Here is a 55778-nt window from a genome sequence, read left to right as displayed (position 1 = left end):
TGCGGGCCGAGCGCGGCCAGCGCGGGGAACACCGCCCGCACCTCGGGGTCCAGCGCCCGCCAGGACGGCAGCAGCGAGGAGTGCACGTCCAGGTCGCCCGAGTGCAGCTCGCGCAGCCGGGTGAGGGGATCGGCCAGCCTGCGGGCGAGCCGGTCCGGGGTGGAGTGCGGCCGGGCGGCGATCCGCGTCCCGACGATCCGCAGGGCCAGGGGCAGGCCGGCGCAGTGCTCCACGATCGCGGACGCCGCCCCGGGCGCCGCGGCCACCCGGGCGGGACCGGCCGCGGCCGAGAGCAGCTCCAGCGAGTCCCGGGGCTCCAGGGGTGCGAGGGCCACGGTGTGCGCCCCGGCCACGGTGGGCAGGGCCGTCCGCCCGGTGACCAGGACCGCGGGCTCCGGGGTGTTGGGCAGCAGCGGGCCCAGCTGGGCGGCCCCGGAGGCGTTGTCCAGCACGATCAGCAGCTGCCTGCCCCGGGTCCGCTCCCGGTAGAGCCGGACCAGCTGGTCCTGGTCCTCGGTGACCGGTACCTCGTCCGCCGGGCCCAGCGCGCGCAGCAGCCGGCGCAGCACCCGGGTGGGGTGCCGGGGCGTGCCGTCGGGGGCGCGCAGGTCGGCGTACAACTGCCCGTCGGGGAAGTGCCGCTGGCTGCGGTGGGCCGCGTGCACGGCGAGGGCGGTCTTGCCGAGCCCGGCCATCCCCGTGACCAGGACCCGCCGGGGCCGCCCGGCGCCCTGTCCGTCGGGGGCCAGCGCACGGCACAGCAGCTCCAGTTCGGGCTCCCGGCCGGTGAAGTCGACGGTGTCCGGGGGCAGCATGGCCGGGGCGCCGGCGGGGCGGCCGGTGGCGTCCCGCGGGGGGCCGGTCAGCACGGCGGGGGCGGAGCGCGGCTGGCGGTCGAGCGTGCCCTCCAGCAGCGCCCGGTAGGTGGCCCGGAGTTCCTCGCCGGGGTTCACGCCCAGCTCGTCGGCGAGCACCGCCCGGCCGTGGTGGTAGAGGTGGATGGCGTCCGCCTGCCGGCCGGACCGGCACAGGGCGGTCATCAGCTGGCACCGGATGCGCTCGCGCAGCGGGAACTCGGCGACGAGGCCGGTGAGTTCACCGGTGATCTGCTCGTGCCGGCCGAGGGCGAGGTCCGCGGCGATGCGGTGCTCCAGCGTGACCGCCCGGGCCTCGTTCAGCCGCGGGGCCTCGGCGTCGGCGAGGTATTCCGTGGCGTTGGCGAAGGGCTGCCCGTTCCACCGGGCCAGGGCACCGCGCAGCAGCTCACCGGCCTTTTCGAAGTCCTCGGCGATCAATGCCTCGCGGCCGCCGAGTGCCAGCTTCTCGAATTCCGTCAGGTCAAGGGTCGCATTACCGATGCTCATGGCATATCCAGGCGGCCGGCGATCGATCAGAACATCGTCGCCGAGAATCTTGCGCAAGCGGGAAACGTAGGTGTAGAGCTGTGCGCTGACGGTGGCCGGCGGGGCCCAGCCCCACAGCAGCCGGCACAGCCGTTCGTCGGAGATCACCTCTTCACGGGCCACGAGGAGCGCCGCGAGCACGGTGTGCAGCTTCGCCCCGGAGAACGGGACCCGGCGGCCGTCCCGCCGTACCTCGACTGGCCCGAGCACTCGGAATTCCATGTACCGCCCCATCCGTGATTCATGGAGAAGAATCTCTGGACGAAGCTAGAGGAGTGCGTTGTTCCCTCGATATCGTGGCGATTTCGAGGGCGGCCGGGGCCACGAAATCGATGGAACACGGAAGAAAAAGGAGGCGTCCCTACTGTTCCATTCGTGCCGCAGCGAGCGGCAGTGATGCTCCACCGAGAGGGGATTCCCAGATGCGCAGCACGCGGACGGCGAAGACGGCGAACACGACGGCGGCGGCCTGCCTGGTCGTTCTTGCGGGGATGTTCGTGGGTACGGGGGGAGCGGCGGCCGTCCTGACGGACACGAGGACCACCACGCAGGCCGACGGAGACATGCCCTGGGGCATCGTCAAGCCGCTGGACCCCCCGCGCGACGGCTCCGACGGCAAGCACGGCGACATGCCCTGGGGCTGACCCGCCCCGGAACCTGCCCCGACCCGCCCCGACCCGCCCGCGCTCCGCGTTCCGCTCCGCGTTCCGCTCCGCGTTCCGCTCCGCGTTCCGCTAGTCCTCCGGGTGCGTCAGCAGCGAGGTCAGCTCCGCCGCCGTGAAGGAACGATGCGGCAGCTCCCCGGAGCCCCCACCGCCCCTGCCCGGCCGGCCCGCACCGCCCGGCCCGCCCCCACCGCCTGGCCCCGGCTCGGCCGCCGCGCCCTGAACCGCCGCGAGCAGTCGGGCCGCCTGCGCCCGCCAGGGCTGCGCGCCGACCTCCCCGAAGGCGGCCCGCGCCCGCCGGAACCTCTGCGCCGCCTCCGTCAGGCGGCCGCCGATCGCCTCCACACACCCCAGATCGGTCTCCACCCGGGCACACAGGAAACGATCCGCCAGTTCGTCCGTGATCTCCAGGGCCTGCTGCAGCGTCCCTCCCGCCGCCGACAGCAGGCCCTGGCTCCACTGTGTCTGCCCCAGCCCCCGCAGCGCGTGCGCCTCCCCGACCCGGTCGCCCTCGCCCCGGGTCAGCCGCAGCACCGCGCCGAACGCCTCCGCGGCCTCGCCCAGGTTCCCCGCCCGCAGCCGCACCTCGGCCAGCCGGTACACGCTCTGCGCCTCCGCCCGCACCGATCCGGTGCGCCGGCTCAGCGCCACCGCCTCCTCCGCCAGCGGCAGCGCGCCCCCCACGTTGCCCCGGTCCAGCTCGATCTGCGCCTGGAAACCCAGCAGATGGGCCTCGTTCCCGATGTCTCCGGACGTGTGGAAACCGTTGAGGGCCGCCTCGCAGAATTCCAGCGCCCGCTCCCAGTCCCCCTGGAACCGCGCGCACATGGCGAGGTTGCGCTGGGCGAGCGCCGCCCCGCCCACGTCACCGGCGTTGCGCAGCAGCCGCAGCGCGGCCATGTTCCAGCCCTCGGCCTGCTCGTACCGCCGCTGGTAGATCGCCAGTGACCCCAGCAGCCGCAGCATCGTCGCCTCGCCCGGCTGGTCCCCGCCGCGCCGGGCCGCGGCCAGCGCCAGCTCGGCGCAGCGCTGCCAGTCCTCCAGGTAGTTCTTCGTCTCGAAGTGCGGTACCGCGCTCTCGGTCAGCGTCCACGCGTACCGGGACCGGCCCGTCTCCGCCGCGTGCGCCACCAGGTCCGCCACCGCCGTGCGCTCCGACTCGAACCAGTCCATCGGCGCGGCCAGCAGCTCGTCGGCCAGCTCCGTCAGGAACCGGGGGGCGGCTTCGGCCGGCCGGCCCACCGGGAACTCCCGCCCGTCGATCCGCCGGTGCGCCTCCTCGGCCAGCCAGAGCCAGGCCGCGAAGGCCCGCTCGAGCGCGGAGTGGGTCTCCCCCTCCGGCTCGTCCGACTCCGCCCGCTCCCGGGCGAACAGCCGCAGCAGGTCCTGGAACCGGTAGCGGGCGGCCCGACCCGGCTCGGCGTCGGCGACCTCCAGCAGCTGCGCGTCGACCAGGTGGTCGATCAGCTCCTCCGCGTGCCACACGTCCGTGTCCAGTACGGCCGCTCCCGCCCACGCGGCGAAGTCCGCTGTGCGAAGCAGCCCGAGCCTGCGGTACATCCGGGCCGCCTCCGGCGGCAGGTCCCGGTAGGTGAGCCGGAACCCGGCGCGCACCCCGCCCTCGCCCGGGCTCAGTACGTCGAGCCGGCACCGCTGGTCGCGCAGCCGTGCCACCAGGCTCCGTACGCTCAGACCGGGTTTGGCCGCCAGCCGCGCTCCCGCGATCCGCAGCGCGAGCGGAAGGCAGTCGCACAGCGCGCCGAGCTGTTCCACCGCCACCGGGTCGCTGCCGAAGCGCTCGGCCCCGGCGAGCTTGATCAGAAGGGCCGTCGCCTCGGTCGGCTCCAGCATCCGCAGCCGGATGGTCAGGGCCGTGTAGTCCCCGGTCAGATCGCCCAGGCTCTCGCGGCTGGTGGCGAGCACCACGCTGCGTCCGCCGCCGGGGAGCAGCGGTCTGAGCTGGTGGAAGGACCGTACGTTGTCCAGCACGATCAGTGTCTTGCGGGTGCTGAGCAGGCTCCGGAAGAGCGAGGCCCGCTCGTCGGGATCCGCCGGTATCTGGGGCGCGCCGATCCCGAGGGCGCGCAGGAACCGGTCGAGCACGGCCGCGGGGGACACCGGCGCGTGCTCCTCGTCGTACCCGCGCAGATCGGCGAAGAGCTGGCCGTCCGGGAACTGGTCGGCGACCTGGCTCGCCCAGTGCACGGCCAGTGCGGTCTTGCCGACCCCGCCCACGCCGACGATCGTCGCCAGCGCCGGGGTGTGCGGGTTGTACGGCTCCTTCAGGAGCCGGTCCAGGGAGGTCATCTCCCGCTGCCGGCCGGTGAACGCCATGACGTCGGCGGGCAGTTGGGCCGGGATGGTGCTGAGGGCCGCCGGGGCGGGCGCCACCGCGGCCGGGGGCCGGGTCAGTTCGGGGGAGTCGCGCAGGATCAGGTCGTGCAGCTGCCGCAGCCCGGGACCCGGTTCGATCCCCAGCTGCTCGGTGAGTAACCGGCGGCCGTCCAGGAACACCTCAAGGGCCTCGGCCCGCCGCCCCGACCGGTACAGGGCCAGCATGAGGTGTTCGCGGCACTGCTCGCGCAGCGGGTGCCGGGCCACCAGATCGGTGAGTTCACCGGTGAGCGTGCGGTGCCGGCCCAGCTGGAGCATCAGCCCGGCACGCTCCTCCAGCAGCGCGAGCCGCATCTGCTCCAGCCTGGTGGTCTCCGCCTCCAGCCGGGAACCGGAGGGTTCGTCCAGCGCGGAGCCCCGCCAGATGCTCAGCGCCTCCTCGAACTGCGTGCACGCCTCCTCGGCCCGTCCGTGCCGGGCGGCGTCCCGCCCCTGGTCGGCCCGCTCCAGGAACTCCTGGACGTCGATCCGGTGCTCCCCCTTGGCCAGCAGGTAGCCCGGGGGAGAGGTGATCAGCAGATCGGTCACCCCGGCCTGCTTGAAGGTCTTGCGCAGGGTGGCGACACAGATGGCGATCTGGTTGCGGGCGGTCGCCGGGGGAGATTCCGGCCAGACGGCGTCCACCAGGGTGTCCACCGACACGATCCGGTCGGCGTAGAGCACCAGCATCGCGAGGACCGTGGCCTGGCGGCGGCCGTTGATGCGCAGCGGACCGTCATCGGTCTGGACGACCAGCGGCCCCAGCACTCTGAAGACAAACCGATTCAAAAGGTCCCCCGGCCTTGAAACCCCGCGTCAGGCGCGAACGGTACCGCAAAGAGGATTCCTCGGTGCAGTCAACTCTTGGGAAAAACACGGGCAGTTTCAGGCCAGCTTGTCCGTATAGCGGTGGACACGTGGGCATGCTTCACGGAGCGTCGTCGGATCCGGTCGACGACAATGCGCCGGACAGGCCCCGCAGCAGCTCGGCCGTGCGCCGCACCTCGCCCTCGCCGCCGAGGCCCTCGCACAACTGGCGGGCCAGCTCGGCGAGACAGGAGTCGATCTCGCGTTTCGCGGCCACGCCCTGCTCGGTGGCGGTGAGCAGCTTCGCCCGCCGGTGCGCCGGATTGTCCAGGTAGATCGCCAGACCCTGGCGCACGAGCAGGTCCGCTATGCGCTGGACGCTCTGCCGGGTGGTCCCCACGCGCCGGGCCACGGCGGACACGGAAAGTGACTCACCCGTCACGGTGCTGAGTATCTGCCAGCGCGCGGCGCTGAGCCCCGAAGCGAGGGTGAGGCGGTCGAGTGCCGCGGTGAACCGTCCGTTCAGCCGGAAGACCGCCACCGCGGCCCGGCTGAACGCCTCGGCCTCCCCGGACTCCCCCGTGCGCGTCAACGTCGGTCCCCTTCCGTACGTCCCGCGGGTCGCGACACGATAACAGCGCGTGGTCACGTCGACGAGGGCCGCCGGAGGACGGTCGCCGGGCTGGTCCGTTGGCTGTCCCATGGCCGACAAAATCACGTAGGGGCTGTACCAATGGCCCAGTGCAGCGGGGCCCGGTTGAGCCAGTGGGCCTCCAGGTGGTTATCTGTGGCGTATCCATGTACTTACGGCGCCGCGCAGCGCCGGACGGCAACGAGGCCGGTTCCGGAGCGCGGCGCCTTCGCCGTGCCCGTCCACCGCCCACCACCCCGGGCGGCGCCGGCCCGGCGCGCAGCACCTGCAAGGGGGGCGGCACACCGCCGTGAAGAGGATGTTCGTTGCTCCGGATCCGGGGCGCACGAGACTCAGGAACTCGGCCCGCGCGGTCATCGGCGTCGCCGCCGCCGTCGCGCTCGCCGAAGCCTGCGGTCTCTCCCTGACCGCCTCCATCACCGGGGGACTGGCGGCCCTGCTCGCCCTCTTCACCGTCCTCGACGGAGACGTCCGGGCCCAGCGCGTCACCACCGCCCTGCTGCCCGTCGCCGGATTCCCCGTCCTGGCCCTCGCCACCACCCTGCACGGGGTCCCGCTCGCCCGCGACGCCGCATTCCTCGCCGTCGTGTTCGCCGGGGTCTACGCCCGCCGCTTCGGTCCTCGCGGACATGCCCTCGGGATCTTCGGCTTCATGATGTTCTTCGTCACCCAGTTCCTGCACGCCGTCCCCGGCCAGCTGCCCGAGCTGTACGCCGCGGTCGGGCTGGCGCTCGTCGCCTCCGGCGCCGTGCGCTTCCTGCTGTGGCCCATCGAGCGGCGCACCCCGCCCCCCGCTGCCCCGCCCGGCCTGCCCGGGACCGGGCTCGCGCGGCCCACCACCCGGCAGGCCTTCCAGGCCACCGCCGCCTGCGCCTTCGCGCTCGGCATCGGCCAGGCGCTCTCCGACGACCGCTGGTACTGGGCCGTCGGCACCTCCTGGTGGATCTTCGTGAACACCGCCTCCCGGGGCGAGACCCTCGTCCGGGGCTTCCGCCGCGTCCTCGGCACCGTCGCCGGCATCGCAGCCGGGCTGCTGATCGCCGTACCGCTGCACGGAGCGCCGGTGCCGACCGCCGTACTGGTCGCCGTATGCGTCTTCGGGATCTTCTACACGGCCGCGCCCTCGTACTCCTGGATGATGTTCTTCGTCACCGTGATGGCCGGGTTGCTCTACGGCCTCCTCGGCGTCCTGCACCCGGGACTGCTGCTCCTGCGCTTCCAGGAGACCGCGATCGGCGCGCTCGGCGCCGCCCTCGCCGTCGTGATCATCCTCCCCGTCACCACCCACGCCGCCAACGACGCCTGGATCCAGCGCGCCCTGCAGTGCGTGCGCGCCTCCACCGCGGCCGCCCTGGAACGCCTCGCGGGCGACCCGGACGCCGACCCCGCCCCGCACGCCGCCGAACTGGAGCTGCTGCTGGGCCGGGTACGGATGGCCCTCGCGCCGCTCGTCCACCCGCTGAGTCCGCTGCGCGCCCGCAAGGCCCGGGCCCGGCAGGTGCTCGCCCTGCTCGACGACTGCGCCCGGGACGTGCGCGGGCTCGTCGCGGTCGCCGCCGACCCGCAGGCCTCGCACGATGCCCGGCTGGCCGCCGCCGTCTGGCGCGTGGAGGCGGCGGTGGAGGCGCTCACCGCCCCGGTGGGCACTCCCGGGCTCACCGCGGCGCCGCACCCCCGGCCCGCCACCGCCGAACCGGCGGCGCCGCACCCCCGGCCCGCCACCGCCGAACCGGCGGCGCCGCACCCCCGGCCCGCCACCGCCGAACCGGCCCTCGCCCACCTCCACGGCCTGGAACACACCCTGGTGGCCCTCGCCACCCCGCTGCGCACCGACCCCAGGGCGCCCCTCGTCATCAGCGCCTGACCAGCCCGCCCCCGGGTTCCTCCGCCAGCCCCGCCGGCAGCCGGCCGGCGGTGTGGACCACCCCGAGGGCCTGCGTCGCCCGGGTCAGCGCCACGTACAGGTCGCTCGGCCGCAGCTCGGCCGGCTCCACCACGATCACCGTGTCGAACTCCAGCCCCTTGGCCTGGCGCGGGTCCAGCAGGACCACCTCCCGCGTCAGGTCCGGCTCCGCACCCTCCCGTACCCCCGGCAGTACGGCGGCCAGCGCCGCGTGCCGCGCCCGTGGCGCGATCACCGCGAGCCGCCCCTCGGCCGGCAGCTCCCGCTCCACGGCCTCCCGGGTCGCCGCCGCCAGGTCCTCGCGCGCGAGCGCCCACGGCCGCACCCCGGTGCTCCGTACCGAACGCGGCGGTTCGAAGCCGGGATCGCGCATCCGCAGGACGGCCGCCGCCACCTCCATGATCTCGGCCGGTGTGCGGTAGTTGACCCCCAGCCGGACCAGCTCCCAGCGCCCGCCCACGTACGGCGACAGGATCCGCTCCCACGAGCCGCAGCCCGCCTCGTCGGCCGTCTGCGCGGGATCGCCGACCAGCGTCATCGACCGGGTCGGGCAGCGCCGCATCAGCAGCCGCCACGCCATCGCGGACAGCTCCTGCGCCTCGTCCACGATCACGTGCCCGAAGGCCCAGGTACGGTCGGCCGCGGCCCGTTCGGCCGTGCTGCGGTGGTCGGCCTCCTCGTGGCGCTCGGCCATCCGCTCCGCGTCGATGATGTCGTGGGCCGCGAGGAACTCGTTCTCCTCGTCCTCGAACTCGTACGACTGCGAGCCCTCGGACAGGTCCAGCACCCCCTGCGCGTAGGCGATGCGCCGCTGCCGGTCCCGCTCCTCGGCGGCGCGCCGGGCGCTGTCGTCCTCGCCGAGCAGTTCGGCGGCCTCGTCCAGGAGCGGCACGTCGGCCGGGGTCCAGTCCGGCCGGGCCGAGGGCGCGCGACGGATCAGGCCCACCTCGTGCGCGGGCAGGTGCGTCGGCTCCGCCAGGAAGTCGGTGACCAGCTGCTCCGGGGTGAGGGAGGGCCACAGCGAGTCGATCGCCGCGTGCACGGCCGCGCTCGTCGCGATCTCCTTGCCGAGCTGGGCGATGTCGTCCGGGCCGAGCAGGTTCGGCCCGCCGTACGGATCGGCGCCCAGCCGGTCCGCGAGCTGCGCGGTGAGCGCGTCGATGACCGGGAAGGCGAAGGAGGGCCGCGCCTGGTTGTGCGGCAGGCCGGTGGCCCGGGCCCGGTCCCGCGCCTCGTAGGCCATGGTGCGGTCGAGCAGCAGGGTCCCGTACTCCTCGTGGTCGATCTCCAGCGCCGGCTCGGGCACCGTGTCGTACTCCTCGCCGGTGTCCGCCGGGACGGTCTCCGGCAGGCGCTGCCGGTCGGCCACCACCCGGGCGAGGACCTGGGCCATCGCGGCCCGGCCCTTCACCCCGGCGGCTCCGGGGCGGTCGGTGCCGGTGGCGTGCACGCCGGGGAAGAGCTCCCCCGGGGTGGCCAGCAGCACGCCCGTCTCGCCGAGCGCCGGGAGCACCCCGCCGATGTAGCCGAGGAAGGCGGGGCCCGGTCCGACGATCAGCACCCCGCGCTTGGCGAGCAGCTCCCGGTGGGCGTACAGCAGGTAGGCGGCGCGGTGCAGCGCGACGGCGGTCTTGCCGGTGCCGGGACCGCCCTCGACGACCAGCACCCCGCGGTGCGTGGAACGGATGATCCGGTCCTGCTCGGCCTGGATGGTGCGCACGATGTCGTGCATCCGCCCGGTCCGGGCCGCGTCGAGCGCGGCGAGCAGCACGGCGTCCGCGTCGGCACCCTCGTGGCCGGTCCGCTCGGCGTCGCTCAGGTCGAGGATCTCGTCGTGCAGGGCGGTGACGACCCGTCCCCTGCTGCTGATGTGCCGGCGGCGGCGCAACCCCATGGGGGTGTGGCCGGTGGCGAGGTAGAAGGGGCGGGCCACCTCCGCACGCCAGTCCAGGACCAGCGGAGTGCGTTCGGCGTCGTCGGCCCGGATTCCGAGCCGGCCGATGTGGTGGTCCCGGCCGTCGGAGAACTCCAGACGGCCGAAACAGAGGCCGTTCTCGCCCGCATTCAGAGCGGAAAGCAGACCGGACTGCTCGGCGACCAGGACATCCCGCTCCAGCCGGGCCTGAAACCCCGTCCCGACATCGCGCAGCGCCCCTTCGACCGCATGTTCGGCCTGGTCACGCAGGCCGTCGAGGCGCAGATAGAGGTCGGTGACGAATTGCTGCTCTTTCCGGAATTCCTCGGTTGACAATTGCACTCCTGCCGCGATACAGTGTCCTCGTAAGCTTCTTCACGTCTTCGTTTTCGGCGAAGCCGCGAATCATTGAATATACGCTCTCTCCTCCCTCGGCAGCCAATTCGGTCGGGGGATTTTTTGCGTACGGTGGATCTCATGACCACCGCACACGGCTCGGCCGACGCCGACGGAATCGTCTACCGCCTCGCCCGCCCCGAGGACGCGGGTGCCATCGAGGCCCTGGACAGTTCCTTCACCACCGCCACGGTCTTCGAGGTGAGCGACCCCGGCCCGCACGCCGGCTCCGGTCTCGGCTTCCTGCTGCGCGAGGTCCCCGTGGACCCGCCCGTGCACAAGGTGTTCCCGCCGGAGGAGCATGACGAGCAGGGTTCCGGCGGCGGGAAGGACTCGGACGCGGACGCCCGGACCTTCGTGGCCCTCGACGGCGACCGGCTGTGCGGATTCGCCGCCGCCGGGTACACCGCGTGGAACCGGCGGCTGACGATCGAGGACATCGAGGTCTCGCCCGGTCACCGGGGCCGCGGCATCGGCCGCGGGCTCATGGAGTGCGCGGCGGAGTTCGCCCGCGAACGCGGCGCGGAGCACCTGTGGTTGGAGGTCAGCTCGGTCAACGCCCCGGCTGTGCACGCCTATCGGCGCATGGGATTCACCTTCTGCGGGCTCGACACCGCCCTGTACGGCGGCACGCCCGCCGCGGGCGAGCTGGCGCTCTACATGAGCCGTCCCTGCCGATGACCGCGCGCACGGTCAACTCCCGGAATGCGCCGGATCATACGCCCCCGTGCGCCCTGCCGCAGCCCGTTCCCTGAGAGATCACCCGGAGGAGTGCTCCCTCGCCGCCAATCCCCCTGCGCTGACCTGCGACATGTACAACGGGTAATTGTTTCATGCACATTCATTCGGCATGTACAGGGTGGATCTGCTCGGACAGGGGGTAACGGCCCGGAATGGAAATTCTTCAACAGCGCTCCACCACCGCTCAGGTGTGGGAAGCGGCCGAGGAGTTCATCCGACTCTTCCACAGGGAGAACGCGGACGCCGGTGATCCGCGCGCCCGGCTCGCCGAAGTGAGAGCCGAGCTCGCCGGGACCGGCAGTTATGTGCACACCCCCGCGGAACTGGTCCACGGGGCCCGGGTGGCCTGGCGCAACAGTAACCGCTGCATAGGCCGGCTCTACTGGAACTCGCTGCGGGTCCGCGACCGCCGCGGGCTCACCGACGCCGACGACATCGCCGCCGAGTGCTTCGACCACCTGCGCGAGGCGACGAACGGCGGCCGGGTCAGACCCACGATCACCGTCTTCGCCCCGGACACCCCCGACCGCCCCGGACCGCTGATCTGGAGCGAGCAGCTGATCAGGTACGCAGGCTACGGCGACCACCCCTCGATAACCGTCGGTGACGCCCGCAACGCCCCGCTCACCGAGGCGCTGCTCCAGCTCGGCTGGTCCGGCGGCGCCGGTACCCCCTTCGACCTCCTGCCGCTGGTGGTCCAGGGCGTCGACGACAAACCCCGCTGGTTCGACACCCCCGCCGACGCCGTCCTGGAGGTGCCGATCGACCATCCCGACGGCGACGGCTGGGCGGACTGGGGGCTGCGCTGGCACGCCGTTCCCGCCATCTCCAACATGTGCCTGGAGATCGGCGGCATCCACTACCCGGCCGCCCCGTTCAACGGCTGGTACATGGGCACCGAGATCGGCGCGCGCAACCTCGCCGACACCGACCGGTACAACCTCCTGCCCGCCGTCGCCCGCCGCCTCGGTCTGGACACCTCCAGCGACCGCTCCCTCTGGAAGGACCGCGCGCTCGTCGAACTGAACCGGGCGGTCCTGCACTCCTTCGACCTCGCGGGGGTCACCATCGCCGACCACCACACCGAGTCCCGGCGCTTCCTGTCCCACATGGAACGGGAGGAGCACAAGGGGCGCCAGGTGGGCGCCGACTGGTCCTGGATCGTGCCGCCGATCTCCGGCTCCGCGACCCCGGTCTTCCACCGCACCTACGAGGACCACAGCAGCAGCACCGCCTACGTCCACCACCCCGGCGCGCAGGAGCGGGCCCAGGGACGGGATTTGGTCTAGACCTTCTGTTACCGTCGGCTCCGGACGGATGCGACGGCGGTGAGAGGGGCTTCCAGTGGGCGGCGCGGACAGCAGGGACCGGAGCGGCGAACACCGGGCCGAACACCGCGCCTACATCGGCTCCTTCACCTCTTCGGGAGGCCGTGGTGTCACCACCGCGGCCGTGGATCCGAAGACCGGAGCGCTGACCGCGCTCTCGGTCACCGCCGCCGAGGACCCCTCGTACCTCGCCTTCGCCCGGTCCACCGGAGTGCTCTACGCGGTGAAGGAGACCGGGCGGGGCGCGGTCGCCGCCTTCCGGCCCACCGCGCAGGGCCTCGCCCCCCTCGGCGCGGCCGTCCGCGTCGGCGGCTCCGGGCCCACCCACCTCAGTGTCGCCGGGCGCAGGCTGCTCACCGCCAACTACACCTCCGGCAGCGTGAGCAGCCTCCCGCTCGCCGCCGACGGCGCCCCGGGCGGGCCCTCACGCGTCCTGTCGCACCAGGGCTCCGGCCCCGATGCCGACCGGCAGGAGGGCCCGCACGCCCATCAGGTGCTGCCCGACCCGACCGGCCGCTGGGTGCTCAGCGTGGACCTCGGCACCGACTCGGTACGGGTCTGCGCGCCCGACCCGGCCACCGGGGCACTGCGGGTGCACGCCGAGACCGTGCTGCGCGCCGGGACCGGTCCCCGCCACCTCGCCTTCCATCCGGAGGGCGACGTGGTCTACGTACTGCACGAGCTGGAGCCGCAGCTGACCGTCTGCCGGTGGAACGGGGCGTCCGGGCGGCTGGAACCGGTCGGCGAGGTTCCGGTGTCGTCTGCGGGCGCCTCAGGGGCCGCCCGGGCCTATCCCTCGGCGATCGTCGCCTCGCCCGACGGGCGGTTCGTCTGGGCGGCCGTCCGCGGGGCCGACTCCGTGGTCACCTTCTCTCTCGCCGACAGGCCCGGGAAGCCGCGGCTCACCGGCACCGTGGACTGCGGCGGCCACTGGCCGCGCGACCTTGCCGTCGACCCCTCGGGGGGCAGGCTGTACGCGGCCAACGAACGCTCGGGGGACGTCACCTGGTTCGAAGTGGACCCGCTGACCGGCCAGCCGCACCGGGCCGGCTCGCTGGCCGTGCCCGCGGCCACCTGCGTGGTCTTCGGCTGACGCGGGCGGGGGCCCGGGGCCACGCGAAGGGCCCCGGCCGGCCACGGGAGACCGTGGCGGGCGGGGGCCCCTCGCGTCGTACGGGCGGATCAGTGTGCGGCGGCGTCCTGGGGGATCCCGAGGGCCGCGGCGTACTGCGCGACGGCCAGCTTGCCGAGCGCCCCGTAGGAGCCGAGCGGCTCGGCCGCGGCGCAATCGGCCTCCTTGCGGGCGCTCTCGAGCAGCCCGTCGGCCGCCTCCGGGCCGATCAGGTACGGGGCGAGCGCGAGCAGCGTGGAGCCCTCGCGGCGCAGCTGGTCGGCGACCGCGGCCACCGAGCCCTCCTGGTCGAGGGCGGCGGCCTTGACGGGAACGGCGAGCCGGGCGGCGAGCAGCATGCCCGTGATCCCGGCGGCCTGGACGGCCTCCTCGCCACCGGTGGTCGCCAGGACGATGCCGTCGGCGGCGGTGGTCACGGTGAAGAGCCGGGCGCGGTCGGCGCGGGCCAGGCCCGCCTCGGACAGTCGCACGTGCAGGCCCTCGGCGAGCAGCGGGTGCGGGCCGAGCACGTCGGCCAGCTCGGCGGCGGCCGAGGAGTCCATCAGTGCCTGGCGGATCCGGCGCAGCAGATCGCCGTCGGGGCCGGCCAGCAGCGGGACGACCACGGCGTCGGGGCCGGTCGGCGCGGGCACCTCGTGGCCGGCGGCGCGGGCGAACTCCGCGCGCGCGACGCGCTCGGCCGCGACGGCGGTCAGCACACCGGACAGGGACGGGAACTCGGAGGCGTCGTCACCCTCGAGGAAGCCGATCCGGGCGTCGAGGCCCGGCAGCTCGGAGCGGCCGATGCTGATGATCTCTTCCGCCAGCCCTCGCGAGGCGGCCGAGGGGGCACCGGGCACGGCGAGCACCAGCGCGGGCGCGCCCTCGGGCGCCACCGCGGGCTCGGGCCGGCGGTGCCGTCCGGTCTGGCGGGGTCGCGGCATTCGTACGGGCAGGCCATTTGCGGGCCCAGTGGGGGAGCTCATGGCGCCGCATGCTACTGGCTTATCGGAACAAGGTGTTCGGGCAGGGCCTTCTCGCGAGGCATCTGTCCGTATTTATCCGATGAATATCAGATACGTTCAACTGACGGACGGCAAGCGCCAGTCCACAGCCTGTGAACCCTGGCCCACCAGGAGTTCGTTCGTCCGGCTGAACGGCCTGGAGCCGAAGAACCCGTAGTCGGCGGACTTGGGGGAGGGGTGCGAGGACTCCACCACGGGCAGTTCGCCGAGCAGCGGACGCAGGTTGCGGGCCGCCCGTCCCCAGAGGATGGAGACCAGCGGCTTGCCGCGCGCGGCCAGGGCCCGGATGGCCTGGTCGGTGACGGCCTCCCAGCCCTTGCCCTGGTGTGCGTTGGAGCGCCGGGGCGCGGTCGTGAGTGACCTGTTGAGCAGCAGGACGCCCTGCCGGGTCCACGGGGTGAGGTCGCCGTTCGCCGGGCGGCCGGTGCCGATGTCCCGGTGCATCTCCAGGAAGATGTTGTCGAGGCTCGGCGGTACAGGCCGTACGTCGGGGGCTACCGAGAAGGACAGGCCCACCGCGTGTCCCGGGGTGGGATAGGGGTCCTGCCCGACGATCAGCACCTTGACCTCGTCGAAGGGCTGTTGGAAGGCGCGCAGCACATTGGCCCCGGCCGGTACGTACGTCCTCCCGGCCGCGATCTCGGCGCGCAGGAAGTCGCCCATGGCGGCGATCTGCCCCGCCACCGGCTCCAGAGCGCGGGCCCAGCCCGGCTCGACGATCTCGTTCAACGGTCGTGCTGCCACGGTGGATCACTCTACTGGCCGAACGTGGCCGCCCGCACGCACAGGACGTCCGGCAGGTGCTCGGCGAGCAGTTGCCAGTTCTCGCCGTCGTCGTGGCTCGCGTACAGCTCGCCGTTGCGGTTGCCGAAGTAGATGCCCGCCGGGTCCGCGTCGTCCGTGCACAGCGCGTCCCGCAGCACCGTGCCGTAGTGGTCCCCGGCCGGGAGTCCGCGCGCCAGCGGTTCCCAGGTGGCGCCCGCGTCCCGGGTGCGGAAGACCCGGCACCGGTGCTCGGCCGGGACCCGGTCGGAGTCGGCGTTGAGCGGGAAGACGTAGGCGGTGTCCGGCCGGTGCGGGTGGGCCGCCACCGCGAAGCCGAAGTCCGAGGGCAGTCCGCCGCCGATGTCGGTCCACCGGCCGCCCGCGTCGTCGCTGCGGTAGACGCCCCAGTGGTTCTGCAGGTACAGCCGGTCCGTGTCCCCGGCATCCTGGGCGATCTTGTGCACGCACTGGCCGAACTCGGGGTGCGGGTCCGGCAGGAACACCGCCGAGACCCCCTCGTTGGACGGTGCCCAGCTGTCCCCGCCGTCCGTGGTCCGGAACACCCCGGCGGTGGAGACGGCCACGGTCACCGCGTCCGCGTCGCGGGGGTCGGTGATCACCGTGTGCAGCCCCTCACCGCCACCGCCCGGCACCCACTTGCCGCGGCTCGGGTGCTCCCACAGCGGGCGGACCAGTTCGAAGGACTCGCCCCGGTCGGTGGAGCGGAACAGCGCTGCCGGTTCCGTCCCCGCGTACACCACGCCGGGCGCCTCGGGGCCGGCCGGATGCAGCTGCCAGACCCGCTCCAGGGAGGCCCCGGTGTCCTTCGGGAACTTCACGGCGGGCGAGGCCGGCTCCCGCCAGGTCGCCCCGAGATCGTCGGAGCTGAAGACGGACGGTCCCCAGTGCGAGCTGTCCCCGCCCACCAGCAGCCGGGGCACCGGCCCCCGGCGGTCGACGGCGACCGCGTAGACGGCCTGGGCGTTGAAATGGGGTCCGTCGAACTCCCACGGACCGTCGCTGCGGCGACGGCCGATGAAGAGTCCTTTGCGGGTTCCCACGAGCAGTACTGCGTCGGCCATGGCCGGCACCTCCGGACCTCGTCGTCCTCGGCAAACGTTCCTTGCGGAGCTTCTGTGCGGCCAGTCTGCACCCGCCCGCTGACAGTGGCCCGGCGGGCGGGGCGGGGGCTTTGCCTACCAGATCAATACCGATCATTTACCGGGCGGAAATGATTGCTACTTGCATGTAGGTGCTCGGAATGGATTGACTTCAGGCCACTGCCACCGCACGCGAGAGGACCTATGTGGTCACCGAGCACCTGTCCCCGCTCGACCTCGCCTTCTGGCGGATCGAATCCGCCGACCACCCCATGCACCTGGGTGCCCTCGCCGTCTTCCGTGCCGCCGCTCCCGGCGCCGCCGAGCGGGCCGCCGGTCTGCTCACCGCGCGCTGCGCCGCCGTGCCGCGCCTGCGCCGCCGGATCCACGACGTACTGCTGCCCGTCGGCGCGGCCGCCTGGTCGCCGGACCCGGGCTTCGATCCGGCGCGGCACGTGTTCCTCGTCCGGACCGGCGAGGCCGTGCCACACGCCGCCGCCGGAGCGCTGATGGCCCGGCCGCTGGACCGGGCGCTGCCCCCGTGGGAGGCGCACGTACTGGCCGGGCCCGACCCGGACTCCTTCGCGGTGCTCTTCAAGTTCCACCACGCCCTCGCCGACGGCCTGGGCGCCCTCGCCCTCGCGGCCACCCTGTTCGACGAGGGGACGGCCCCGCGGCCGCCCGCGCGCCCGGTCCCCGAGCCGCGGGCCGGTTCCGTCCTGCGCCGGCTCCCCGGCGTCCTCGCGGCCCGGGTCCAGGACGTGGGCCAGGCCCTGGAGATCGGCGCCGCCGTGGCCCGCGCCGGGCTGCCGCTGGGCGTACCGGCGGCGCTCACCGCGGACTCCGCGGGCGCCGGCACCCGTGAGGTCGCCGGCCTCGCGCTCGACCTGGACGAGGTCAACCTGGTCCGCAAGGGCGCCGGCGGCACCGTCAACGACGTGCTGATCGCCCTGGTCGCGGGCGGCCTGCGGCGCTGGCTGGCGGAGCGGGGCGACCCCGAACCCTGGGGCGCCGGTCCGCGCGCCCTGATCCCCGTCTCCCGCCGCCGCGGGCCCGGAGGTTCCGGGGGCGCCGGAAACCGGCTCTCCGGCTATCTGCTGCGGCTGCCGCTCGCCGAGTCCGACCCGCTGCGCCGCCTGGGCCTGGTGCGCGCCGCCATGGACCGCAACAAGGACGCCGGGCCCGCCCGCGGCGCCGGGGCCGTCGCCCTGCTCGCCGACCACGTCCACCCGCTCGGGCACCGGCTCGGCGGTCCGCTCGTGGCCCAGGCGGCCCGGCTGCTCTTCGACATCCTGGTCACCAGCGTCCCGCTGCCGGGCTTCACCTTCACCCTCGGGGGCAGTCCGGTCCACGAGGTCTATCCGCTCGCGCCGCTGGCCCGCGGCCAGTCGCTGGCCGTCGCGGTCTCCACGTACAAGGGGACGGTCCACTACGGACTGGTCGCCGACGCGGCGGCCGTGCCGGATCTGGCGGCCCTGGCCGGGGCCCTGCGTGCGGAACTGGACGCGCTTGTACGAGAAGTCTCGTAGTACGAGGAGATTCGTAGTACGGTGTCTCTCGTACTTGGTCGGTCCCCGGCCTGCCCCGGTCGTCCCTGGAGAGCCTGATGAGTGCTGCACCCGCCGCCTTCGCCGCCCTGTTCGCGCCCTACGCGCTCCGCTCCGTCACCATCCCCAACCGGGTGTGGATGGCCCCGATGTGCCAGTACAGCGCCGAGGCGTTCGGGCCGAACGCGGGCGTGGCCCACGACTGGCACTTCGCGCACTACGCCGCACGCGCCACCGGCGGCACCGGCCTGATCATCCAGGAGGCCACCGCCGTCTCCCCGGAAGGCCGGATCTCCCCCTACGACCTCGGCATCTGGAACGACACCCAGGTCGAGGCCCTGCGCCGGATCACCTCCTTCCTCAAGGCCCGGGGCACCGTCCCCGGCATCCAGATCGCGCACGCCGGCCGCAAGGCCTCCACCGACCGCACCTGGAAGGGCGGCCGCCCGGTCGGGCCCGAGGCACACGGCTGGCAGCCCGTCGCCCCGAGCCCCCTGCCGTTCGCCGAGGGTCACCCGGTACCGCACGAGCTGACGGCCGACGAGATCCGGGAGATCATCGGCCAGTTCGCGGCCGCCGCCGAGCGCTCACTGGCCGCGGGCTACGAGGTCGTCGAGATCCACGGCGCCCACGGCTACCTCATCGGCGAGTTCCTCTCCCCGTACGGCAACAAGCGCACCGACGAGTACGGCGGCTCCTTCGAGAACCGCACCCGCTTCGCCCTCGAAGTCGTGGACGCCGTACGGGCGGTGTGGCCCGAAGAGCTCCCGCTGTTCTTCCGGATCTCCGCCACCGACTGGCTGGAGGAGCAGGGCTGGACCGCCGACGAGACGGTCCGGCTGGCCGCGCTGCTCCAGGAACACGGGGTGGACCTCCTCGACGTCTCCACCGGCGGGCTCGCCCCCAGGGTGACGATCCCGGTCGGTCCCGGCTACCAGGTCCCCTTCGCGGCCCGGGTCAAGGCCGAGACCGCCCTCCCCGTGGCCGCCGTCGGCCTGATCACCGAACCGGAGCAGGCCGAGAAGATCCTGGCCAACGGGGAGGCCGACGCCGTCCTGCTGGGCCGGGAACTGCTGCGCGACCCGTACTGGGCCCGCCGCGCGGCCGCCGAGCTGGGCGCGGAGATCCGTACGCCCGAGCCGTACCACCGGTCCTGGTGACGCGGTGCGGGCTCCGGCGCCCCAGCGGGTGCCGCCGGAGCCCGTACCACCGGTTTCCGCCGATTTCCGCGGGGCGGCCGCCTTCTTCGACGGCTCTCGTACGATGAGGACCCGCGGCAGCCGGAACACGAGAAACCCAGTGAGTGGAGCAGGGACATGACGGAACGGGACACCTCCCGCACCCTCGCCCACCCCGAGGCGGGCGAGATCCGCCTCGAAGGCGTGCTGCACGCGCTCTCCGACCCGGTCCGGCTGTCCATCGTCCTGGACCTGGCCGCCTCGGCCGAGGACTTGGCCTGCTCGTACTTCGACCTGCCGGTCACCAAGTCCACGACCACCCACCACTTCCGCGTCCTGCGCGAGAGCGGTGTCGTACGCCAGGCCTACCGCGGCACCACCAAGCTCAACGCCCTGCGCCGGGAGGAACTGGAGGCGCTCTTCCCCGGCCTCCTCGACAGCGTCCTCACCGCCGCCGCAGCGGAGGAAGCGCGACTGGCCTCCTGAGCGCGGCCCTCAGAGCGGCCCGGCCGCACCCAACAGACCCTGCCAGTCGGGGATCTTCACCGAACGGCGGCCCAGGGAGCGCCCCAGATCGGCCTCGGCCGCCTCGATGGCCAGCCAGCCCGGCCACCGGACCGGATGCAGACCCGCCGCCCGCAGGGCGTCCAGCGGGTCCCCGGAGAGGTCGCGCCGGGCCAGTGCCCCCGCGTCCTGCAGCAGGGACGACACGGTCTCCTTGGCGCAGGGCCGGTTGGTGCCGATCACCCCGGTCGGACCGCGCTTGATCCAGCCCGCCACGTACTCGCCGACGGAGGCCCGGCCCGCGCGCAGCACCCGGCCCGCCGCGTGCGGGACCGTGCCCTTCGCGGGGTCGAAGGGCAGCCCGCCCAGGGGAACGCCCTTGTACCCCACCGAGCGCAGCACCAACTGCGCCTCGATGTCCTCGTGGACCCCCGTCCCGGTCACCCCGCCGAGGCCGTCCGGGGCCGTGCGCTCGAAGCGCATCCCGGTGACCCGGCCGTCGGGCCCGCCCAGGATCTCCACCGGGCGCAGGTAGAACCGCAGGGCGATCCGGCGCGGCCCCTCGCCCGGGCCGGCCGCCGCCCAGCCGCGCAGCACCTCCAGGTTCCGCCGCGCCACCGCCGGCAGGGCGGCCGCCGCCACCGGGTCGGCGTACATCGGGTCGAGGGCCAGCTCGGCCGGGTCGGCCCGGGTGTCCACGCCCGGGAGCGTGCCCAGTTCCCGCAGCTCCTTGGTGGTGAACCTGCCCTGCGAGGGCCCGCGCCGGGCCACCATCGCCACCTGGCGCACCCCGCTCTCCGCGAGCGCGCCGAGCGCCGGCTGCGGCATGTCCGTCGGCGTCAGCTCCGCCGTGCCCCGGGCCAGGATCCGCGTCACGTCCACCGCGACGTTCCCGGCCCCGACGACCACCGCCGCATCGACCCCGGGCAGGTCGAAGGCCTCGGCGGCGGCGTCGGGGTGCCCGCTGTACCAGGACACGAAGGCCGTGGCGGAGTGCACCCCGGTCAGTTCCTCGCCGGGGATCCCCAGCATCCGGTCCCGGGCCGCGCCCACGCAGTACACCACCGCGTGGTACAGCTCGAGCAGCCGGTCCGTGGGCAGGGCGTCCCCGCCGACCTCGACGTTCCCGAGGAAGCGGATCCGCTCGTCCTCCAGCACGGTGCGCAGGCTGCCCTGGAGCGACTTGATCTTCTCGTGGTCAGGGGCGACCCCGTACCGGACGAGCCCGTACGGGGCGGGGAGCCGGTCCAGCACGTCGACCCGCACCCCGGGCACCTCGCGCTGCTGCACCAGCGTCTGGGCCGCGTAGACCCCGCTGGGGCCCGATCCGACGACGGCGATACGAAGCACGGCGGAGCTCCTCCCGCAGGTGGTCCCAGCATGACACCGGCCTCCTCGGCCGTCAGCCCATCGCGCGCATCCGGTGGATCTCGGCGCTCTGGGTGGCCACCACCTCGGTGGCCATCTCCTCCACCGCCACGTTGTTCCCGCCGGCCAGCGCCTCGCCGGCCATCTTCACGGCGCCCTCGTGGTGGGCGGTCATCAGCGTGAGGAAGAGCCGGTCGAAGTCGGCCCCCTCTGCCGCGGTCAGTTCCCTCAGCTGCTGCTCCGTGGCCATGCCCGGCATCGCGCCGTGATCGTGGCCCTGACCGTGCCCGCCGGAGCCCGCGGCCGGGGCCGGATGGCGGGCCAACCACTTCTCCATCGCGCCGATTTCGGGCTTCTGGGCCGCCGTGATCCGCTCCGCCAGCCGCTTGACCCCGTCCGCCGCCGCCCGGTCCGGGGCCAGTGCGCTCATCGTGAGCGCCTGGCGGTGGTGTTCGATCATGCGCGAGACGTAGGTGTGGTCGGCGGCGTTCGGGCTGTCGTCGGGTTTCGCCTTCGCGGCCTCTTCGGGGGTGAGGTTCCGGGCCTTCTCGCCGGGTTTGCCCGGGGCGACGATCGTGGCCCGTCCGTCGCCGGCCCGGTCCGATCCGTCGTCCTGACAGGCGGAGAGCGTCAGCAGGAGGCCGGCGGTCGCCAGCAGCGCCCCTAATCGGCCGAGCCGCGCTTCCAAGACGGTCCGGACCCTGAGGTCTTTTGCCATGTCCATGGAAGGAAGATACTGCCGGGGTCCTGGTTCCGTTCCCCCCGTGGGCGGAACCGATCGGGCTCCCCATGGGAGGGCACAGTGACCTCGCTACACACCAGTCGGGTGCGGAACAGGAGGGTGGGGGTGGCCGTCGCCGCGGCCGGGCTGCTCACCACGCTCCTGGCAGCCGGACCGGCCGTCGCCACCCCCGACCCGGGTGACTTAGCACCCGGCAGCGGAAACCAGCAGAGCGCGGGCCTCGCCGAGGGCAGGGAGCTCGCCCCGGGCGACATCCCCGGCCAGGACGAGATCGTGCACAGTGCCAACATCAAGCCCTTGGCCAACATCCCCGGCAGCGACCCCACGGTGATCAACTCCGACCTGGCCTTCCAGGGCAGGTACGCCTACGCGGGCAACTACAACGGCTTCACGATCTACGACATCGCCAACCCCAAGGCTCCCAAGACCGTCACCCAGGTGCTCTGCCCCGGCGGCCAGAACGACATCTCCGTCCACGGCGACCTGCTCTTCCTCTCCACCGACTCCTCGCGCAGCGACGACTCCTGCAACAGCGTCTCGCAGCCCGCCACGGAGAAGTCCTCGTGGGAGGGCATCAAGATCTTCGACATCAAGGACAAGAAGAACCCCAAGTACATCAAGTCCGTCGAGACCGCCTGCGGTTCGCACACCCACACCCTGGTACCGGGCGACCGGGACGTCTATCTCTACGTCGCCTCGTACTCCCCGAACGAGGCCTTCCCCGACTGCAAGCCGCCGCACGACGGCATCTCGGTCGTGAAGGTGCCGAAGAAGGCGCCGACGAAGGCCGCGGTCGTCGCCTTCCCGATCCTCTTCCCCGACGGCGGCAACCCGGGCGGGCCCGACAACCCCGGCGTCTCCAAGACCACCGGCTGCCACGACATCACCGTGCTGCCCTCGAAGAACCTGGCCGCCGGCGCCTGCATGGGTGACGGCATCCTCTTCGACATCAGCAAACCCGAGCAGCCGCGGGTCATCGACCGGGTCCAGGACAACGTGAACTTCGCGTTCTGGCACTCGGCCACCTTCAACGAGCGGGCGAACAAAGTGGTGTTCACCGACGAACTCGGCGGCGGTGGCGGCGCCACCTGCAACGAGGCCACCGGCCCCAACCGGGGCGCCGACGGCATCTACGAGATCACCGGCCGCGGGGACCAGCGCAAGCTCGTCTTCCGCAGCTACTTCAAGATCCCGCGGCACCAGGCCGACACCGAGAACTGCGTGGCCCACAACGGCTCGCTGATCCCGGTCGGCGGCGGCCGCGACATCATGGTGCAGGCCTGGTACCAGGGCGGCGTCTCGGTGTGGGAGTTCACCGACTCCGCCCGGCCCAGGGAGATCGCGTACTTCGAGCGCGGACCGCTGACGACGGACCAGCTCGGACTCGGCGGGTCCTGGTCGGCGTACTACTACAACGGGCACATCTACTCGAACGACATCACCAAGGGCCTCGACGTGCTGAGGCTCGACGACTGGCGCACCGAGAGCGCCAAGTGGGTGTGGATGGACCGGCTCAACGTGCAGAGCCAGCCCGAGTACCGCTGACGTCAGGGGTGCGAGGGCTCTGAGGGAAACGTTCCGCCGGGCGGCCCGCCGTCCGGCGGAACGCCGAGCTCCCAGTCCAGCCCGTAGCGCTGGAACAGCTCGGCCCGCAGCCGGCCGGCCGGCATCGGGGCGCCCGGCAGCAGGATCGCCACGACCGCGCCCATCAGCAGGGCCCGCAGCAGCGGATAGTCCGTGTCCGGGTCCGCCGAGCCGTACCGGACGACGGTGTCCCGCAGCAGTTCCGCCAGCCGCTGCTGCTCGGGGCACTTCACGAAGCCCTCGGCCGTCAGGATGCCCGCCATGTGCGTGCGCATCAGCAGCGGTTCGTCCCGGGCGAGCCCCAGGACCGCGTCGACGGCACGTGCGAGCCGCTCGCGCCCGCACTCGCTGCGGGGCTCGCGCTCCAGCGCCGCGTACAGGGTGAGGTGCATCAGCCGGTGCACCGCGGACTGCAGCAACTGCCGTTTGCCCGGGAAGTAGTACGAGACCAGGCCGCGTGCCGCGCCCGCCCGGTCGGCGATGTCGCCGAGCGTCGTGGCCTCGTAGCCGTGCTCGGCCACGAGTTCGACCGTGGACTGCAGCAGCCGCTCCCGGGAACGTCTGCGCAATTCTTCATTGACCGATGCGCTGCGCGGGGACATGCTTACTCCTGCGTTGACTGGCTCCGAGCCAATATACTCAGCGCACGGGGTCGCCTGCTCTGGGTGACACGGGGGATCATCCAGGGCAGGCGCGCCGTACCCTCACCGCTCCGCCGGGTCGCAGCCGCGTCTGCGGACGGGCACGGATGTCGCGAGCGCCACCAGGGCCACCCCCAGGAGCCAGCCCGCCATCACGTCCGACAGCCAGTGCACCCCGAGGTACACGCGGGTGAAGCCGACCCCGAGCACCGAGACCACCGCCATCGCCCAGGCGGCCGCCGCCCACGGCGGGGCCGGGCGGGGGAGCAGCCACAGGAGCAGTCCGCACACCACCGTCGCCGTCATGGCATGGCCCGACGGGTAGGCCGCGTAATGCGCCGAGTCCACCGGATCCGACCACACCGGACGCTCCCGCCCCACCAGCGCCTTCAGCCCCTGCTGCACCGCCGCGGCCGCCAGCGTCACCAGAGCCACCCGCAGGGCCCGCCCCCGGTCGCCCCGCCACCACAACAGGACACAGGCGACAGCCGCCAGAGCCCGCATGGTCCAGGGGTCCCACACCCAGTCGCTGAGCACCCGCATGAACTGCGTGAGCGCGGGACGGGCCACGGCGTGGGCGTGCAGGTCCCGCGCGACCCGATCGTCGAACGCGAGCAGCGGCGGCCACCCCGCCACCACCAGCGCCGTCAGGACCGCCGCCAGCAGCGCACAGCCGATGCCCGTCCATCGCAACTGATCGTTCCGCATGGTGAAATCCTCGCACCGCCGCCCGTCGAGGGGCGGCGGGCAGCGCCGTGGCTCACTGCGCGAGAGCGCTCAGCCCCGGTACGAAGGCCACCACCAGCGGGACCGCCGGCACCAGCGTGGCCAGCGCCGTGAGGCGCAGCCGGCGGCCGGGGGACAGCCGGGGCGCCGCCGACAGCAGCCTGCGCACCCGCTGCGGAACGTGCGCGTGCTCGGTCGATGAGGTGCCGAACACCCCCCGGTCCTCGTTGAGTCCGACCAGCGCCAGCGCGATCGTCAGCCGCCCGAACCGCCGGGAGGCCACGTCGTCGGCGGCCATCTCCACCAGCCGGTGCATCTCCGCCTCGAAGGCCGCGAAGACCGGCACCTGCGGGAAGCCCCGGGACAGCGCCCGCGAACAGTGCAGCAGCCAGTCGTGCCGGGCCGCCGCGTGCCCCTGCTCGTGCGCCAGCACGGCGTCGAGCTGGCTGCCCTTCAGCCGGCCCAGTGCCGCCGTCGTGACCACCAGCTGCGGGGCCGCTCCCGGCAGCCACCAGGCGTCCGGACGCGGACCCTCCAGTACGACGAGCCGTGCGCCCGCCGGGTCCTCCCCGGGCAGCAGCGGGGCCCGTACCAGCAGTTCGCTGCCCTGCGCACGCCGCCGGGCCCGCGCCCGCAACACCTCACCCGTCAGCATCGCCCCGGTCCACAGCCCCCCGCCCGCCAGCACGAGCGCGGTGACGGCGGCCCACGGCCCGCCGGACGCGCCCAGGGCGTAGGCGTCGACCACCCCGCGCGGCGCGGCGGCGAAGAGCCGGCCCCGGACCGCCTGCCAGGCGGCCGCCGCGCTCAGCAGCATCGACAGCCCGAAGCACAGGAGCACCGCGCCGACCACGCACTGCCACACCCACAGGGCCACGACCGGCTCGCGCTCGGGCCAGCGGGCCCGGGCCAGCAGACGGGGAGCGAGCACCGCGGTCAGGGCGCCGAGCAACAGGAGTGCGGCGGGGACCATCATGGTCGCCAGCCTATGAGCGCCGGACTACCTGCGGGTACGCCCTCGCGCCATTGGTGACGCAGGACACGTCCGGCGGCCCCGTCACATCATGAGCAGCATCGCCAACATCCCCATTCCCATGGCGAGTCGGCAGGCGCGGATGAGCTCGGTGGGTCCGCCCGCGGTGATCAGCCTGGTTCCGCCGAGCATCACGTACCCGGCGTAGTAGAGGAGCAGCGCCCCGGTCAGCAGCGGCAGCCCGGCCCCCTGCGCGTGTCCCCGGCCGTGCCCGGCGCCCGATCCCGGGCCCGTCATCAGCATCATGTAGACCATCGTCAGCGAGCCCACCAGATGGTGCGCGTGGTGCGCCCCGCTCCGCAGCAGCCACAGGGCGTGCAGGGCCGCTCCGCAGAACACCACACCCAGCAGGGGAACCCGCCACCCGTCGGCGCTCCCGAAGGGCACGGCCATCAGGGCCATCCCGAAACCCATCACCGCCTCCCCGGCGGCCCCGCCCGAACCACGCACCCGCCGCAGGCAGTACGCACCGCTCACCGCGCACAGCAGCACCAGCAGCCAGGCGGAGACGGAGGTGGCGAGGGACGTGGCGGAACCGTGCACGGCGGAACCTCCCGGTTCGTCGGCGTCACGGGGAGAGATGCCCTCCTCACAGCACCCTCACGCGGCCCCGGGATACGCTCTCCCTGCCTTCCCGGCATGTCATATGCCGCCGCACTGAACGGAGCGCCCGATGTCGACCGCCCAGCATGCCGCCCTGAGTTTCCGCAGCGCCGTGGAGTCGGACGTACCGGAACTGGTGGTACTCGTCGAGTCCGCGTACCGCGGGGACGCGAGCCGGGCCGGCTGGACCACCGAGGCCGACTACCTGGACGGCCAGCGCACCGACCCGGACGGGGTCCGCGCCGTCATCGCGAGCCCGGACGGGGTCCTGCTCGTCGTCGAGCGCGCGGGCGAGCTCATCGCCTGCTGCCAGCTCGAACACCGGGGCGACTACGTCTACTTCGGCATGTTCGCCGTCCGCCCCGGACTCCAGGGCGCGGGCCTCGGCAAGGAGATCCTGGCCGAGGCCGAGCGCCGCGCCCGCGAGACGTGGGGCGCCAAGGAGATGCGGATGACGGTGGTGAACGTACGGGAGGAGCTCATCGCCTACTACGTGCGCCGCGGCTACGTGCGCACCGGCGAGCTGAGCCCCTTCCCCTACGGTGACGAGCGCTTCGGCGTCCCGCTCCGCGACGACCTCGCCTTCGAGCTGCTGGTCAAGTCGCTCTGAGCCGGGAGCCGGCCGCCGTCAGGCGGTGAAGCGGCCGGTGCTGCGGATCTCCGGGAAGTCCGTGGCCGCGCCGTCCAGTCCGAGCGCCCGCGCGAGCCGCAGCCGGTCCAGGGAGTCGACCGCCCGGCCCGTCACGCGCAGGCCCGCCGCGTGCGCCGACTCGACCGTCTCCAGGCTGAGCCGAGGGATGTCCACGGCGATCGTCGCGGCCCCCACCGCCAGCGCCCGGTCCACGACGGGACCGGCGTCGCCCTCGGGGGAGGCCGCGTACAGGGTGGTCCGTACGCCCGGCACCAGCCGGGCCGTCTCGGCGAGCACCGCCTCGTCGACGGAGGCGACCTCCACCCGGGAGGTCAGGTCGCGGCGCAGGATCAGCTCCGCGAGCACCGCGGCGGTGGCCAGGTCGCCCACGGCGGCCTGGAGGGGCACCCGGACCGCGTCCAGGACTTCCTCCAGGACCGGCACGCGCTCGCCCTGCCCGGCGTCCAGCTCGCGCAGCTCGGCCAGGGTCAGATCGGCGACGGCCCCCGAGCCGTCGGTGGTGCGGTCCACCTCGGGGTCGTGCACGGCGACGAGGGCTCCGTCCTTGCTCAGGCGCAGATCCAGAGCGATGACGTCCATGCCGCAACGTTCCGCTCGGAGGTACGACCGCAGGGTGTTCTCCGGCTCTACACCCATGACCCCGCGGTGACCGATGGTGAGGAAAGTCAAGGTTCTCTCGCTTCCGTCGACGGCGGCTCCGCGCGCGGCTGCGGTGTCCCGACCGCCCGCGCGTGATGAGGTCGCATGCTAATGCGCCGCGGGTGCGAAGGGACCGGGCGTGCACGGCCCCGGAGGAGCGCCCCCGCCGCTTCCCGCCAGGGTTGTGCGCCCCTCCGGGGCCGGTGCCGCGGCCGGCGCGTCACCCGGGCGTGGGCGCGTCCCCGCCGGCTTGACGGCCTTGGTCCTCGGGAGCCTGCCCGAGCCCGTCCAGGTCGGTGAGCAGGGCGTTCGCGAGCTCCAGTTCGGCCAGGTGCTGGCGCTCGCTCCAGCGCAGCGCAAGGGCCGGGAAGGTCCATTCCGGAACGCCGCTCGCGTGCTCCATGGCCTCCCGTACGGCGGACAGCTCGCCCCGGGTGCGCTCCAGGTGCTCGCCGACCATCGCGCGCAGCCGCTCCGGCTCGGCCAGATGGCCCAGCCAGATCCGCAGCAGCAGCCCGTGCTTGAGCACGGGGGGACCGGCCTCGGTGGTGTCGGCGGCCCAGCCGGCCAGCGCGCCCCGCCCCGCGTCGGTGATGGCGTAGCGCCGCTTGGCCCGCGCCTCCTCGGGTCCCGAGCGCGCGGAGGCCGCGTAGCCGAGCTCCTCCAGACGGCGCAGCTCCGCGTAGATCTGGCTGATGGCCGGTGACCAGTAGAAGAAGCGCAGGGAGGAGTCCGCCCACTTCTTCAGCTCGTAGCCGGTCCGCTCGCCGGGGAAGGAGAGCAGGCCCAGGACGGCCCACGCGGTCGGCGGTAGCTCTTGCTTCTTCGACTCCTGACTACTAGTCATATTTCGAATTGAAGTGAGACCGGGTACGCGACGCAACCCTGGAGGCACAGTGGAATTCTCCGTGATCTTCGAAGCTCAGCTTGCCGACCCGACGGTGGAACGGGAGCACCAGGTCATCCGCGACTGCGTCGAGCAGGCCGTACTGGCCGAACGCATGGGATTCGACCGGATCTGGGCGGTCGAACACCACTCCCTGAAGTGGTACGCCCACATGAGTGCCCCCGAGATCTTCCTGACCTGGGTCGCGGCCAGGACGAACACCATACGCATCGGCCACGGCGTCGTGTGCATGCCCTTCAACTTCAACCACCCGGTGCGGGTCGCCGAGCGGGCCGCCATGCTCGACCTGCTGTCGGGAGGGCGCCTGGACCTGGGGGCCGGGCGCGGCGGCACCGAGCAGGAGACCTCGCTGTGCGGGGTGGACCGGGACCGCACCACGGCCGAGGTCGAGGAGGCCCTGCGGATCATCGGCAGGGCCTGGCAGGAGGAGGAGCTGGAGTACCACGGCGAGCTGATCGACATAGATCCGCACCCGATCCTGCCGCGGCCGCGGCAGACCCCGCATCCGCCGCTGTTCCTGGCGTGCAGCCGGGGCGAGACCCTGGTCCGGGCGGCCGAGCTGGGGATCGGGGCGCTGGTGATGGGGTTCGCCGGCCCCGATTCCATCGCGCAGATGCGCTCCGTCTACGACGCCGCGATCGCCGGGCGGGACGGGAGCCGCTTCGTGTCCTGCGTGCTCAACGACCACTTCTCCGTGCTGTGCCCGACCATCGTGCTCGACGACCGGCGGGAGGCGCGGCGGATCGGCACCCGCGGGCAGCGGTTCTTCGCCCAGTCCATCGGCCACTGGTACGGCGGGGCGGGCATCCCGGACGAGGCCGTGGTCGCGGGGGCCGACGAGGCCGCGGAGATGCGCCGGGCCGCCGAGCAGGTGGTGGCCCGGCTGCACGAGCTGGACATCCCGGTCCGGCCGGCCTCGACGGCCACCTTCAACGCCGACCACGCCTACGGGACCGCCGACGACGCCATCGCGTACGTGGAACGGCTGAGGGAGGCGGGGGCCGACGAGGTCATGTGCCTGATCCAGATGGGCACCGTGGAGCAGGAGGCCTGCCTGGAAACCCTGCGGCAATGGGGCGAAAAGGTCATTCCACACTTCCGGGGCGTGTGATGTGCGCCTCTGCCGCCCTCGGGGCCCCGTCCGCCCCCACGGGGCCGGAGGGTGGCCGACCGGCCGGGGAGGCCTTGGCGCAATTGGGCGGAGTGGTCGGTTCCGCACCGACGAACGGGAAGACTTTCGGTGAAGGAGGGGGTGACGCAGGATAATTTCCCGAGTTCCCTCTTGAGGGGAAGAGCGTCGCGCGCATACGCTGCCCGTACGTGAGGTTCTCCTGTGGAGGAAGTGACATGACGGAAACTCTTGTGCCCGGTACCGGCGGCGCCGTGATAACCGCCGGAGCGCGGGTGGTCGACCACCCCGCGTGGCCCGAGCTCAAGGCCGCCGTGGAGGAGATCCGGCCCTGGCAGGCCAAGGACGGCTCCATCGACTTCGAGGTCGAGGGCGCGCACGGCCGCGCCACCGTCCTCGCCGCGGTGGAACGCGTGATCGAGGCCGTCGAGACGCTGTCGCCGCTGCTCCCGCACGGGGCCGCGTACCACCGCGCGCTCGTCGCCGACCTGCGCAAGTGGGCCGCGGACGACTTCAAGGTGCCGGACTTCCTCGACTCCCTGCTGGCCTTCCACCCGGCCGCCGAGCGCGCCGACGGGCTCCAGCACCTCGTCGTCTTCCCCATGTACACCCAGAACGGCAACCTGGACCGCAACCTGGAAGCCGTCGTGCTCAAGATGGTGTGGCCCGAGTGGCTCGCCGAGCTGGAGCGCACCCGGTACGACAACCCGCTCTTCCTCGGCATCACCTTCGAGGACTTCACCCCGGGCTACGACACCCACTCCGCCGTGCTCTTCCCGGAGACCATCGCCGTGCGCGAGGCCCCCGAGCGCTTCACCTGGGGCGGCATCTTCTGCGACCGCGAGGCCGCCCGCTACCGCAAGGTGACCGAGGCCGCCGTCGACATCCTGGGCATCGACCTGCCCGAGGACATCGCCCGCATGGTCGAGGACCAGGAGCGCTGCGAGAAGGCCTTCGTCCTGTGGGACATGGTCCACGACCGCACCCACAGCCACGGCGACCTGCCGTTCGACCCCTTCATGATCAAGCAGCGCCAGCCGTTCTGGATGTACGGCCTGGAAGAGCTGCGCTGCGACCTCACCGCCTTCAAGGAGGCCGTGAAGCTGGAGTCCGAGGGCAACGAGCACGGCCGCGACGTGCAGTACGCCGTCCTCTTCGACCGGATGTTCCGCTTCCCGGTCTCCGGCGACCGCAACCGCAACTACGACGGCCTCGGTGGCCAGCTGCTCTTCGCCTACCTCCACAAGCACGACGTCGTGCGCTGGACGGACAACAAGCTGAAGATCGACTGGATGCGCGCCCCGCAGGTCACCAACCAGCTGTGCGCCGAGATCGAGGACCTCTACCGGGCCGGCATCGACCGCCCGAAGCTCGTCCACTGGTTCAAGGCGTACGAGCTGGTCGCCACCTACCTCGCCCCGCACCCGGGTTCCAAGTGGGCCAAGGGCCCCGACGCCCTGGACATGACGCAGCCGCCGCGCAAGCTCGTGGACGACGTGCTTCCGGACGAGTTTCCGCTCAGCATGTTCTTTGAGGCCCTCGCCAAGAAGCTCAAGGCGACGATCGCCTCGACCAAGGGCATCACCGCCCTGAACGCAGAGCAGGCCGAGCGAGTCGCCGCGTGAGCGCTCGCCCACAGGAGGCTGCACAGATGAACGGCTCCGGGAACGGCAACGGAAAGCTGCACGGAGCGGTGGTGGCGGTGGCCGGGGCCGGCGGGCCCGCCGGCCGCGCCACCCTGCTCCGCCTCGCCGAGGCGGGTGCGGTGGTCATCGCGTCCGACGCCGATGCGGCGCGGCTCGCGGATGCCGTGGACGCGGCACGCTACGCCCACGGTGGCGCCACCATCACCGGTGACACCGTGGACCTGCTCGACCTGGAGGCCACCAAGGCCTGGGCCGAGCAGACCGAGAAGGAGTTCGGCCGGATCGACGGCCTGGTCCACCTCGTCGGCGGCTGGCGCGGCAGCAAGACCTTCACCGACGCAGACCTCGCGGACTGGGCCTTCCTGGAGAAGCTCCTCATCCGCACCGTCCAGCACACCTCGCTGGCCTTCCACGACGGGCTGCTGCGCAGCGACCGCGGTCGCTACGTGCTGATCAGCCAGTCCGGAGCGCACAAGCCGGTCGCCAACAACGCCGCGTACAACGCCGGCAAGGCGGCCGCCGAGGCCTGGACCCTGGCCATGGCGGACTCCTTCCGCAAGGCCGGGGGTGACGAGGGCCCCGGCGCGGCGGCTGCGATCCTGGTCATCAAGGCACTGGTGCACGACGCGATGCGCGCCGAGCGTCCCAATGCGAAGTTCGCGGGCTTCACCGACGTGAAGGAGCTGGCCGAGGCCATCGCCGGCGTCTGGGAGCGGTCCGCAATCGATGTGAACGGACAGCGTCTGTGGCTCACTCCGCAACCGTGAGAACCGAGGCCGGGAAGACCGACGCCCGGCGCCACCACGACCCGGCGGTGCGAGGTTTCGCGAGCGACAACTACGCGGGGGTGCATCCGGAGATCCTGGCTGCCGTCGCGCTCGCCAACGGCGGCCACCAGGTCGCCTACGGCGAGGACGAGTACACCGAGCACCTGCAGAAGGTCATCCGCAGCCACTTCGGGCCGTACGCGGAGGCCTTCCCGGTCTTCAACGGCACCGGAGCGAACGTCACCGCCCTCCAGGCGATGACGGACCGCTGGGGCGCGGTGATCTGTGCCAAGAGCGCCCACATCAACGTGGACGAGGGCGGCGCACCGGAACGGATGGCGGGCCTGAAGCTGCTCACCGTCCCGACCCCGGACGGCAAGCTCACCCCCGAGCTGATCGACCAAGAGGCCTGGGGCTTCGAGGACGAGCACCGGGCGATGCCGCAGGTCGTGTCGATCACCCAGAACACCGAGCTGGGCACGGTCTACACCCCGGACGAGATCCGGGCGATCTGCGAGCACGCCCACCGGCTCGGCATGAAGGTCCACCTCGACGGTGCCCGGATAGCCAACGCAGCGGCCTCGCTCGACGTGCCCATGCGTGCCTTCACCAATGCCGTCGGCGTGGACGTGCTGTCCTACGGCGGCACCAAGAACGGCATGATGTTCGGCGAGGCCGTCGTGGTGCTCAACCCGGACGCGGTCCGGCAGATGAAGCACATCCGCAAGATGTCGATGCAGCTCGCGTCCAAGATGCGCTTCGTGTCGGTGCAGCTGGAGGCCCTGCTCGCCAAGGACCTGTGGCTGCGCAACGCCCGGCACGCCAACACGATGGCGCAGCGGCTCGCCGCCGGCGTGCGCGAGACCGACGGGGTGGAGATCCTCTACCCGGTGCAGGCGAACGCGGTGTTCGCGCGGCTGCCGCACGAGGTCTCGCGGCGGCTGCAGAAGCGTTACCGCTTCTACTTCTGGGACGAGACCGCGGGCGACGTCCGCTGGATGTGCGGCTTCGACACCCAGGAAGAGGACGTGGACGGCTTCCTCCAGGCACTGAAGGAAGAGCTCGCCCGCTAGGAGCGGCTCTCTCCAGAGGTCTGCATATTTATGCCATCGACCGTAAATCTATTGATTTACGGTCGATGGCTTGCCTATGCTCCGGCCATGCAGCTGATCCAACAGAGCCCCGATATTCACGCCTACTTGGCGTCCAGCGAGGCGATCGACCACTGGCATCCGGTCGTACAGGAAACCGCCGACACGCTCTGGTCCGCCACCGGCGATGCATACTCATACGCCGGGGCCGCCTTCGAGTTCGTCCGTGACACCATCCCGCACTCCGGCGATTCCGGCGACCTCCGCGTCGCCTGGCGCGCTTCCGACGTCCTCACCACCCGCAACGGCATCTGCTACGCCAAGGCCCACGCCCTCGTCGCCCTGCTGCGCGCCCAGGGCATTCCCGCGGGCCTGTGCTACCAGCTTCTCGCCGACGACGACGGTACGAACCCCGTGGTGCACGGGCTGATCGCCCTCCGGCTCCCCGGCAGCGCCCGCTGGTCCCGTCTCGACCCGCGGGGCAACAAGCCCGGTGTGGACGCCCGGTTCGACCTCGACCACGAGCAACTGGCCTTCCCCGTACGCCCCGAACTCGGCGAGGTCGACTACCCCGAGCTGTACGCCGCTCCGCATCCGGCCGCGCTCAAGGCCCTTCAGGAGTCGGCCGACCGGCTGCAGTTGTGGCGGAACCTTCCGGTGGCTCTGCCGACCCGCTGAGTGCGGGGCGTGCGGGCTGCGCGGGCGGTGCGGGTCGTCCCGGCCGCCGCGCGGCCGTCAGGGCGTGCAGCAGCGCCGACGCGAGCAGCAGTGAGGCGATCCCGGTCAGCAGCGCCGCCGCGGGCGCGTCGGCCGCGATCCCCGCCAGGGCCGCCCCGGCCGACGCGGCCGTCAGCTTCAGCCCCGCACCCAGGGTGAACACCTGCGTCCGCACCCCCTCCGGCGCGTACTCCGAGCGGATCCGCAGCGTGGCCGTCAGCAGGGGCCCGTCGCACACTCCGGCCACCGCGAACAGCGCCGCCGTCACGGCCACGGAGGGGGCGAGGGCCGCTGCCGCGAGGGCCGCCCCCGTCCCGGCCAGCGCCCACCGCACCAGCCGGCCGGGTGCCACGGAGGTGATCCGGCCCAGCGTGAGCGAACCGCCCAGCGCGCCCACCGCGAAGGCCGTCATCAGCACGCCCCCGCCGCCCGGGCTGCCGAGCTCGCCGGCCAGCAGCACCGAGGTGGTGGTGAGCGAGCCGATGCCGACGAAGCCCAGGGTCGTGGCCGAGGTGACGGCCCGCAGCTCGCGGACCCGCCACAGGGCCGCGAGGCCGGCGCCGAGCCCGGCCCGGGGTGCGCCCGGGACCCGGGCCGCGCCCTGGTCCTCGTACGGGAGGGTCGCCGCCAGCGCCGCCGCCAGGGCTCCGGACGCCGCGAGGACGGCCATGGCGGGGCCGGCCGAACCCGTCGCCGCGACCAGGCCGACCGCCGCCGGGGCGGTGACCGCCGCGGCGTTGTAGGTGGCGGCGTCCCAGCCGTACGCCCGGTCCCGCCCTGGCCCGGCCGGGACGAGGCCGGTGACCAGGCTGGACAGTCCGCCCGTCACCATCGGCCCGCAGGCGCCCCCGCACACCGCCACGGCCAGTACCAGGGGCGCCGGAGCCCGGCCGAGCAGTACGGTCAGCGCCGCCACGGCCGCCGCGAACCCGGCCAAGGCGCCCACGTGGAACAGGCGCGGGCTACGGGCCCGGGCCGCCACGGCGCCCGCGAGCGGAGCCGCCAGGACGTGCGGGGCCAGCCAGGCCGTCAGTACGAACGCCCCGTGCGCGGCGCTCCCGGTGCGCTCCAGGGCGAGCAGCACCACGGCCATGCCCATGCCCTCCGAGGCGATCCGCGCGGCCAGTGCCGCCGCCAGATACCGCCCGAACCCGCCCATGCGACCCCTCCCCGGTATGCTGTAACGCGATAGGCGATCAAGACGTTACGCCATGTCGGTGTACGGCGAAAGGACATGAGGATGGGGGATTCCCGAGGGGGCTTCCAGGCGGCGCGGCGGCTGATCGACCTCGCCGAGGCGGTCCGTGCGAGCCCCGAACTGCCGCGCACCGCGCTCGCGGAGCTGCTCGCCGCACACGGGGAGCGGCCCGCCGACCTCACCGAGGAGTCGTTCCCCGAGGCGAGCGCCGCCGAACTGCGCGCCGCGGCCCGGCGGATGGCGGCGGTGCTCGCCGAGAGAGACGAGGACCGTGCCGCCGGGGCGCTCAACGTCTTGTTCGAGGAGTGCGGCACCCGCCCCCGGCTCACCCGGCACGACGGCCACCCCTGGCACCTGCACGTCGACCGCGGTGAGGAGGCCGGCTGGGGCGACTGGTTCCTCGCCTCCGGAGCCCTCGCGCTCGCCCAACTGCTCACCGAGTACGGGCGGATCGCCTGGGGGGCCTGCGCCGCCGCGGGCTGCGGACGGTTCTTCCTCGCCACCGGGCCGGGGAGCGCGCGCCGTTACTGCTCCAGTGGGTGCGCCACGCGGGCCAGGGTCGCCGCGCACCGGCGCCGCAAGCGGGAGGGCGAGGTCTGAGGGGGCGGGTCGAGGCAGCCGGCCTGATAGGAAACCTTCTTGTCAGACATCGTTGTCACTTGGCATGGGCATGAGTATCTTCGGGCCACCGGAACCCCTCCCACCGGAAGGCCCCCCATGCGTTTCGGAATCCCCGCCGGTCTCACCGCCCTGGCCCTCGGCCTCGCGACGACCCTGCTCCCCGCCCCCACCCTCGCGGCGCCCCCGGCTCCGGCCGCACCGGCCGCCGTCGCCCCCGCGGCCTTCGCCCACCCCGGAGTCCTGAACAGCCGCGCCCAACTGGACTTCGTACGCGCACAGGTGCAGGCAGGCCGGCAGCCCTGGAAGGCGGCGTACGACCAGATGCTGGCGAGCAAGTACGCCTCGCTGTCGCGCACCCCCGCGCCGCGCGAGGTCGTCGAGTGCGGCTCCTACTCCACCCCGGACAACGGCTGCTCCGAGGAGCGAGAGGACGCCATAGCCGCCTACAGCCACGCACTCGCCTGGTACATCACCCGGGACGCCCGGTACGCGAAGAAGTCGATCGAGCTGATGGACGCCTGGTCCGCGAAGATCAAGGACCACACCAACAGCAACGCGCCGCTGCAGAGCGGCTGGGCGGGCTCGACCTGGCCGCGCGCCGCCGAGATCGTCAAGCACACGTACACCGGCGGCTGGCCGAACCAGGGGCGCTTCGGGACCATGCTGCGCGAGGTCTACCTGCCCGAGGTGATCAACGGGCGGCCGAACAGCAACGGCAACTGGGAACTGATCATGATGGACGCTGCCGTCGGGATCTCGGTCCACCTCGACGACCGCGCGAGCTACGACCGGGCGATGACCGTCTACCTGGGCCGCGTCCCCGCCTACTTCTACCTGGCCTCCGACGGCGCGCAGCCCGCGTACCCGCCGCGCTCGTCGATCGACACCCGCGCCGAGCTGATCGACTACTGGCACGGCCAGAGCACCTTCGTGGACGGGCTCGCGCAGGAGACCTGCCGGGACTTCGGCCACACCGGGATGGGGATCGCCGCGGCCATGCACGTCGCCGAGACGTCGCGGATCCAGGGCCGTGACCTCTACCCGCAGTTCAAGGACCGGTTGCGGCACGCGCTGGGCTTCCACGCCACGTACGAACTGGGCGCGGCCGTGCCCTCCTGGCTGTGCGGCGGGAAGCTGACCAAGGGCATCGGCCCGGCGACCGAGGTCGGCTACAACGCCCTGCACACCCGGCTCGGGGTCTCCCTGGAGAACACGCCGCCGCCCGGCGGGCACCGAGAACCACTTCGAGGCCTGGGAGACCCTGACCCACGCCGACAACCCGAACTGAGGTGGGAGGTTCTTCGATCCGTCAAGCCACGAGATTCAGGGGCGTGACGGGACGCGACGGGCCAGGCGTACTGGAAGGGTCCAATCCGGCTTCCTTCAGGAGGAGAACGGCCATGACCCACCCCTTTCGAACCCGACGCCTCACCCTGCTCGTAGCCTCGACCGCCATTGCAGCGGGAGGCGTGCTCGTACCCACGACCGCCTTCGCCGCCACCCCGGCGACGCCGCCCACGGTGGTGGCGGACGTCGCCGACGATGGGGCGCGCGTTCTGGACGGTGGGCAGCAGTGGCAGTGCGTGGCCGCCCCGTGCGAGCCGCCCGGCGGCGCCACCGACAGGTGGGACCACGACAGGTGGGACCACGACAAGTGGGGTCACCAGGACAAGTGGGACCGGCCCGGCACGTGGGGTGAGCACCCTCCCGGCAGGAACGACAGCGACAGGGTGCGCGTCCCGGACGGGGAGTCGCAGTGGCAGTGCTTCGCCGCTCCGTGCGAGCCCCCGAGCGGTGCCCGGCCCTGAGGCCGAGTACCCGGGCCGTGACCCCGGCCTCCCGGACCACTACGGGGTCTGGGAGGCCGAGGCCGTCTCTTCCGGCCTACGTCATGAGCGGAGAATGCGCGGAGGGGATCAGCCCGCCTCGCGGACCTCGGCCGCCGTCGGCGCGGTGCCGCCCAGGTGGGCCGGGAGCCACCACGAGTCGTCGGCGCCCTTCGGCTTGTCCGGGTAGGCGCGCTGCGCGGCGTCCAGCAACTCCTGCACGCGCTCGCGCAGCCGGCGGGTGATGGCGCCGGCGTACTGGTCGGCCGGGGCCTCCACGGGCTCGCCCACGCGCATCGTCACCGGGATGTGGCTGCGCTTGAGGTTCTTCGGGCGGCCCTTGGTCCACAGCCGCTGGGTGCCCCACAACGCCACCGGGATCAGCGGGACCCCGGCCTCCTGCGCCATGCGCGCCGCGCCCGACTTGAAGCTCTTGAGCGTGAAGGACTGGGAGATCGTCGCCTCGGGGAAGACACCGATGATCTCGCCGGACCGCAGCGAGTCCAGGGCGTGCTGGTAGGCGTCCTCACCCTGCTTGCGGTCGACGGGGATGTGCTTCATCGCGCGCATCAGCGGACCGGACACCTTGTGCCGGAACACCGACTCCTTGGCCATGAAGCGGACCAGGCGCTTCTGCGGTCGCGCCGTCAGGCCGGCGAAGATGAAGTCGAGGTATCCGATGTGGTTCGACACCAGGACCGCACCGCCCTTGCGGGGGATGTTCTCGGTGCCCTTCATGTCGATGCGGATGTCGAGCGCGCGGAAGAGACCGTGCGCGGCGCCGATCACGGGAGGGTAGACGAGCTCAGCCATGGTGGGGAGACCCCGCTTTCTGCCTGGGGAGGTGCTCCCGGCCGGAAGTTACGGAAGCGTAGGTACGCGACCATGGGGATCGTGCCCCATACGCGGCCTGCTGGCCAGTCCACAGGCCCCTACCCGGGGAGATTCTCATCACGCCGGGAATGTCGTGGGCCCGTGGGGTGCTCCGATCCACGGATGAGCGTACGAGGATGACGTACGCACACGAAATACGGCGAGGGGAGCGCGGGTGCTCGGGCAGGACGAGACGTGGACCCGGCTGGGAGCCGCCGAACTGGGCGCGGAGCCGGGGGAGCGGGCCAGCCTGGTGCAGTTCTCCAGCGCTTTCTGCCAGCCCTGCCGGGCCACGCGGCGGATCCTCGCCGAGGTCGCGGCGATGGTCGACGGGGTGGCGCACATCGAGATCGATGCCGAGGAGCGGCTCGAACTGGTGCGGGCCCTCGGGATCGAGAAGACCCCGACGGTGCTGGTCCTGGACGCGGCGGGCCGGATCGTGCGGCGGGCGGCGGGGATGCCGCGCAAGGTGGACGTGATCGCCGCCCTCGGCGCCGCCGTATGACGGGCGGCCCCGGCGGCGGGCCGGTCGGCGACAGGGCCCCGAGGGCGCCGGTGCGCACGCCCGCACACAGCGTGACGCGCCTGACATCTGCCCGATCTCGCTTGACTGTGTCCACGGGAGATCGCCACGCTGGCGGTATGCGGTATGAACTCCTGCTCTACGGACGGGTCCATGTGGACCTCGTCCGCCACGCGAGCGCGCGCTGTTGGGATCACTGAAAGCCCCGGCCCCCGACCCCGACAGCGCCCGCGTGTCCCGCGGCAGAAGGCAGAACCCTGATGACTGCTCCGACAGTCCCGACGGTCCCCACGGCTCCGTCCCCCCGTTCCCCCCGTTCCGGTACCGGCGCAGGCGCCGTCACAGGGCCCGCCGCAGCCCGTCCCGGCTCGCCCGACCTGTTGCGTTCGGTCTTCCGGCAGCACGCCGCCGGGGTCGCCGTGATCACCGCCCAGGACGGCGGCCGCCCGGTGGGCTTCACCGCCACCTCGCTCAACTCCGTCTCCGCCGACCCCCCGCTGCTGTCCTTCACGATCGGCACCGGGGCCTCCACGTGGCCCGCGGTGCGCGACAGCGAGTACCTCGGCGTGCACATACTCGGCGAGCACCAACGGGAACTGGCGGGCCTGTTCGCCCGGAGCGGAGCCGACCGCTTCGGCCCGCCGACCGGCTGGGCCGTCGGCCCGCACGGGGTGCCGGTGCTGGACGGCGTGCTGGCGTGGCTGGTCTGCCGGGTGGTGGCACGTGTGCCCGCCGGTGAACATCGTGTGATCATCGCTGAGGCAGTCGTCGGGGATCCCGCCGGCGAAGGCCGCCCCCTGCTGTACCACCAAGGACGGTTCAACGCGTTGCGCGACTGAATCGTCCCTGCTTGGACGGGTCGGACGGCGTTGGGCAGATCACAGCTCGGCAGCCTTGCGACTTGACCGGACCCACGGTGTACTGACGAGTAACATTCCCTTCGGAGCGCGGGCCGCCCCGACCGGGATCCGCCCGACAAGGCGCCTATGCTGCCTGCACAAGGCGGTACCAGAAAAGACGATGCGGTAGGAGAGCCGGCGTGAGCCTGAGGATCGTTGTCTGTGTGAAGTACGTGCCCGACGCCACGGGCGACCGGCAGTTCACCGAGGACTTGACCGTCAACCGTGACGACGTCGACGGCCTGCTGTCGGAGCTCGACGAGTACGCCGTCGAGCAGGCGCTGCAGATCGCCGACGAGGCCGACGATGCCGAGATCACCGTCCTGACGGTGGGCCCCGAGGACGCCAAGGACGCGCTGCGCAAGGCGCTGTCGATGGGCGCCGACAAGGCCATCCACGTCGAGGACGACGACCTGCACGGCAGCGACGTCATGGGTACCTCGCTGGTGCTCGCCAAGGCGATCGAGAAGGCCGGCTACGACCTGGTCATCACGGGTATGGCGTCGACCGACGGCACCATGGGCGTGCTGCCGGCGATCCTGGCCGAGCGCCTGGGCGTCCCGCAGGTCACCCTGCTCTCCGAGGTCAAGGTCGAGGACGGCACCGTGACCGGCCGCCGTGACGGCGACACCGCGAGCGAGCAGCTGGAGGCCTCCCTCCCCGCGCTCGTCTCGGTGACGGACCAGTCGGGCGAGGCCCGCTACCCGTCCTTCAAGGGCATCATGGCCGCCAAGAAGAAGCCGGTGGAGTCCTGGGACCTGTCCGACCTGGACCTGGAGTCCGAAGAGGTCGGCCTCGAGGGCTCCTGGACCGCGGTCGACTCCGCGGCGCAGCGCCCGGCCCGCACCGCCGGCACGATCGTCAAGGACGAGGGCGAGGGCGGCAAGCAGCTGGCCGAGTTCCTGGCCGGCCAGAAGTTCATCTAAGAACCTCGGCCACCCCTCTTAGCCCCCAGACACTTCGCAATCGCAGGAGAGCAGTCCCATGGCTGAAGTTCTCGTCTACGTCGACCACGTGGACGGCGCCGTCCGCAAGCCCACCCTCGAGCTGCTGACGCTGGCCCGCCGCATCGGCGAGCCCGTCGCCGTCGCCCTGGGCGCCGGTGCCGACGCCACCGCCGCGGTGCTCGCCGAGCACGGCGCGGTCAAGGTCCTCACCGCCGACGCCCCCGAGTTCACCGAGTACCTCGTCGTACCGAAGGTGGACGCGCTCCAGGCCGCGTACGAGGCCGTTTCCCCGGCCGCCGTGCTCGTCCCGTCCTCCGCCGAGGGCAAGGAGATCGCCGCACGCCTGGCCGTCCGCATCGGTTCGGGCATCATCACCGACGCCATCGACCTGGAGGCGGGTGACGAGGGTCCGGTCGCGACGCAGTCCGCCTTCGCCGCGTCGTTCACCACCAAGTCCCGTGTCTCCAAGGGCACCCCGGTCATCACCGTGAAGCCGAACTCGGCCCCGGTCGAGGCCGCTCCGGCCGCCGGCGCCGTCGAGGCGCTCGCCGTCACCTTCGGCGCCCTGGCCACCGGCACCAAGGTCACCGGTCGCACCCCGCGCGAGTCGACCGGTCGCCCCGAGCTGACCGAGGCCGCGATCGTGGTCTCCGGCGGCCGTGGCGTCAACGGTGCCGAGAACTTCGGCATCATCGAGGAGCTCGCGGACTCCCTCGGCGCGGCCGTCGGCGCCTCGCGCGCCGCCGTCGACGCCGGCTGGTACCCGCACTCCAACCAGGTCGGCCAGACCGGCAAGTCGGTCTCCCCGCAGCTGTACATCGCCTCCGGCATCTCGGGCGCGATCCAGCACCGGGCCGGCATGCAGACCTCGAAGACCATCGTGGCCATCAACAAGGACGCCGAGGCCCCGATCTTCGACCTCGTCGACTACGGCGTCGTCGGCGACCTGTTCGCCGTCGTTCCGCAGCTGACCGGCGAGATCAAGGCGCGCAAGGGCTGACCTGCGCTTCTCTTCGTAGCTTCGCTTCTCCGGGGCCGTGTGGTGATTGTCACCACACGGCCCCGAGTCGTTTGTCCAGGACGGCCGGGGGACCATTGACGGAGCGGAACCCCGTGACTAAATTCTGCTATGCGGATCTAAGCTTCCGTGAAGCGGAAAAGAGGAGAGTGCACGATGGGTCAGCAGGAGAAGGTGGCGACGAGCCTCGCAGGCGCGGTCAGCGAGGGCATCAGCGCCTCCCTCGCGCCGGTGGACGCGGAACTCGCGCGCCACTACCCGGGCGACCCCGGCACGCGCCAGCCCATCCACACCGTCTACGTACCCGGTGACGTCTTCGCCGCGGACACCATCCGCTCCTGGGGCGACCAGGCCCTCGCCGCCCTCGACGAGCACGCCCCGGACGCCGCCACCTTCGCCAAGGTGCTCGGCATCTCCGACGAGCTGGCCGTACCGGTCTACGACCGCGTCCGCGCCAAGCTCCGCAGCGAGCCCATCGAGGACCTCCGCGTCGACTTCGAGGACGGCTTCGGCGTCCGCTCCGACGAGGAGGAGGACCAGGCCGCGGCCCGCGCCGCCCGCCTCGTCTCGGAGGCCTTCTCCAACGGCACCAACGCGCCGTACATGGGCATCCGCATGAAGTGCATGGAGTCCAACGTCCGCGACCGCGGCATCCGCACCACGGACATCTTCCTGTCCGGCCTGCTGGAGCACGGCGGCCTGCCCGAGGGCCTCGTCCTGACCCTCCCCAAGGTCACCTACGCCGAGCAGGTCAGCGCCTTCGTCAAGCTGCTGGAGGCCTTCGAGACCACCCGAGGCCTGCGCGCGGGCCGGATCGGCTTCGAGATCCAGATCGAGACCAGCCAGTCCATCGTGGCCTCCGACGGCACCGCCACGGTCGCCCGGATGATCGAGGCCTCCAAGGGCCGGGCCACCGGCCTGCACTACGGCACCTTCGACTACAGCGCCTGCGTCGGCGTCTCCGCCGCGTACCAGTCGAGCGACCACCCCGCCGCCGACCACGCGAAGGCGATCATGCAGGTCGCGGCCGCCGGTACCGGCGTACGCGTCTCCGACGGCTCGACCAACGTGCTGCCGATCGGCACCACCGAGCACGTCCACGAGGCCTGGAAGCTGCACTACGGCCTGACCCGCCGGGCCCTGGCCCGCGCCTACTACCAGGGCTGGGACATGCACCCGGCGCACCTGCCGACCCGCTACGCGGCCGTCTTCACCTTCTACCGCGAGGGCCTGGAGACCGCTGCCGCACGCCTGAAGGCGTACGTCGCCAAGATCGAGGGCGACGTGATGGACGAGCCCGCCACCGCCAAGGCCCTGGCCGGCTACCTGGTCCGCGGCCTCGACTGCGGCGCGGTCGGCACCGACGAGGTCACCGCCCTGACCGGCCTGACCCGCGCGGAACTGGACGCCTTCGCGATCCCCCGCCGCTCGGCAACCCTGACGTCGACCAACTGATCCCTGCAGGCCGGTCCGCGAGGCCGGTCCGGGGTTGCCCCCGGACCGGCCTCGCGGCATCTCCCCCTCAGTCGAGGGTGAACCTGCTTTCGTCCGCCACTTCGGTCAGGATGTCCGCCACGGCCTTCAGGAAGCCGTTCTTGTCGGGGGAGGCCGCCACGGTCGGGATGGGGGCGCCGCGGCCGAAGACATCGGCGTCGATGATGCGGGCCCGGGCGAAGGTCGATTTCGGTCCGTGCTGCCGGTAGGCGTCGAGCCACGCGTTCTGGACGTCGTCCTTGAGGCACTGATTGGTCAGCGCGTACAACTTCCCGGTCACGGCGCTGGAAATCTCGTTGATCACGGCCTGTCGTTCCTCCTCGGTCGGCTCGCCCCCCTCCCAGCGGACGGGGCGTTGCAGCATGAGGAAGATCTGCACCTGGAGTTCCGTGCGAAGGTCGGCGACCGGCCTCAGGGAGTCGTACTCGTCGCCCCAGCCCTCGCCCAGCCTCCGCGCAAGGGCCTTCACCCGTGTCCAGTGCTGTTTCGGTGCGTCCGGGTTGTACGTCAGGCCGAGTAGGCCGCGCCACCGGGCGTGGAAGTTGCGGGTGGCCGCGCTGACCGCGAGGGAGAGGTTCATGCGGTCGAAGGCCGGCCGGGCCGGCCCGGTGTCCGGTGCTGCCTCGTCGGCGGAGAGGTCGGCACTGAGGGAACGCATTTGACCGATCGTCCGTTTCCCCTCCCTCCCGCCGGCATCCAGCGACTTGTGCATTCCTCCGACGAAGTAGCAGTGCCGTTCGAGCTGGGTACGGAGAGCGCGTTCGCCGATGGGGCCGAGCTCTTTCCCCATGGCGTTCAGGACGTTCTCGACCGAGGCGAGGACATGGCGCCGCCGGTCCGAGAAGCGCGGAAGGTTGTCGGCCTGCATGTGGTCGAAGTGAGTGAAGAGGAAGTGCAGTTTGCCGGAGTTGCCGGACACCGCAACGGCCTTGAGCGCGGCGACCGGCGCCGCCTGCATGGGCGCGGTTGCGTTGTCGACGACGAGGATCGCGTCCACCTCGTCGATCCGCTTCGCCAGGTCCGTGGAAACGGAGGCCACCGACTTCGGGGTGTGGCCGAGTCCTTCGACGTCGATCAGGACGAGGCGGTCGCAGGCTTCCGCCCAGGTCGGGACGAACGGTCCGGCGACCCGGATCCCGTTCACCAGCGGCGTCAGCAACCGACCGAAGAGGGGTGCGTAGTTGCTGGAGAACCGCATCACGGTCTTCAGGAAGACGGCACGGTCCTCGGTCTCCAGCGACCAGCTGAGCGGCCAGCCCTGGCGGGTGCGGCGGAGCTCGCCCTCTCCCAGCAGGGAGAACCTGAGCTCGATTTCGTGCAGCAGGTTGTCGACGACGGCGTGGAACTCCTCCAGCGCGCGAAGGTCGGTGTCGAGCGTCTCCTCCACGATCTCCTCGACGACCCTGGCGTCCTCGTCCGTGGCCCGCAGTTCCTCGCGTGCGTTGACGGCGTACTTCTCGACCATGGAGCGCAGCCGGGGGACGGTCTGGACGAGCATGGTCACCGTGGCGGACGGATCGATGACGTCCAGGTCGGCGAGGCCGAGAACGTCCTCGGCGGCGCCTTCCTCCTCGTCGTCCTCGTCGTCCTCGTCGTCGAGGAGGTCATCATCCGCCGGGAGTTCCGGTCGTCCCAGGACGTAGCTGAAGCGGAAACGCTGGTTCACGTGGTCCACGAGACGCCGTAGGGCATCTTCTTCGGACTTGCCCTGGAACAGGGCGAGTGCGGCGGCCGAAACGTTCTCCGTGAGGTGGTCGATGACTTCGTCACGGCCGGCGAAGGTGACGGCCGCCCGGTACGGCCCTGTTTCGGTCAAAACGATCTCGGTGTCGGCCACGGTGGTCTTGGCGGTCGACGTGGACGGGAACCGTTCGGTCTCCGGATCCGTGCCGAGCAGCTGCCGTACTACCGTCGTCTTGCCGGCACCGGTCGTGCCGACCAGCAGAACGTGCTTGTAGCCGTCGGCAGCGCCGGGCAGCGGAAGGAGGTCATCCCGGATCTTCCGGAAGTCGGTCCTGCTGGTCTCGAGGTCCTCGTAGAACACGTCTACGACACGACTGTCGAAGAGCCCCGCGGCCTGCTGACGGCAGTGCGGTTCCCAGAGGGACTGCGTACGCAGGATTTGATTGAGCTGCTCGACCAGTACGTCGGCTTCGGCGTCCACCGACGTGCCCAGTCCGCGCCGCACCCGTCTGCCCGGCCGGCCCGTGGAGGGGTCCAGGCGCACCGGGTGGCGGAAGATGACGGACCACCCCTCACGCCCCTGGCTTCGGCTTCTCTGCGCGGTGTAGTGCGGGCTCATGGGTGCCTCCGGTTGTTCCCCGTTGTTCCCGGGGTCGCGAGGCTGGCAGAGCCCTGGCGGAGCGTCAAATCCCTTGCAGGAGTGGGCGAACGGGCGATCGACCCACGCACGGCGTCCCGGCCGGTCCGGTGGCGGCCGCCACGGGGCAAACGCGCTGCGTGCGCGTGGTGTGCGGCCGGTCCGTGCGCCTGACGGCGCCCCTCACCGTGGCCGAACTTCAGTTCGCAGGGGGGAGTTCGCCCGAGCCGCGGGGGATCAGGCGGGTCGGGAGTTCGATGCGGGACGGGGTCAGGTCGGCGCCCGCGAGGCGTTGGAAGAGGCGGTCCGTGGCCACCCGGCCGAGGGCCGCCGGGTCCTGGGCGACCACCGTCACGCCAGGGCGGAGCAGATCGGCCAGCTCGAAGTCGTCGAAGCCGACCAGTGCCACCGGCCGGCCGAGCGCCGCGAGGACCCGTACGACCGTGACCGTCACCCGGTTGTTGCCGGCGAAGACGGCGGTCACCGGGTCCGGGCCCGTGAGCATCGCCCCGGCCGCCGCCGCGACCCGCCCCGGGGCCGTCGACCCGAGCGAGATCCAGGCATCGGACACCGGCAGGCCCGCGTCCGCCATCGCCGCACGGTAGCCGCGCAGGCGCTCCGCCACCGTGTGGATGCGGGGCTGGTCACCGATGAAACCGATCCGGCGGTGGCCGCCCGCGATCAGGTGGGCCACCCCGCCCCGGGCGCCGCCGAAGCTGTCCGAGAGGACGACGTCGGCCTCGATCCGGCCCGCCGGGCGGTCCACGAACACCGTGGACACACCGGCCCGCATCTCCGGCTCCAGATAGCGGTGGTCGTCCCCGGCCGGGATCACGATCAGCCCGTCCACCCGCCGGGCGCACAGCGCGAGCGCCAACTCCCGCTCCCGGTCCGGGTCCTCGGCGCTGGAGCCGTTGATGAGCAGCGCCCCGTGCGCGCGGGCCACCTCCTCCACCGCCCGGTTCAGCGGACCGTAGAAGGGGTCGGCGAGGTCCTCCAGAACCAGGCCCACCGTGGCGGTACGGCCCTTGCGCAGCACGCGGGCGCTGTCGTTGCGGCGGAAGCCGAGGGCCTCGATGGCCTGCTGGACCCGCTTCTCCGTCTCGGGGGTGACTCCGGGCTCGCCGTTCACCACGCGCGACACCGTCTTCAGGCCGACGCCCGCCTGGGACGCCACGTCCTTCATGGTCGGCCGGTTGCCGTAGCGGAGCTCGGACGGGCGGCGGTTGTGGGGCACGGTGGCGAATCCTCCGGGGCTCACGGGCAGGGCTGTGACCTCGAGGATAAGCAATCGGTGGAAACTGAGGTTTTCGTGGCAGGCTGAGGCGGGCAAGCCACTGGGGGCTCCGGACGAGCCATGGGGAGAGGGGTAGACGTGATTGTCTGGATCAACGGCACCTTCAGCGCCGGAAAGACCAGCACGGCCCGCGAACTGACCGGAATCCTGCCGGACAGCACCCTGTTCGACCCGGAGTTCATCGGCGACGCGCTGCGGGTGCTGCTGCCGCCCAAGCGGCTGGCGGAGGTGACCGACTACCAGGACCTCCCGAGCTGGCGGCGGTTGGTGGTGGACACGGCCGCGGCGATGCTCGCAGAGCTGGGCGGGGTGCTCGTCGTACCGATGACGCTGCTGCGCCAGGAGTACCGGGACGAGATCTTCGGCGGGCTGGCGGCGCGGCGGATCCCGGTCCGGCATGTGTTGCTGGCCCCTGCGGAAACGATCCTGCGGGAGCGGATCGCGACCCGGCAGGAGATCGGGGAGCCCGCGGACGTCGACCTCCACGTCCGCCGGTGGGCGTACGACCACATACCGGTCTACCAGCAGGCCCTCGGCTGGCTGACCGCCGACGCACACGTCATCGACAACGGGGTGCTGACCCCGCGGGAGACGGCGGAGCGCATCGCCGAGGCCGTCCGCTCGGAGACCGCCCGGGTCTGCGACATCGTGCAGACCCCGGAGCCGACCCGGGAGACGGTGGCGGCCGGGGTCCTGCTCTTCGACGAGCAGGACCGGGTGTTGCTGGTGGATCCGACGTACAAGGCGGGCTGGGAGTTCCCGGGCGGGGTCGTCGAAGCCGGCGAGGCACCCGCGTGCGCGGGCGTACGGGAGGTCGCCGAGGAACTGGGCGTCGTACTGGACCGGGCGCCCGGGCTGCTGGTGGTCGACTGGGAGCCGCCCCAGCCCCCCGGGTACGGCGGGCTGCGCCTGCTCTTCGACGGCGGCCTCCTCTCGGCGGAGGCGGCGGCCCGGCTCCGGCTGCCCGGCCCGGAACTACGGGCCTGGCGCTTCGTCACGGAGGCCGAGGCCGCCGATCTGCTCCCGCAGCACCGCTACGAACGCCTGCGCTGGGCCCTGCGCGCCCGGGAACGCGGCCGGCCCCTCTACCTGGAGGCGGGCAGCCCGGTCGGCTGAACCGGCTCCGGCGGCTCCTCGGTAAGGGTGCGCGAAGCGGCCTCGGCCAGGGCCGCGGCCGTGTTCACCGTCAGGGGATCGCCGTGGCCGAAGCAGGCGACCGAAGGGGCCAGCGCGGCCAGCCGGTGGAAGGTCTCGACCGCCCGCCCGCGGTCCACGTTGAAGACGCCCAGCATCAGCGGCCCGACGGCGGCGATGCAGTCCCCCGCGAACAGCACGCCGTGGCGCGGCAGGTGGATCCCGATGCTGCCGTCCGTGTGGCCCGGTGCGTGGACGACGTACGCCCCGTCCCCGAAGCCCAGCTCGTCCCCGTCCGCCAGCTCGCGGTCGACCGGGGTGGGCGGGGCCTCGGGGACGGTCAGGCCGTGCGCGTACAGCGGGATCTCCCAGTCCAGCAGCACCGGTTCGGGGACGGGTCGCTCGCCCCGGATCACCGGCGCGTCCAGGGCGTGCGCCAGCACCTGCGCGCCCCAGCGGGCGGCGAGCTCACCGGCCGCGCCGACGTGATCGCGGTGGCAGTGCGTGAGCACGATCCGCTCCAGCCGCTCGGGCGCCAGCCCGAGGGAACGTATCGCCCGTTCGATCTCGGCGGCGGACCCGGCACGGCCCGCGTCGATCAGGGTGAGGGCTTCCCCGTCCCGCCAGAGGTAGGCCTGGCCGATGGGGAAGCGGAGCATGTGGAGCCGGTTGGGTAGTACCTCGACGAGATCCATAGGGCCAACGTACGGACGCCGGGCCCGCACGCCGCCCAGTTCACCGCGAGCGCAGTACGCCCAGGGCGCACTGCGCCCTGGGCGTACACGATGCGGCCGACACCGCCCGCAGCGGTGTCCCGCCCGAAGCGGTCAGACGCGCTTGGACTCCGCGTAGTTGACGAGGAAGAGGGCCTCCGCCACCGACAGGCGCTCCAGCTCCTGCGGCGACACGCTCTCGTTGACCGCGTGGATCTGCGCCTCCGGCTCGCTCAGCCCGATCAGCAGCATCTCCGCCTCCGGGTAGAGCGACGTCAGCGTGTTGCACAGCGGGATCGACCCGCCCATGCCGCTGATCTGCATCTCCTGGCCGGGGTAGGCGGCCTCCAGGGCCGTGCGCATCGACGCGTACGCCGGGCTGTCGGTGTCCGCCTGGAACGGCTGGCCCTGGCCGACGACCTCGAGCTCCAGACGCGCCTTCCACGGCGTGTGCGCCTCGAGGTGCGCCTGCAGCAGCTTGATGGCCTCGGCGGTGTCCACGCCCGGCGGCACCCGCAGGCTGATCAGCGCGCCGGCGCTCGCGTGCACCGACGGCGTCGCACCGACGACCGGCGGGCAGTCGATGCCGAGCACCGTGACGGCCGGGCGGGCCCACAGCCGGTCCGCGATCGTGCCCTCGCCGATGAGCCCGACACCGTCCAGGACCTTCGCATCGGCACGGAAGTCCGCCTCCGGGTACTGCAGGCCCTCCCACACCGCGTCCGAGGCGAGCCCGTCCACGGTCGTCGAACCGTCCGCCGCGCGCAGCGAGTCGAGTACGCGGATCAGCGCGGCCAGCGCGTCGGGCGCGGCGCCGCCGAACATGCCCGAGTGCAGGTTGCCGCCCAGAGTGTCGATCTTCACCTTGAGCAGGCACATACCGCGCAGGGTGGCCGTCACCGTCGGCAGGCCGAGGCGGAAGTTGCCCGCGTCGCCGATGACGATGGTGTCCGCGGTCAGCAGCTCCGGGTGCGCCTCGGCGTACTGCTGGAGGCCGCCGGTGCCCTGCTCCTCCGAGCCCTCGACGATCACCTTCACGCTCACGGGCACACCGCCGTTGGCCTTCAGCGCGCGCAGCGCCAGCAGGTGCATGATGAACCCGCCCTTGCAGTCGGCCGAGCCGCGCCCGTACCAGCGGCCGTCGCGCTCGGTCAGCTCGAAGGCGGGAGAGATCCAGGCGGCGTCGTCGAGCGGCGGCTGCACGTCGTAGTGCGCGTAGAGCAGAACGGTCGGCGCGCCCACGGGGCCGGGCAGGAAGCCGTAGACGGACTGGGTGCCGTCGGGGGTGTCGAGCAGCGCCACGTCCTGGAAACCCTCGACGCGCAGGGCGCCGGCCACCCAGTTCGCGGCGGCCTCGCTCTCGCTCTTCGGGAACTGGGCCCAGTCCGCCACCGACTGGAAGGCCACCAGCTCGGTCAGCTCCTGCTTGGCGCGGGGCATCAGCGAGGCGACGGTCTCGGCGATCGGATTCCGGGGCATGGGCACGCTCCTTTTGGGTGCGACGTTGTTCTCCGTGTACGCCGCCCGCATCCGCGGGGTGTGCGTATGCCGGGCAGGGCGAAAGTCAGTCTTGATCCTCGCACAGCGGGGCGGGGCGGCGTCTCGCCGTAGGATTTCCCCGGCATCGGAGCAACCGGGTGATCAGGAGCAGCAACACATCGTGAGCAGCGACGACGACGTACGCGACGCAGGCGTGGATTCGGGCACGGAGCAGGACGTGCAGGGGGCGGGCGACGAGGTGACCGGGGAGACCGGCGAGGTGTGGGACGTGGTCGTGGTCGGGGCCGGACCGGCCGGGTCCTCGGCCGCGTACGCGGCGGCGACGGCGGGGCGGCGCGTCCTGCTGCTGGAGAAGGCCGAACTGCCCCGCTACAAGACGTGCGGGGGCGGCATCATCGGCCCCTCGCGCGACGCCCTGCCCCCGGGCTTCGTGCTGCCCTTCAAGGACCGCATCCATGCGGTCACCTTCTCGATGAACGGGAAACTGGCCCGCACCCGCCGCTCGAAGCACATGCTGTTCGGGCTCATCAACCGCCCGGAGTTCGACGCCGGTCTGGTCGCCGAGGCCGAGAAGGCCGGCGCCACCATCCGTACGGGTACCGCGGTGGCCCGCGTCGAACAGCACGGGGCAGCCGTTCCCGACCGGCGGACCGTCGCCGTGGTGCTCGCCGGCGGGGAGACCGTGCTGGCCCGTGCGGTGGTCGGCGCGGACGGCAGCGCGAGCCGCATCGGGGCACACGTCGGGGTCGAGATGGACCAGGTCGACCTCGGCCTGGAGGCGGAGATCCCCGTCCCCGAGACGGTCGCGGAGGACTGGAAGGGGCGGGTGCTGATCGACTGGGGCCCGCTGCCCGGCAGTTACGGATGGGTCTTCCCCAAGGGCGACACGCTCACGGTCGGGGTCATCTCGGCCAAGGGAGAGGGCGCCGCGACCAAGCGCTACCTGGACGACTTCATCGCACGGCTCGGGCTCGCCGGCTTCGAACCGGCCGTCTCCTCCGGGCACCTGACCCGCTGCCGCAAGCCCGATTCGCCGCTTTCGCGCGGCCGGGTGCTGGTGGCGGGCGACGCGGCCGGGCTGCTCGAGCCGTGGACCCGGGAGGGCATCTCCTTCGCGCTGCGGTCGGGGCGGCTGGCGGGGGAGTGGGCGGTCAAGATCTCCGAGGCGCAGGACGCCGTGGACGCCCGCCGCCAGGCCCTCAACTACGCGTTCGCGGTCAAGGCCGGGCTGGGCGTCGAGATGGGCGTCGGGAAGCGGATGCTGACCGTCTTCGAGGCCCGGCCGACGGTGCTGCACGCGGCGATCACCGGCTTCGGTCCGGCGTGGCGGGCGTTCGCCCGCATTACGCGGGGCTCGACGACGCTGGCCGACCTGGTGCGGACGTACCCGCTGGCCCGCAGGGCGCTGCACATGATGGACGCGAGGCAGGCGGCCAAGGGCGGCGACGGGAAGACGTCCTCCAGGGCGTGACAGGAGGCGCCGAGGGCGGGGGCGTCGACGGGCCGACGACGGGGCGCCGACGACGGGGCGTCGGCGCGGGCCCGTCCGGTGGGCCGCACCGGTGGGGCGGCTGGAGCCTCGACGGGCCGGGCAGCCCGGAGGCGGTCCTCGCGGCCTTCGGGCGCGGCGAGCCGAGGGCCGGGGTGGCAGTGATCGCCCTCGCCCTCGACCACGGCGACCCGGCGGCGGTACTGCCCGTGATCGCCCGGGCGCGCGAGTCGGCGGACCGGGAGGCCCGCCGGCAGGGCGTCATCGCGCCGGCGCATGTCGCGCGGCTCCGCCGCACGGTGGACCGGCGCTGCCCGGAACTGCTGCGCGAGTGCCCCTGCGGCAACGAGGCCGACGACGACCTGTGGTGTTTCGTGCCGCACCCGGAGCTGCCGCTCTGGCTGTGGCGGCACCGCCTGGGCGAGCGAGCGAGCGAGTGCGTGCGCGGCTGCGGCGGCCGTTCGGCTGACCGGTCGCGGGGTCAGCGGGACCCCGTGATCCGGAAGACCGGGTGGTCGCCGGCGGCCGCCTGGAGCTCGGCGTCGGAGGACCGGGCGGTGACCCCCTGGAAGAACCGGTTGACCTCCCAGCCCCACTTCTCCAGGTAGGCGCGCAGGATGGCGGCCTTCTGCACCGGGTCGGTGATCTCGGTGACGGTGAACGCACGCACCTTGCGCCCCACGCGCAGCTCGCCGCCGCCCGCCACTCGCATGTTGCGGACCCACTGGGAGTGGCCGCGGGCCGAGACCAGGTACTGGGCGCCCTCGTACGTGTGCGGGTTGACCGGGATCCGCTGCATCCGGCCGGACGTGCGACCGCGGACCGACATCTCGGCCGAGCCCGCCAGGCTGATGCCGAAGCGCGCCAGCTTGCCGAAGATCGCGTTGAAGCGGGTCCCGAGCGGGCTCGCCTGGACGTAGTAGGGGGTGGGCGCGTTCATCGTGACCTCCGGGCCGTTTCTTCCTTGCGAGAGCACTGCTCTCGATTGAGATCAGTGTGCACGGATCGGCGTACCGAAACAAGAGCACCGCTCTCTAAATGGAGCAGCAATCCGTTTCCTGTGCAGTGCTCCCTCCGCGTGGCAGACTGATGCGCATGAACACCGTGCGAGGGGCCAGGGAACGGGCCCGCATCGAGGTCACCGCAGCCATCAAGGACGAGGCGCGCCGCATGCTCGCGGCCGAGGGCGCGGCCAAGCTCTCCCTGCGCGCCGTCGCCCGCGAGCTGGGCATGGTCTCCTCCGCCCTCTACCGGTACTTCCCCAGCCGGGACGAACTGCTCACCGCCCTCATCATCGACGCGTACGACAGCATCGGTGCGGCCGCCGAGGAGGCCGACGCCCGCGTCCGCGCCGCCGGGGCCCCGCCCCGCGCCCGCTGGACCGCGGTCTGTCAGGCCGTCCGCGCCTGGGCGCTCGGGCACCCGCACGAGTACGCCCTGATCTACGGATCCCCGGTTCCCGGCTACAGCGCCCCCCTGGCCACCGTGGGCCCGGCCTCCCGCGTCGGCAACGCCTTCATCGGCATCCTCCGATCCGCCTACGAGGGCCCCGGCCTCGCGCTTCCGCCGCTGCCGCCCGCCCTGCGCCCCGAGGCCGACCGGATGACCGCCGACTTCGCCGAGGGGCTGCCCCCGGCGGTCACGGCCGCCCTGGTCGCCGCCTGGGCCCAGTTGGTCGGGCTGGTCTCCTTCGAGCTGTTCGGCCAGTTCAACCGGGTCGTCGAGGACCGCGCCGCGTTCTTCGCGCACGCCGCCGACCAGCTGGCGCACGGGGTCGGGCTGCCGGCCGTATGACGACCGGACGATGCGCCGGTCTTCCCGGGGATTCGGGAGATTCACATGATGAGGCGATAGCTCGCTCTTCTGTTCCTCGCACGAATGCGGGCAGTTCAGCCTTGAACGATGAGCCGCCCGTCTAGTGTTCCGAAGGTCGCCCCCCCCCTGCCGCCGCCGGAGGAACGTTCATGCCTCGCGCCGTGAAGGCCTTGTACGCCGCCCTGGTCGCCGCCTTACTCGCCGCGTCGGCGCCCGCGATCATCGCCGCGGCGCGTGACGCGCCTCCGGTGCCAGCCCCGGCGCCCACCCCGCCACCGACCCCCCGGCTGCCGGGCGTGCGGGGTCTGGAGATCGGCGTCCCCGCGTACGTCTCGGCGAACGACTCCATGCTGACCGACCTCACCGCCACCGCTCCGGCCGCCTCGGTGGTCGTGCTGAACCCGGGCAACGGCGACGCCCCGTTCGGCGCCCCCTGGCGGGCCCGCGCCGACGCGCTGCGCGCCCGTACCACCTCCACCGGAGAGAAGACCCGGGTCCTCGGCTACGTCCACACCGACCACGGCAACCGGGACATCGCCGCGGCCAAGGCCTCCGTCGACAACTACCTCAAGACCCCCGACGGCCGCCTGCACGTCGACGGCATCTTCTTCGACGTCGTCAGCCGCGAGTGCGGCCCCGCCAACGCCACCCGCGACTACTACGCGGAACTGCGCCGCTACGTCCAGGAGTCGATGGACGCCGTCGACCCGGCCGCCCCCGACCTGGTCGTCAACAACCCCGGCACCGCGATAGCCGACTGCTACCTGGAGCCGGGCCGCCGGACCGCGGACGTCTTCGTCACGTTCGAGGACACGTACGCCGCGTACACGGGCGGCGGCTGGCTCGGCGGCAACGTCTTCGACCACGACTCCGGCTACCGCGCCGGCGCCGAACTCGACCCGAGCGGCACGGCGTTCTGGCACCTGGTCCACGGCGTACCGGACGCCGGAGCGATGCGCGCCACCCTGCGTACGGCCTTCGACCGCGGCGCGGGATACGCGTACGCGACCAGCACGGTCATGCCCAACCCCTGGAACGCGGGCCCGACATGGAAGTACCGCATCCAGACCACGTACGCGGCAACCCTCGGCTGACATGGCTGACGGCGTGTCCGGTCGGCAGGGGGCGGCCGGGCCGGTGGTCCCCGGTGTTCGGCCGGGTCAGCGGTAGTCGTCGGGGTGGCCCTGCATCCAGGTGTTGATCCTGTCGCGGGTGCCGGTCAGCAGGCTCCTGTGCTTCTCCAGGTTCGGCGTGCTCCGGTCGCCGCCGAGTTCCTCGTCGAGCTTCGCGATCAGGGCGACCGGTTCGGGGAAGTGGCCGGGGCCCTTCGGGTCGGCCTTCATCGCACGGTCCATGCGGTGGAGTTCGTCGTCGAGCCTGCCGAGGACGTACGCGCAGTTCCCGGGCGTGCAGGAATCGTCGAGCGTCGCCTGGAGCCGCGCGAAGGCGTCCCGGACCAGGTCGGGCCGGTCGGGGAGGGCCGTCTGCGCAGGGGCCTGCGAGAGTCCCGCCGGGCTCGGGTCCGACGGGCCCGGTGCGCCCCCGTCCGCCGGCGCGGACGCGGCGGGCGGCGCGGCCGGCTCCGCGTCGCAGGAGACGGTGAACCCCGCGAGCACCACCGCGAGAACCGCCGCGCCGCGCACCGTGGAAGGGAACAGCATCGATGACCCCCGTGACCGTTGAGGATCCGACCCTAGCGGGCGATTCTCGCCATGCCCATGCCCATGCCCATGCCTACGCCGCCCATGCCCGTGGTCAGCCGCCGTCGTTCTCCGGCCGGCGGGCGAACCCCAGGAGCACGTGCGTGACCCGGAGCAGGAACACCACCGCCGCCAGGACTCCGCCCGCCACGGCCAGGATCCGGCGCGTCGACGGGGACAGGGAGAACGCGAGGACGGGCCCGTACACCGCGCCGAAGGCGAGGGCGGCCGCGAAGCAGGCACTGACGAAGGCGTAGCCGATCTCGATGGTGATCGCGTCCCGGTCCGCCTGCGTACGTCGCTCCATGCATGCAGTGTCACAGGGTGCACGGTCCGTCACAAGGGCTCCCGTGCCGCCGTGCCCGGGGTCCCTCGCCCGCCAAGCCCGGGGCCCCTCGCCCGCCGAGCCCGGGCCCCTCGCCCGCCGCGCCCCGGCGCCGCCCGGCCCCGGGGCGCCCCGCTCAGATGCCGGCCGTGTCCGTCCACAGCCGGGCCACCGTCAGGTCGCCCGTGACCCCCGGCCCCGCCAGGGGGGTCCGGTTCCACAGGGCCTCGTACAGCCAGGCCGCGCTGCCGGTCAGTTCGCAGTCGGGCGCCTCGCCCGTGTCGCCCTGCACCGTACGGGCCGGCTCCGCCGACAGGTGCACCGTCCACACCGCGGCCGTGTCGGCGGCCCGCACCCGCACCACCTTGGGCTCGGCGCTGCGCACCCGGCTGCGCGGCCGGGCGTGGAAGCCGGTCAGCAGCTCGTCC

General features: G+C 72.6%; 51 protein-coding genes and 1 pseudogene (2 of these 52 only partly in view). 27 read left to right on the top strand and 25 right to left on the bottom strand.

The window, feature by feature from the left end; translation table 11 throughout:
* Positions 1 to 1625, bottom strand: the 5' portion of a protein-coding gene (locus tag ACGFZK_RS14980) for a BTAD domain-containing putative transcriptional regulator (protein ID WP_393849277.1). 247 nt of this gene lie to the left of the window's left edge; only the first 1625 of its 1872 coding nucleotides appear in the window; it begins with the start codon at positions 1623 to 1625; the stop codon falls past the left edge of the window.
* A 200-nt stretch (positions 1626 to 1825) separates the two neighbouring features.
* On the opposite strand from ACGFZK_RS14980, the gene ACGFZK_RS14975 reads away from it, so the two are divergent.
* Complete coding sequence (locus tag ACGFZK_RS14975) at positions 1826 to 2047, top strand: hypothetical protein (protein ID WP_393849276.1); 222 nt, start codon at positions 1826 to 1828, stop codon at positions 2045 to 2047.
* Positions 2048 to 2137: 90 nt separating this feature from the next.
* Here the strand turns inward: ACGFZK_RS14975 and ACGFZK_RS14970 are convergent, their stop codons facing one another.
* Positions 2138 to 5209: a BTAD domain-containing putative transcriptional regulator gene (locus tag ACGFZK_RS14970; protein ID WP_393849275.1), complete on the bottom strand. Its 3072-nt coding sequence runs from the start codon at positions 5207 to 5209 to the stop codon at positions 2138 to 2140.
* Between the two features lie 160 nt (positions 5210 to 5369).
* Positions 5370 to 5840, bottom strand: a complete 471-nt coding sequence (locus ACGFZK_RS14965; protein WP_393849274.1) for a MarR family winged helix-turn-helix transcriptional regulator — start codon at positions 5838 to 5840, stop codon at positions 5370 to 5372.
* A gap of 358 nt (positions 5841 to 6198) precedes the next feature.
* On the opposite strand from ACGFZK_RS14965, the gene ACGFZK_RS14960 reads away from it, so the two are divergent.
* Positions 6199 to 7764: an FUSC family protein gene (locus tag ACGFZK_RS14960; protein ID WP_393849353.1), complete on the top strand. Its 1566-nt coding sequence runs from the start codon at positions 6199 to 6201 to the stop codon at positions 7762 to 7764.
* On the opposite strand, the gene ACGFZK_RS14955 is transcribed toward ACGFZK_RS14960, so the two are convergent.
* Positions 7754 to 10054 (bottom strand): HelD family protein, encoded by a 2301-nt coding sequence (locus ACGFZK_RS14955; protein WP_393849273.1) that lies wholly within the window; start codon positions 10052 to 10054, stop codon positions 7754 to 7756. The two genes, ACGFZK_RS14960 and ACGFZK_RS14955, sit on opposite strands and share 11 nt — an antisense overlap.
* A gap of 141 nt (positions 10055 to 10195) precedes the next feature.
* On the opposite strand from ACGFZK_RS14955, the gene ACGFZK_RS14950 reads away from it, so the two are divergent.
* From ACGFZK_RS14950 to ACGFZK_RS14940, 3 genes are all read left to right on the top strand, one after another.
* Entirely contained in the window at positions 10196 to 10795 is a 600-nt protein-coding gene (locus ACGFZK_RS14950) for a GNAT family N-acetyltransferase (RefSeq protein ID WP_393849272.1), read from the top strand.
* Between the two features lie 212 nt (positions 10796 to 11007).
* On the top strand, positions 11008 to 12144 hold the full coding sequence (locus ACGFZK_RS14945; protein ID WP_393849271.1) for a nitric oxide synthase oxygenase: 1137 nt from the start codon (positions 11008 to 11010) through the stop codon (positions 12142 to 12144).
* 55 nt (positions 12145 to 12199) lie between these two features.
* On the top strand, positions 12200 to 13276 hold the full coding sequence (locus tag ACGFZK_RS14940; protein ID WP_393849270.1) for a lactonase family protein: 1077 nt from the start codon (positions 12200 to 12202) through the stop codon (positions 13274 to 13276).
* A gap of 89 nt (positions 13277 to 13365) precedes the next feature.
* Here the strand turns inward: ACGFZK_RS14940 and ACGFZK_RS14935 are convergent, their stop codons facing one another.
* From ACGFZK_RS14935 to ACGFZK_RS14925, 3 genes are all read right to left on the bottom strand, one after another.
* Entirely contained in the window at positions 13366 to 14280 is a 915-nt protein-coding gene (locus tag ACGFZK_RS14935; protein WP_393849269.1) for a sirohydrochlorin chelatase, read from the bottom strand.
* A gap of 96 nt (positions 14281 to 14376) precedes the next feature.
* Positions 14377 to 15063, bottom strand: coding sequence for a uracil-DNA glycosylase (locus tag ACGFZK_RS14930; RefSeq protein WP_327734120.1), 687 nt, complete (start codon positions 15061 to 15063; stop codon positions 14377 to 14379).
* An 11-nt stretch (positions 15064 to 15074) separates the two neighbouring features.
* Complete coding sequence (locus tag ACGFZK_RS14925) at positions 15075 to 16166, bottom strand: WD40/YVTN/BNR-like repeat-containing protein (RefSeq protein ID WP_393849268.1); 1092 nt, start codon at positions 16164 to 16166, stop codon at positions 15075 to 15077.
* A 224-nt stretch (positions 16167 to 16390) separates the two neighbouring features.
* On the opposite strand from ACGFZK_RS14925, the gene ACGFZK_RS14920 reads away from it, so the two are divergent.
* The 3 genes from ACGFZK_RS14920 to ACGFZK_RS14910 all read left to right on the top strand — a co-directional run bounded on the left by ACGFZK_RS14920 (position 16391) and on the right by ACGFZK_RS14910 (position 19395).
* Complete coding sequence (locus ACGFZK_RS14920) at positions 16391 to 17713, top strand: wax ester/triacylglycerol synthase family O-acyltransferase (protein ID WP_393849267.1); 1323 nt, start codon at positions 16391 to 16393, stop codon at positions 17711 to 17713.
* 77 nt (positions 17714 to 17790) lie between these two features.
* Positions 17791 to 18891: an NADH:flavin oxidoreductase/NADH oxidase gene (locus ACGFZK_RS14915; RefSeq protein ID WP_393849266.1), complete on the top strand. Its 1101-nt coding sequence runs from the start codon at positions 17791 to 17793 to the stop codon at positions 18889 to 18891.
* Between the two features lie 156 nt (positions 18892 to 19047).
* Positions 19048 to 19395 carry an ArsR/SmtB family transcription factor gene (locus ACGFZK_RS14910; RefSeq protein WP_393849265.1) on the top strand — a complete coding sequence of 116 codons (348 nt, stop codon included), beginning with the start codon at positions 19048 to 19050 and terminating at the stop codon, positions 19393 to 19395.
* A gap of 9 nt (positions 19396 to 19404) precedes the next feature.
* On the opposite strand, the gene ACGFZK_RS14905 is transcribed toward ACGFZK_RS14910, so the two are convergent.
* Positions 19405 to 20763 (bottom strand): FAD-dependent oxidoreductase, encoded by a 1359-nt coding sequence (locus ACGFZK_RS14905; RefSeq protein WP_393849264.1) that lies wholly within the window; start codon positions 20761 to 20763, stop codon positions 19405 to 19407.
* 52 nt (positions 20764 to 20815) lie between these two features.
* A complete protein-coding gene (locus ACGFZK_RS14900; protein ID WP_393849352.1) occupies positions 20816 to 21499 on the bottom strand; it encodes a DUF305 domain-containing protein in 684 nt (227 codons plus the stop codon).
* 84 nt (positions 21500 to 21583) lie between these two features.
* On the opposite strand from ACGFZK_RS14900, the gene ACGFZK_RS14895 reads away from it, so the two are divergent.
* Positions 21584 to 23068: an LVIVD repeat-containing protein gene (locus tag ACGFZK_RS14895; RefSeq protein ID WP_393849263.1), complete on the top strand. Its 1485-nt coding sequence runs from the start codon at positions 21584 to 21586 to the stop codon at positions 23066 to 23068.
* 2 nt (positions 23069 to 23070) lie between these two features.
* Here ACGFZK_RS14895 and ACGFZK_RS14890 read toward each other — a convergent pair whose 3' ends face one another.
* The 4 genes from ACGFZK_RS14890 to ACGFZK_RS14875 all read right to left on the bottom strand — a co-directional run bounded on the left by ACGFZK_RS14890 (position 23071) and on the right by ACGFZK_RS14875 (position 26050).
* Positions 23071 to 23709, bottom strand: a complete 639-nt coding sequence (locus ACGFZK_RS14890) for a TetR/AcrR family transcriptional regulator (RefSeq protein WP_393849262.1) — start codon at positions 23707 to 23709, stop codon at positions 23071 to 23073.
* A gap of 102 nt (positions 23710 to 23811) precedes the next feature.
* Positions 23812 to 24456, bottom strand: a complete 645-nt coding sequence (locus tag ACGFZK_RS14885; protein WP_393849261.1) for a phosphatase PAP2 family protein — start codon at positions 24454 to 24456, stop codon at positions 23812 to 23814.
* Positions 24457 to 24508: 52 nt separating this feature from the next.
* Positions 24509 to 25450 carry a M56 family metallopeptidase gene (locus ACGFZK_RS14880; RefSeq protein ID WP_393849260.1) on the bottom strand — a complete coding sequence of 314 codons (942 nt, stop codon included), beginning with the start codon at positions 25448 to 25450 and terminating at the stop codon, positions 24509 to 24511.
* An 81-nt stretch (positions 25451 to 25531) separates the two neighbouring features.
* Positions 25532 to 26050 (bottom strand): DUF5134 domain-containing protein, encoded by a 519-nt coding sequence (locus ACGFZK_RS14875; protein ID WP_393849259.1) that lies wholly within the window; start codon positions 26048 to 26050, stop codon positions 25532 to 25534.
* A 130-nt stretch (positions 26051 to 26180) separates the two neighbouring features.
* Here ACGFZK_RS14875 and ACGFZK_RS14870 point away from each other — a divergent pair, with 130 nt between their 5' ends.
* Positions 26181 to 26720, top strand: a complete 540-nt coding sequence (locus ACGFZK_RS14870; RefSeq protein ID WP_393849258.1) for a GNAT family N-acetyltransferase — start codon at positions 26181 to 26183, stop codon at positions 26718 to 26720.
* An 18-nt stretch (positions 26721 to 26738) separates the two neighbouring features.
* On the opposite strand, the gene ACGFZK_RS14865 is transcribed toward ACGFZK_RS14870, so the two are convergent.
* Both ACGFZK_RS14865 and ACGFZK_RS14860 read right to left on the bottom strand, forming a co-directional pair.
* Positions 26739 to 27431 carry a glycerophosphodiester phosphodiesterase gene (locus ACGFZK_RS14865; protein ID WP_393849257.1) on the bottom strand — a complete coding sequence of 231 codons (693 nt, stop codon included), beginning with the start codon at positions 27429 to 27431 and terminating at the stop codon, positions 26739 to 26741.
* 190 nt (positions 27432 to 27621) lie between these two features.
* Positions 27622 to 28248, bottom strand: coding sequence for a PadR family transcriptional regulator (locus ACGFZK_RS14860; protein ID WP_393849256.1), 627 nt, complete (start codon positions 28246 to 28248; stop codon positions 27622 to 27624).
* Positions 28249 to 28297: 49 nt separating this feature from the next.
* Between ACGFZK_RS14860 and ACGFZK_RS14855 the strand changes: the two genes are divergently transcribed.
* From ACGFZK_RS14855 to ACGFZK_RS14835, 5 genes are all read left to right on the top strand, one after another.
* Positions 28298 to 29419, top strand: a complete 1122-nt coding sequence (locus tag ACGFZK_RS14855) for an LLM class flavin-dependent oxidoreductase (protein ID WP_393849255.1) — start codon at positions 28298 to 28300, stop codon at positions 29417 to 29419.
* A 236-nt stretch (positions 29420 to 29655) separates the two neighbouring features.
* Positions 29656 to 31062, top strand: coding sequence for a DUF6421 family protein (locus tag ACGFZK_RS14850; protein WP_393849254.1), 1407 nt, complete (start codon positions 29656 to 29658; stop codon positions 31060 to 31062).
* A 26-nt stretch (positions 31063 to 31088) separates the two neighbouring features.
* On the top strand, positions 31089 to 31850 hold the full coding sequence (locus ACGFZK_RS14845; RefSeq protein ID WP_393849253.1) for an SDR family NAD(P)-dependent oxidoreductase: 762 nt from the start codon (positions 31089 to 31091) through the stop codon (positions 31848 to 31850).
* Positions 31829 to 32923 carry a threonine aldolase family protein gene (locus ACGFZK_RS14840; protein ID WP_393849252.1) on the top strand — a complete coding sequence of 365 codons (1095 nt, stop codon included), beginning with the start codon at positions 31829 to 31831 and terminating at the stop codon, positions 32921 to 32923. The genes ACGFZK_RS14845 and ACGFZK_RS14840 overlap by 22 nt, the downstream gene beginning before the upstream one ends.
* A gap of 87 nt (positions 32924 to 33010) precedes the next feature.
* Positions 33011 to 33619 carry a transglutaminase family protein gene (locus ACGFZK_RS14835; protein WP_393849251.1) on the top strand — a complete coding sequence of 203 codons (609 nt, stop codon included), beginning with the start codon at positions 33011 to 33013 and terminating at the stop codon, positions 33617 to 33619.
* Here ACGFZK_RS14835 and ACGFZK_RS14830 read toward each other — a convergent pair.
* A complete protein-coding gene (locus tag ACGFZK_RS14830) occupies positions 33546 to 34817 on the bottom strand; it encodes an MFS transporter (protein ID WP_393849250.1) in 1272 nt (423 codons plus the stop codon). The two genes, ACGFZK_RS14835 and ACGFZK_RS14830, sit on opposite strands and share 74 nt — an antisense overlap.
* 81 nt (positions 34818 to 34898) lie before the next feature.
* Between ACGFZK_RS14830 and ACGFZK_RS14825 the strand changes: the two genes are divergently transcribed.
* The 3 genes and pseudogenes from ACGFZK_RS14825 to ACGFZK_RS14815 all read left to right on the top strand — a co-directional run bounded on the left by ACGFZK_RS14825 (position 34899) and on the right by ACGFZK_RS14815 (position 37285).
* Positions 34899 to 35456 carry a CGNR zinc finger domain-containing protein gene (locus tag ACGFZK_RS14825; RefSeq protein ID WP_393849249.1) on the top strand — a complete coding sequence of 186 codons (558 nt, stop codon included), beginning with the start codon at positions 34899 to 34901 and terminating at the stop codon, positions 35454 to 35456.
* Positions 35457 to 35573: 117 nt separating this feature from the next.
* Positions 35574 to 36765: pseudogene (locus tag ACGFZK_RS14820) on the top strand (alginate lyase family protein).
* 112 nt (positions 36766 to 36877) lie between these two features.
* Positions 36878 to 37285, top strand: a complete 408-nt coding sequence (locus tag ACGFZK_RS14815; RefSeq protein ID WP_393849248.1) for a hypothetical protein — start codon at positions 36878 to 36880, stop codon at positions 37283 to 37285.
* Positions 37286 to 37393: 108 nt separating this feature from the next.
* Here ACGFZK_RS14815 and ACGFZK_RS14810 read toward each other — a convergent pair whose 3' ends face one another.
* Complete coding sequence (locus ACGFZK_RS14810) at positions 37394 to 38116, bottom strand: lysophospholipid acyltransferase family protein (protein ID WP_393849247.1); 723 nt, start codon at positions 38114 to 38116, stop codon at positions 37394 to 37396.
* A gap of 235 nt (positions 38117 to 38351) precedes the next feature.
* On the opposite strand from ACGFZK_RS14810, the gene ACGFZK_RS14805 reads away from it, so the two are divergent.
* The 5 genes from ACGFZK_RS14805 (at position 38352) to ACGFZK_RS14785 (ending at position 43018) form a co-directional block, all read left to right on the top strand.
* A complete protein-coding gene (locus ACGFZK_RS14805) occupies positions 38352 to 38681 on the top strand; it encodes a thioredoxin family protein (RefSeq protein ID WP_393849246.1) in 330 nt (109 codons plus the stop codon).
* A 278-nt stretch (positions 38682 to 38959) separates the two neighbouring features.
* Positions 38960 to 39538 carry a flavin reductase family protein gene (locus tag ACGFZK_RS14800; RefSeq protein ID WP_393849245.1) on the top strand — a complete coding sequence of 193 codons (579 nt, stop codon included), beginning with the start codon at positions 38960 to 38962 and terminating at the stop codon, positions 39536 to 39538.
* Between the two features lie 200 nt (positions 39539 to 39738).
* Positions 39739 to 40524, top strand: coding sequence for an electron transfer flavoprotein subunit beta/FixA family protein (locus ACGFZK_RS14795; protein WP_393849244.1), 786 nt, complete (start codon positions 39739 to 39741; stop codon positions 40522 to 40524).
* Between the two features lie 58 nt (positions 40525 to 40582).
* Entirely contained in the window at positions 40583 to 41545 is a 963-nt protein-coding gene (locus ACGFZK_RS14790; RefSeq protein ID WP_393849243.1) for an electron transfer flavoprotein subunit alpha/FixB family protein, read from the top strand.
* 174 nt (positions 41546 to 41719) lie between these two features.
* A complete protein-coding gene (locus ACGFZK_RS14785) occupies positions 41720 to 43018 on the top strand; it encodes a DUF6986 family protein (protein WP_393849242.1) in 1299 nt (432 codons plus the stop codon).
* A 67-nt stretch (positions 43019 to 43085) separates the two neighbouring features.
* On the opposite strand, the gene ACGFZK_RS14780 is transcribed toward ACGFZK_RS14785, so the two are convergent.
* Together ACGFZK_RS14780 and ACGFZK_RS14775 are read right to left on the bottom strand one after the other, a co-directional pair.
* Entirely contained in the window at positions 43086 to 45359 is a 2274-nt protein-coding gene (locus tag ACGFZK_RS14780) for a hypothetical protein (RefSeq protein WP_393849241.1), read from the bottom strand.
* A 217-nt stretch (positions 45360 to 45576) separates the two neighbouring features.
* Positions 45577 to 46563 (bottom strand): LacI family DNA-binding transcriptional regulator, encoded by a 987-nt coding sequence (locus ACGFZK_RS14775; RefSeq protein ID WP_393849351.1) that lies wholly within the window; start codon positions 46561 to 46563, stop codon positions 45577 to 45579.
* A 189-nt stretch (positions 46564 to 46752) separates the two neighbouring features.
* On the opposite strand from ACGFZK_RS14775, the gene ACGFZK_RS14770 reads away from it, so the two are divergent.
* On the top strand, positions 46753 to 47790 hold the full coding sequence (locus ACGFZK_RS14770; protein ID WP_393849240.1) for an NUDIX domain-containing protein: 1038 nt from the start codon (positions 46753 to 46755) through the stop codon (positions 47788 to 47790).
* Here the strand turns inward: ACGFZK_RS14770 and ACGFZK_RS14765 are convergent.
* The gene (locus ACGFZK_RS14765; protein ID WP_393849239.1) at positions 47760 to 48503 is read right to left on the bottom strand and encodes an MBL fold metallo-hydrolase; all 744 of its coding nucleotides are present in this window, start codon (positions 48501 to 48503) and stop codon (positions 47760 to 47762) included. The two genes, ACGFZK_RS14770 and ACGFZK_RS14765, sit on opposite strands and share 31 nt — an antisense overlap.
* A gap of 132 nt (positions 48504 to 48635) precedes the next feature.
* The gene (locus ACGFZK_RS14760; protein ID WP_393849238.1) at positions 48636 to 50000 is read right to left on the bottom strand and encodes a dipeptidase; all 1365 of its coding nucleotides are present in this window, start codon (positions 49998 to 50000) and stop codon (positions 48636 to 48638) included.
* 280 nt (positions 50001 to 50280) lie between these two features.
* On the opposite strand from ACGFZK_RS14760, the gene ACGFZK_RS14755 reads away from it, so the two are divergent.
* A complete protein-coding gene (locus ACGFZK_RS14755; protein WP_393849350.1) occupies positions 50281 to 51492 on the top strand; it encodes a geranylgeranyl reductase family protein in 1212 nt (403 codons plus the stop codon).
* Positions 51493 to 51991: 499 nt separating this feature from the next.
* Here the strand turns inward: ACGFZK_RS14755 and ACGFZK_RS14750 are convergent, their stop codons facing one another.
* Complete coding sequence (locus ACGFZK_RS14750; protein WP_393849237.1) at positions 51992 to 52450, bottom strand: nitroreductase/quinone reductase family protein; 459 nt, start codon at positions 52448 to 52450, stop codon at positions 51992 to 51994.
* Positions 52451 to 52605: 155 nt separating this feature from the next.
* Here ACGFZK_RS14750 and ACGFZK_RS14745 point away from each other — a divergent pair, with 155 nt between their 5' ends.
* Together ACGFZK_RS14745 and ACGFZK_RS14740 are read left to right on the top strand one after the other, a co-directional pair.
* Positions 52606 to 53304, top strand: a complete 699-nt coding sequence (locus ACGFZK_RS14745; protein WP_393849236.1) for a TetR/AcrR family transcriptional regulator — start codon at positions 52606 to 52608, stop codon at positions 53302 to 53304.
* A 170-nt stretch (positions 53305 to 53474) separates the two neighbouring features.
* A complete protein-coding gene (locus tag ACGFZK_RS14740) occupies positions 53475 to 54419 on the top strand; it encodes a spherulation-specific family 4 protein (RefSeq protein ID WP_393849235.1) in 945 nt (314 codons plus the stop codon).
* A gap of 66 nt (positions 54420 to 54485) precedes the next feature.
* Here ACGFZK_RS14740 and ACGFZK_RS14735 read toward each other — a convergent pair whose 3' ends face one another.
* The 3 genes from ACGFZK_RS14735 to ACGFZK_RS14725 all read right to left on the bottom strand — a co-directional run.
* Positions 54486 to 54986 (bottom strand): hypothetical protein, encoded by a 501-nt coding sequence (locus tag ACGFZK_RS14735; RefSeq protein WP_393849234.1) that lies wholly within the window; start codon positions 54984 to 54986, stop codon positions 54486 to 54488.
* 94 nt (positions 54987 to 55080) lie between these two features.
* Entirely contained in the window at positions 55081 to 55332 is a 252-nt protein-coding gene (locus ACGFZK_RS14730) for a DUF6332 family protein (RefSeq protein ID WP_393849233.1), read from the bottom strand.
* Between the two features lie 154 nt (positions 55333 to 55486).
* Positions 55487 to 55778, bottom strand: partial view of a maleylpyruvate isomerase family mycothiol-dependent enzyme gene (locus ACGFZK_RS14725; RefSeq protein ID WP_393849232.1) — the end only. 452 nt of this gene lie beyond the right edge of the window; only the last 292 of its 744 coding nucleotides appear in the window; its start codon lies off the right edge, out of view — the gene reads right to left on this strand; the stop codon is at positions 55487 to 55489.

This window comes from Streptomyces sp. NPDC048257 (assembly GCF_043201855.1).
Lineage (GTDB): Bacteria > Actinomycetota > Actinomycetes > Streptomycetales > Streptomycetaceae > Streptomyces.
The sequence above is the reverse complement of the archived record's forward strand: the minus strand, read 5'-3'. Positions and strand labels throughout refer to the sequence as shown.

What these genes read in the sequence shown, in the direction of transcription:
- ACGFZK_RS14960 (WP_393849353.1), top strand. Translation starts at nt 6,199, where the DNA reads ATGTTCGTTGCTCCGGATCCGGGGCGCACGAGACTCAGGAACTCGGCC.
- ACGFZK_RS14890 (WP_393849262.1), bottom strand. Translation starts at nt 23,709, where the DNA reads ATGTCCCCGCGCAGCGCATCGGTCAATGAAGAATTGCGCAGACGTTCC.
- ACGFZK_RS14860 (WP_393849256.1), bottom strand. Translation starts at nt 28,248, where the DNA reads ATGACTAGTAGTCAGGAGTCGAAGAAGCAAGAGCTACCGCCGACCGCG.
- ACGFZK_RS14800 (WP_393849245.1), top strand. Translation starts at nt 38,960, where the DNA reads ATGACTGCTCCGACAGTCCCGACGGTCCCCACGGCTCCGTCCCCCCGT.
- ACGFZK_RS14900 (WP_393849352.1), bottom strand. Translation starts at nt 21,499, where the DNA reads ATGGCAAAAGACCTCAGGGTCCGGACCGTCTTGGAAGCGCGGCTCGGC.
- ACGFZK_RS14885 (WP_393849261.1), bottom strand. Translation starts at nt 24,456, where the DNA reads ATGCGGAACGATCAGTTGCGATGGACGGGCATCGGCTGTGCGCTGCTG.
- ACGFZK_RS14765 (WP_393849239.1), bottom strand. Translation starts at nt 48,503, where the DNA reads ATGGATCTCGTCGAGGTACTACCCAACCGGCTCCACATGCTCCGCTTC.
- ACGFZK_RS14910 (WP_393849265.1), top strand. Translation starts at nt 19,048, where the DNA reads ATGACGGAACGGGACACCTCCCGCACCCTCGCCCACCCCGAGGCGGGC.
- ACGFZK_RS14915 (WP_393849266.1), top strand. Translation starts at nt 17,791, where the DNA reads ATGAGTGCTGCACCCGCCGCCTTCGCCGCCCTGTTCGCGCCCTACGCG.
- ACGFZK_RS14850 (WP_393849254.1), top strand. Translation starts at nt 29,656, where the DNA reads ATGACGGAAACTCTTGTGCCCGGTACCGGCGGCGCCGTGATAACCGCC.
- ACGFZK_RS14925 (WP_393849268.1), bottom strand. Translation starts at nt 16,166, where the DNA reads ATGGCCGACGCAGTACTGCTCGTGGGAACCCGCAAAGGACTCTTCATC.
- ACGFZK_RS14745 (WP_393849236.1), top strand. Translation starts at nt 52,606, where the DNA reads ATGAACACCGTGCGAGGGGCCAGGGAACGGGCCCGCATCGAGGTCACC.
- ACGFZK_RS14935 (WP_393849269.1), bottom strand. Translation starts at nt 14,280, where the DNA reads ATGAGCTCCCCCACTGGGCCCGCAAATGGCCTGCCCGTACGAATGCCG.
- ACGFZK_RS14845 (WP_393849253.1), top strand. Translation starts at nt 31,089, where the DNA reads ATGAACGGCTCCGGGAACGGCAACGGAAAGCTGCACGGAGCGGTGGTG.
- ACGFZK_RS14780 (WP_393849241.1), bottom strand. Translation starts at nt 45,359, where the DNA reads ATGAGCCCGCACTACACCGCGCAGAGAAGCCGAAGCCAGGGGCGTGAG.
- ACGFZK_RS14730 (WP_393849233.1), bottom strand. Translation starts at nt 55,332, where the DNA reads ATGGAGCGACGTACGCAGGCGGACCGGGACGCGATCACCATCGAGATC.
- ACGFZK_RS14825 (WP_393849249.1), top strand. Translation starts at nt 34,899, where the DNA reads ATGGGGGATTCCCGAGGGGGCTTCCAGGCGGCGCGGCGGCTGATCGAC.
- ACGFZK_RS14975 (WP_393849276.1), top strand. Translation starts at nt 1,826, where the DNA reads ATGCGCAGCACGCGGACGGCGAAGACGGCGAACACGACGGCGGCGGCC.
- ACGFZK_RS14950 (WP_393849272.1), top strand. Translation starts at nt 10,196, where the DNA reads ATGACCACCGCACACGGCTCGGCCGACGCCGACGGAATCGTCTACCGC.
- ACGFZK_RS14790 (WP_393849243.1), top strand. Translation starts at nt 40,583, where the DNA reads ATGGCTGAAGTTCTCGTCTACGTCGACCACGTGGACGGCGCCGTCCGC.
- ACGFZK_RS14815 (WP_393849248.1), top strand. Translation starts at nt 36,878, where the DNA reads ATGACCCACCCCTTTCGAACCCGACGCCTCACCCTGCTCGTAGCCTCG.
- ACGFZK_RS14810 (WP_393849247.1), bottom strand. Translation starts at nt 38,116, where the DNA reads ATGGCTGAGCTCGTCTACCCTCCCGTGATCGGCGCCGCGCACGGTCTC.
- ACGFZK_RS14785 (WP_393849242.1), top strand. Translation starts at nt 41,720, where the DNA reads ATGGGTCAGCAGGAGAAGGTGGCGACGAGCCTCGCAGGCGCGGTCAGC.
- ACGFZK_RS14870 (WP_393849258.1), top strand. Translation starts at nt 26,181, where the DNA reads ATGTCGACCGCCCAGCATGCCGCCCTGAGTTTCCGCAGCGCCGTGGAG.
- ACGFZK_RS14740 (WP_393849235.1), top strand. Translation starts at nt 53,475, where the DNA reads ATGCCTCGCGCCGTGAAGGCCTTGTACGCCGCCCTGGTCGCCGCCTTA.
- ACGFZK_RS14835 (WP_393849251.1), top strand. Translation starts at nt 33,011, where the DNA reads ATGCAGCTGATCCAACAGAGCCCCGATATTCACGCCTACTTGGCGTCC.
- ACGFZK_RS14880 (WP_393849260.1), bottom strand. Translation starts at nt 25,450, where the DNA reads ATGATGGTCCCCGCCGCACTCCTGTTGCTCGGCGCCCTGACCGCGGTG.
- ACGFZK_RS14760 (WP_393849238.1), bottom strand. Translation starts at nt 50,000, where the DNA reads ATGCCCCGGAATCCGATCGCCGAGACCGTCGCCTCGCTGATGCCCCGC.
- ACGFZK_RS14830 (WP_393849250.1), bottom strand. Translation starts at nt 34,817, where the DNA reads ATGGGCGGGTTCGGGCGGTATCTGGCGGCGGCACTGGCCGCGCGGATC.
- ACGFZK_RS14735 (WP_393849234.1), bottom strand. Translation starts at nt 54,986, where the DNA reads ATGCTGTTCCCTTCCACGGTGCGCGGCGCGGCGGTTCTCGCGGTGGTG.
- ACGFZK_RS14750 (WP_393849237.1), bottom strand. Translation starts at nt 52,450, where the DNA reads ATGAACGCGCCCACCCCCTACTACGTCCAGGCGAGCCCGCTCGGGACC.
- ACGFZK_RS14775 (WP_393849351.1), bottom strand. Translation starts at nt 46,563, where the DNA reads ATGAAGGACGTGGCGTCCCAGGCGGGCGTCGGCCTGAAGACGGTGTCG.
- ACGFZK_RS14945 (WP_393849271.1), top strand. Translation starts at nt 11,008, where the DNA reads ATGGAAATTCTTCAACAGCGCTCCACCACCGCTCAGGTGTGGGAAGCG.